Here is a 51,155-nt window from a genome sequence, read left to right as displayed (position 1 = left end):
CTTGAACTTTAAATTCTTGTGTAAATCGACGTCTCATTTTATCTGCCTCTATTAAAAGTTAGAGGCGACAACTATCCTGACACAGGGGGATGAGAAGGTAAAAACCAGTGCTTACTCGTATTTGAATACTATTTTTATACAATCACTTACTCTAAAAGCGCAGCGCCTCTAAACCTCTTTGTGAATAATTGCATTTAAAAATATTACTCACAAGGAGAAGTGAAAGAGAAGAAAATGAGAAGATAAAAATCAATGTTTGCTCGTAGTTGTATTAAATAGCTTTTACTTTTTAAAACCATAAGGGCAGTTTTTACAACCATTTTTGCAGCACGAACCACGCTTTAAAAAGAACCACTTACTAAATACCATGTAACCACTTTGCATGGTGTAGTCGAGCCCTTCAATTAAATTGTCGTTACCTCTATATTGCTTTGCAAAGTCTATTTGGGTTTTAATAGGTTGTGTATAAACACCCTCTAAAAAAGTATTTATTTTATTAAGCGTGCACTTGCGGCATAAACAACTTGTTGCTGTGATATCAAGCGGTAAAATAGCCGGCAGCTCATTGCACCAACACGCTGATATATCGTCTACATTACACGTTAGAGTACTGTGGCATTGAGTACAGTTAAGTTGAGTCATTATAATTCTTTTTAGTAACAGTGAGCCAAGAATAACAAATATTATGAATACACAAAAAGCATTAGCTGAATTTATTACATTTGGAGAGCAAAGGGACGAAGCTATATCGGTTATCGTTTCAAGCCCTGCTGATAGCAATAAAGCTCACTATACTCTCTCAACCGAGGTTTTAATTGATGTGCTTAAACGCTGTTTAAGTAACGAAATAGACTTAGATGATTTGGAGCTTTGGGCAAACGTAATTGAATCGCGAGATGACATTGATTGTACTGAGCATGAAGGTTTTATTTATGCGCTCAGTAATAGCGAGCAAATGGGAGAGCTTAATCATCAAAAGCTTGCTCAAATAGTTGCGTTAGTAAAAGTTTGATTTGTTTAAAAAGCGAGGTGTAAAACCTCACCTAAAAAAACCGCACTTCAATTGAATGCGGTTTTTTAAATTGAGGACAACCGTTTTAAGCGATTATTTATGATATCCCAAGCACGTTTCTACTTCGTTTTTAGAACCTAAAATAACGGCTACTCGCTGGTGGATTGCATCAGGCTGAATATCCATAATACGCTCGGTACCGGTTGATGCGATACCGCCAGCTTGCTCTACTAACATAGCCATTGGGTTTGCTTCATAAAGTAGGCGTAATTTATTTGGCTTTTTAGGATCTTTGGTGTCGGTAGGGTAAGTAAATAAACCGCCACGGCTAAGCACGCGATGTACATCGCCCACCATTGCTGCAATCCAGCGCATATTAAAGTTTTTAGCGCGCGGGCCTGTATCGCCTGCTAGCAAATCATTGATATAGTTTTGCATAGCTGGCTGCCAATGGCGTTGGTTAGACGTATTAATGGCAAATTCGTTTGTATCAGCAGGGATTTCGGCAAAATCTTGTGTAAGTAAAAAGCTGCCTTGTGTTTTATCAAGAGTAAACATGCGCGTGCCTTTACCTGTAGTCAGCGCAAGCATTGTTGATGGCCCGTAAAGTACGTAACCTGCAGCAACTTGCTTATGGCCGGGCTGCATAAATATGCTTTGATCAGCAGCGTCATAGCCTTCAGGCGCTTCCATAATAGAAAATATAGTACCCACAAGTGAGTTAATATCCGTATTTGACGAGCCATCGAGTGGATCAAATGCCACTATAAATTTAGCGTCTGGGTTACCTGCTACTGTGTAGTCTTCTTCTTCAGAGGCGATTGCTTTAACCGTACCTGATTCCAGTAAAATATCTTTTAACAGCTGATTAGATAATACATCGAGCTTTTTTTGAGTTTCACCTTGAATGTTTTCATCAAGGGTTGAGCCTAATACGCCAGAAAGCGCGCCTTGACCAACGCGAAACGAAATTTCTTTACATGCCGCTAAAACTGTTCGAATTAATGATAAAAGTTCTCTTGAACAACCATCTTCAAGTAATACTGGAGGGAGTCTACGCATTCTATTTTCCTGATAACGTGTTAAAACCAATCATAATGTGAGAGAGATTAGCTTAGAGCGCTGAAATTCGTCTTAAATAACTGTATTGTTTAAATAGCACCCTATAATGGGGCCACCTAATCGTACTTAAAACACAAATAACAAAGATAAGATTATGAAAAAAATACCACTACTAAGTTACATATTCTTTACTGTGCTGTGCTCTATCATAACTCAAGCGCACGCAGCAATTAAGTCAATTGATGAATTTACTACGCAAATGAATCATTTTCCGGGCTATTATTCGTTTTTTTACGATACCCAAAAGGGAAAAGTATATTTAAAAGTTGATAAGTTTGAACAACAATTTTTACTGCAGCAAAGCTTGCCTTACGGTATCGGCTCTAACGATATAGGCCTTGATAGAGGTCAGCTTGGTAATACTCACCTTGTGCAGTTTGAGCGTTTTGGCGACAAAGTAATGCTGCGGGCTGTAAATACTTACTATCGTGCTAATACAAGTAACAAGGCTGAACAGCAAAGTATTAAAGAAGCGTTTGCATCAAGTATACTTGCTGGTTTTAAAGTGGTTGCAGAGGATAAAGCCACAGCACTTATTGATTATACGCCTTATTTATTAAGTGATGTACATGGCGTAAGCCGCACACTTGCTGCACGTAAGCAAGGCAACTTTAGCCTTGATGAATCACGTAGCGCCGTTTATATGAATCGCTCAAAAGCATTTGTAAAAAACACTGAGCTTGAAGCCGTACTTACATTTAAGGGCACAAAACCAGGTGAATTTGTTCGCCAAGTAAGTGCCGACCCTTATGCGCTTACTGTTCATATGCATCATTCACTTATTCAATTACCAGATGATAACTACACGCCTCGTAAGTTTAATCCGCAATCAGGTTTTTGGAGTATAGAACATAAAGATTACGCAGCGCCGCTTGGTGACTCTATGTACGTGCGTTATATACCGCGTCATCGTCTAACTAAAAAGGACTCAAGTTTACCTATTAGTGAACCTGTTAAACCAATTGTTTATTACCTTGATCCTGGCGTTCCAGAGCCCGTTAAAAGCGCTTTGCTTGAAGGTGGGAAATGGTGGAACGACGCATTTACTGCTGCAGGATATAAAAATGCATTTATAGTAAAAGTGCTGCCAAGTAGCGCCGACCCTATGGATATTCGTTACAACGTCATTCAATGGGTACACCGTGCAACGCGTGGTTGGTCATACGGAAGTTCTGTAATTGACCCACGTACAGGTGAAATACTTAAAGGGCACGTAACACTTGGCTCATTGCGTGTTCGCCAAGATATTTTAATAGCTGAAGCACTCGCTGCTCCTTATTTAAAAGGCAATGAAGTTGCTAAAAACTTGCAAGCAATGGCGCTTGATCGTATTCGCCAATTAAGTGCGCATGAAATTGGTCACACGTTAGGTATTGCTCATAACTTTGCGGCATCGGTAGGTGATAGAGCTTCTGTAATGGATTACCCACACCCGCTACTTAGTTTTAATGAACAAGGTAAGCTTGATGTAACGCGCGGCTATGCAACAGGCATGGGCGTATGGGATACCCAAGTAATTAAATATGGTTATAGCGATTTTACTAACCAAGATGAAAGCGCAGAACTTGCTGCTATTTTAAAAGAAAATAAAGCCAAAGGCCTTGAGTTTATATCAGATAGCGACGCTCGTGCTAAAGGTGGCGCGCATCCAACAGCTCATCTATGGGATAACGGCACTAATCCTTCGCAGGAACTTTTAAGAGTACTCGACGTACGTAAAAAAGCGCTTTCGAAGTTTGGTATTAATAATATTAAAACGGGCGATTCATTATCGCAATTAGAGGAAAAACTAGTTCCGCTTTATCTGTTTCACCGTTTTCAGGTTGAGGCTGCAGTGAAACTCATAGCCGGTGTTGATTACGAATACGAAACACGCGGCGACTCAGCCGTAAAAGGCGCACAAGTCGTTAATAAAAAAACACAGCAAGAAGCAGTAAACGCTATTTTTGCAACGCTTAAGCCAAGTAACTTATTACTTCCTGAATCTGTGTTATCGCTAATTCCGCCAAAAGCATATGGTGAGTCTAAATCGCGCGAGAGTATAGTTGGGCGCACAGGATTAACGCTCGATGCAATGGCATTACCCGAGGTTGCAGTGCAGCATAGCTTGTCGCTTTTATTAAATGCACAACGTTTAAACCGCCTAGCGCAGCAGCAAGCACGTAGTAATGACTTTTATAGTTTAGATGAGTTGCTTGAGGAGCTATATAGCCAAGTGTTTAACGCGTCATCACCTAATACGATGACAGGTAAAATAACTCAGCGCGTGCAATTTTTAACTGCAAAAGCCATGGCTGATTTAGTAGCAAGCGATAGTGTAAGCCCTGAAGTGCAAGCGCAGTTACGTTACTACTTAGTTAAGTTAAGTGAAGACTTTAACCAAAACTCAATGCTGAGCCATACAAGTACTGGCGAGAGTGCGTTTAAGCAATATTTAGCTGAGCAAGTAAATCAGTTTTTAATTAAAGGGCAATGGCCAAACAACTTTAAAGTGCTGCCAATCCCGCCGGGCTCACCAATTTAGAATAAAAAGTAGAAGCGCTTAGTTTTAATCAATTACAAAGCAAAACACCGAGTATATTTATACTCGGTGTTATTTTATTCTAAAAACGAATACGTACTCTAAGATTTTATTTGCACTAAATCGTAATCGGCCATACCAGGTACTATTGCCTGTAAGCGAGACTCGGTTACATCGAGTGCATTTAAACATTCGCAATACTCAGAAGCCTTAAGCTCTAATTGATGCGCCTTTTTTTGTAGCGACTTATCAATTTCTCTTGAGATAATATCCATGCGTTGCCCCATGTCGTTAATGCGATCTTCTATATTACCTTCACGCGATTTAAACGCATCTCCAAGTGATACCAAAATAGCACCTAACGATCCATGAACAGCAGAGTGAATTTGCTGGCTGATCTCTTTAGTGAAAAAATCATCTATTTGCGAAAGTGATTGAGGGGCTATAAAAAAGAAGTCATCTCCGCGCTTAAACTTATCCATTAGCGCGCGCTCTACATACTGCAATTGTGTTTTAAGTACTTCAGGTTCTTTGTCTGACATACCTTCAACTACGTGTTCAATAGCGCTTAAACCTAAGTTAACACCATCGGTAGCAAGGTTTACTAATTCGGGGACTGTGTGGCGAATACCATTACTAAACTGTTCGAGTACTTTGCTTTCGTCATCACTTAAATCAACCCAATAACCGCGAATAAACAGTTGGTTATTGTTATTAATTTGGACACGAGTTTGGCCTTTATCTAATATGCGAATTGCATCGTCAGTAATAATTAAACCATGACGTAATTCAACATCGCATTGGGCTTGAGCAAAGACACTAGTGCTTGAGAGCGCTATGGAAAACGCCAATATCGAACGAGATAGAAACGCCATAAACACCTCAAAAAGACTAAAATGGAAGGCGAGTAGGTTAACAAAAAAACAACTTTATGCAAGGGAAAATAAACCTATCAACTATCTCACAGAATAGTTGTATAGAGTGCAGCTTGAGTTTTTAGATATGGTTATGTTGGGCAAAATCAACAGTTCAACAAAGGGCTTAATATATAGCTAGAGAGGGTAGAAGTGGCTCATAGTAAAATAAGAACACGTGGTTTTTAAATGAAGTTTAAAAAGGTACAGCTATTTATATCAATTAAGCTTAATAGCCGACTCTAAATTTACTCTGGAGTCGGCTCAAAAGACTAAAAACTAAATATTTAGTGTGAAACCACTATTAAGCGAATTGCATCAAGTTGTAACTGCGTTTTTTCAATATACGTAGTTAGGTCGTTACGTTGCTTATCGTAGAAGGTAATTTCTTCTTGGCGAATATTCGGATTAATTTGCTTCAGGGCAACAAGTCGCTCTTGCTCTTCACTGAGTGATGTTTGCATTTTAGCAAGTGACGCTGCGCGAATAACTTCAAGTTTTTCTTGTGCCATATCTTTAGCGGTAGTGATCATTGGGTGAACAGCGCTTTGCAATGCACCGGCAAGCTTACTTGCTGTTTGGCGGCCTACGGCTGATAACTGCTGATTAAAGCCTTCAAATGCCACGTTTTCACCTAGGTTATTACCTGCTTTATCGAGCAATATACGAATTGGTGTAGGCGGTAAAAAGCGACCAACTTGTAATACTTTTGGTGCCATTGCTTCTGCAACAAAAATAAGCTCAACAAAAAAGGTACCAGGCGGTAACTTTTTGTTTTTAAGTAATGCTACTGATGCGCTACCAAAGTCGTCGTCACAAATCATATCCATGGTGCCTTGCACCATAGGGTGATCCCAGCTGATAAAGTGTACATCTTCTTGCGAAAGTGCAGTGTCGCGATCAAAGGTAACCGTCATACCGTCTTCTTTAAGCGATGGGAACGATGCATTTAACATATGTTCCGTTGGCTTTAAGATAATGGTGTTTTCGCCTTTATCTTCTTGGCTTACGCCAAATGTGTCAAACACGTTGATCATGTAGCTTGGCAATTCAAACTGGTTATCGAGTTTTTCGATATCAGTCACAAGCGAGTCAGCAGCACCTTGACCCGATGAATGTAGCTCTAGTAAACGATCTCGTCCGCTTTCCATTTTTTTACGCAGTACCGCATTTTGTTGTGCTACTTGCTCAAGTAATGGATCGAGTTCGTCTTCATCGCAGTTATGCGCAGAAATATATTCAAGTAGGTCATCACGGAACTCTTTATAAAGCATTTGCCCCGTTGTTGATGTAGATTCGAATGCATCTAGACCTTCGTTATACCAACGTAGCAGTACTTCTTGAGCGGTGTTTTCAAAATATGGCACATGAATGTTCACATCTTGTGTTTGGCCTATACGGTCTAATCGACCAATACGTTGCTCGAGCAAATCTGGGTTTAGTGGTAAATCAAACAACACTAAGTGATGCGAGAACTGGAAGTTACGACCTTCTGAGCCAATTTCTGAACACAGTAATATTTGTGCATTATCGTACTCGTCTGCAAAAAATGCAGCAGCGCGGTCACGCTCAATAATCGACATGCCTTCGTGAAATACCGACGCTTTAATTGCTTCACGTTCACGCAGTATTTGCTCAAGGCTGATAGCTGTTTCAGCTTTAGCACATATAAGCAGTACTTTTTCGCGCTTAAGTGTTTTAAGGGTGTCGATTAACCAATCTACACGTGGATCGAATAAACCCCAGCTTGCGCTTTCGCCTTCAAATTCTTGAAATATTTTTTCAGGAAACAGAGCTCGGTGTGCACTTAGTTCAGGGTTTTGAATGCCGCCCATGTTACCAAGAACCGACATAGCCGTTTTATACTGCTTTGGCAATGCCATTGGGTAGGCGTGTAATTTACGACTAGGGTAGCCATCAATGCCGCTGCGGCTATTTCTGAATAATATACGACCTGTGCCGTGGCGATCGAGTAGCATGTTAAGTATTTCTTTACGCGCTGGTAAATCACCTTGCTGTGCTTTTTCAAGAATATCAGTAATGTCGGTTTCTTTTAATAGCTCAATTAGCGTGGCTTTGGCTGCGTCGTCCAGAGCTTGCTCTTGCAGTAATTGATTTGCAGCTTGCGCTACGTCTTTATAATTTGCTTCTTCTTCTTTAAACACGTCGTAGTCGTAAAAACGATCCGGATCGAGTAATTGTAAACGCGCAAAGTGACTGCTGTGACCAAGTTGATCAGGCGTTGCGGTAAGTAAAATAAGGCCCGGAATATCTTGGCTAAGCTCTGCCATACGTTGGTACTCAGAGCTTGGCTTGCCGTTATTGATACTTAGGTGATGGGCTTCATCTATTACTAAAAGGTCCCAATCAGCAAGCGTTGCTTGTTCAAACCAACGTTTTTTCTTGGTTAAAAACTCAAGGCTGGTAAGTACTAGTTGCTCTGTATCAAATACGTTTGGAGAATCTGCAAACGCTTCGTCGCAGCGCTCTTCATCAAAAATAGAAAAACGTAAGTTAAAGCGGCGTAGCATTTCTACTAACCATTGGTGCTGTAAGTTTTCAGGCACCACAATAAGTACGCGGCTTGCACGGCCACTAATAATTTGTTGATGTAGTATCATGCCCGCTTCAATTGTTTTACCAAGGCCTACTTCATCTGATAAAAGTACGCGTGGGGCAAAACGTTTACCCACTTCTTGGGCAATATAAAGCTGGTGCGGAATAAGATTAGCACGCTGACCAATTAAGCCTTTAATAGGCGATTGCTCACGTTCAAATTTATGTAACCACGTTTGGTAGCGAAGTGTGTAACGATCAAAACGATCTACTTGGCCTGCAAATAAACGATCTTGTGGTTTATTAAACTTAATAAAATGATCTAAAAAGGTCTCTTTTAACTTGGCTGTTTCGCCATTATCAACACGGGTGCCGTGATAACAAAGTAACTCGCCTTGTACTTCAATAGACTCTACTTCTAATTCCCATTCTTCAACGCTTTTGATCACATCGCCAGGATTAAATGCCACACGGGTAACAGGTGCTTCTGCACTAGAATAAACACGGTTTTCACCACTGGCAGGAAATAATATGCTGACCTGACGGCCTTCAATGGCAACAACGGTGCCTAATCCTAAATCTGACTCTGTATCACTGATCCAACGCTGACCTAAGGAAAAATTCATGTATGTCTCGTCTATGATGAAAAAGGCGGCTATGTTACCTGTAAGCTAACACCACTGCAAGGCGCTATTTGGCTCACTTTTAATTAATTTTGTAAGTGTTAATTATTACTATTAAAACAGCTTGTCTATGACTCTTTTTTAGGTAAATCAAAACTAATTACAGTTTGTAATAAAACGGACTTTTATGACAAATAGACTAAACTTACATTATGCCTTAGCAATTAAGTATTGCAGGTTTAAGTTTTGCCCGTTTTACTTAGTTATTTTGGTATAGCATAAAAATCATAAAACGTAAGGAAAGTGCTATGGAAAAAGCTTCGAACCTTGAAAGTAAAATGTATGTGCTAGATACCAACGTACTACTTCACGAACCACTCGCTTATTTGTCTTTTCAAGAGCATGACGTTGTAATTCCGATGACGGTGCTTGAAGAACTTGACCATATAAAAGACAGAAAACACGACGTAAGCCGTGATGCGCGCGTCGCTATTCGTGGATTAGATGAAGTTCTTAAAAATGCAACGCCCGAACAAATGCTACAAGGCGTGGCGCTGCCGAGTAACAAAAAGGCAAAAGCGAGCTCTGCCGGTACCCTCATTATTGTAAACGACCATTTATTTGTCGACTCCATTTCTGGTTTGCCTGGTAACGAAAACGACCATCGTATTATCAATTGCGCCGTGTACTTACAAAAGCAGCACAGTGATTCAAAAGTAATACTTGTTACAAAAGATATAAACATGCGTTTAAAAGCCAAAGGCGCCGGACTTAAATATGTTGAGGATTACCGCACCGACCAACTTATTGACGATATCAGCTTACTCACTAGTGGTTATAAAAAAATTGAAGGTGATTTTTGGGACCATGTAGGGGAGTGTAATACGCAGCAACACGGACGAGATACGTTTCATCATGTGCCTAAAAACTTAATACCTGATGTATTTTGTAATGAATATTTACTTGATGGAGGGGATCAGTTTGCGGCGCGTGTTAAATCGTACGATGACGAGCACATAACGCTAAAAGATATTGGTGTTGAGCGTTTAATGCATCAACAAGCATGGGGCGTTAAGCCCAAAAATATTTATCAAGGGATGGCATTAGATGCACTATTGGATACAAGTATTGAGCTTGTTATTTTAACAGGACCTGCAGGGTGTGGTAAAACCTTGTTAGCACTTGCCAGCGCCCTTGAAATGGTCATCGAAAAAGGTATTTACGATAAAGTAATAGTTACCCGTAATACGCCAGAAATAGCAGAGTCTATAGGCTTTTTACCAGGCACGGAGGAGGAAAAAATGGCGCCATGGCTTGCAGCTATCACTGATACGCTGGAGGTATTGCACAAAGGCGACGAAAATCCAATATCGAGTCGAAATTACATAATGGAGAAGGCTAATGTACAGTTTAAATCGGTTAACTTTATGCGCGGGCGTAGCATTCAAAATGCAGTGGTAATTTTACAACCCCGAATTGGAAAGATTTTAAAGTTTTTACCCCCTTGTTTTTATTGGCCTGTAGAAAAAGTAAAAAGAATTTCTCTAAACATGGATTTTTGTAACGACTTTAAGCATTCCCACAATAGCCAATCTTTACAGAGTATTTGTTATTTGGGATGTAAGTACAACACGCATTCTAGCAACGATGCAAACTTTTGGAGGGCTGCGTCATGAAAAGCTCTGTTGAAAACCGAAACCCTCGTGTTCTTGACACGTCTGCGTTGGTTCATGATCCAAAAAGTATCCTGTCATATCAAGATGATATTTACATCTGTCTAACAGTTCTAGAAGAATTAGATAACTTAAAAGAAAGAACTAACAAATCGGTTAGTGCTGATGCTCGTGTATGTATTCGTATGCTTGAAGATATAATAAATGGGCACAGTGCAGAAGAGATGGAAGCTGGTATTCCACTGCCTTCTACTGAAACAGCTAAACGAGGAAAACTGTTTATTGGAATTGATACCCAGCTCGATATGGCTAAAGAGTTAAAGCACGGTATTGGAAGTGACGCTGACAATAGAATAATTAACTATGCACTGTATCTTCAGAAGGACTTAGATAAAGACGTAGTAATTGTTAGCCGTGACATTAATATGCGCTTGAAAGCTCGAACCGTAGGGGTCATGGCAGAAGACGTTGCCGTAGATAATCAAATATCAGATATTGATCTTTTATACACAGGGGTACAAGCCTTTAAAGGAGATCTTTTTGATCGAATTAAATCAGACAAAGACTTCAAGGTTTCAGGAGAAGTTTATACTTTCCCAATAAGTCTATTTAATGATGAAGTTCAGCCAAACATGTATTGGTACGATGAAGCTGGACACATTGGGCGAATTTCAGAAGTAACAGATACTGAGGTATTCACAAAGTTATTGCCTCGTAAACAAGAAAAAGTATGGGGCATTTTGCCTAAAAATCAGCGTCAGGCAGTAGCTTTAAGCCAATTAACAGATCCATATTATGACTTAAATATCATCCTTGGCCCTGCTGGCTCCGGAAAAACTTTTTTAGCAGTTGCTTCGGCGCTGCATCAAGTATTGGAGTTAAAAAAGTACAAAAAAATCGTTGTGGTGCGCTCCAGAGACTTTATGGACGATGATCCGGGGTTTTTACCCGGTGACCTGACAGAGAAATCAATGCCGTTATTAGCAGGTATAACAGATGCGCTTATATCAATGCATTCAGGTGATAACAATGAAGGTAATATTAGTGCAACTGTTGAGCATGTGATCGAAAAAGCCAATATAGAATTTACTAGTATGGCTTACTTCCGAGGTCGTTCAATAGACGATGCTGTTTTAATCATTGATGAAGCTCAAAACATGACTAGAGCGCAAATTAAGGGCATGTTAAGCCGTGGTGGCAAAAATTGTCGCACAATCGTGTTGGGCAACTTAGCCCAGATTGATGATAAGTTTGTCACACCCGCATCTTCAGGTGCTAGCGCGGCTGTTAACGTGTATAGAAACTATGAAAAAGGCTCAGTATTGATATTTGATGAAGTAGAGCGTAGTAGCTTGGCTGAATTCACTGAAAAGAACATGTAGGCATCAAACTACAATTCACATTTCCTTATAATATTGCGACAATAGCCACTGCTTTTTGCAGTGGCTTTTCAGAGAAGCCCGTTCCCACGAAAACAGGACGAAATGGATTTACTCTGAACTAAAAGATTAAATATTCACAAAAACTGAGTGACATAGGTGCGTGGCCTAGCGTTGCCGTTTTTTGGTGTATTGATGTCTTTTAATAAAGAAGACCTGCTAGTAAATATAAAAAGGCAGGCAAAACGATTATCTAAATTATTAACTATTCCCCTTGGACAAGCCCAAGAAGCCCTAGCTATTTGTCTGTATGACTGTAACAGTTACAGCGATTTACTAGTAAAAATAAAAGCTGAATCCTTTGACAACCCATTGATAGCACTGTCTGCTCTCTCACCAAACTCGGAAATATTTTTAGTAAAAATATTAGCTAGCCACCTAGATAGCATCATTGGAAATTTTGAAAAAAAATTTCCCGGTTCCAATATAAATGAAGAATTAGTCATATCCCTTTTCGGACTTAGCTTTGATGAGTTCAAAGCCAAAATTTCTGACTGATTTTGTACAAATCCGTAAGTTGCCATTTAAAAATTTAGCGATATTATGAGTGAAAGGTTGTGCGGACAGCCTACGCCTACACATGTTTTTCGCCTTGAAAAACGTGAACAGTGAAGCGGAGCATCCGTAAAAATTTGGTTATTTGAACAATAAATAAAGCAATGTGTTGGTAGGCCATTGTTTATTGGAAAGTTGTTTGGAGAACTAAGTGATCTCACTTTATCAATTAAAGAATAAGCTCAATAAACAAGCAAAAGAGTTTGCTGAGTTATTAGAGTTTCCTGATCTTTACGCCCAAGGCCTGTGGGCTAGAGGTGTTTATAACTGCCCTCATTTTTCTGATACCCATAAATATCTCTCTGAAGTATTTGAAAAGAAAAAGCTGGACTCAATTCTAAAGCACGATTCCCTGAAATATTTAATGATCAACGAATACGATGATCAAGAAATTATTGAATCGCTTCATAAAGAAATTGAGTCAATGGCAAACCGTATTGAAAGCCTGATGCTGGTAGATATCGAAACATTAGAGTTAGTTTCAGTGATATACCAAGTTTTAGGGTTGCCTGAAAATGCCAAGTTTATTGTAAATACAGGTGCAGACTTCCGCTTAGAGTGGCGACCATACTTTGATGCCTTTGATGATCCGTTGATAGTTCAATATGCAGATTTAAAAGTTCATGGTTGTTATTTCAGGCTAATCGCTTGCAAGTTTCCGTTTGAAAAGCTTTCCTTGGATGACATTAGAAAATACATGTACATCAATCATGTAAACCATAATGGTGAGTTTGAAGGCTGTATTTCTGAAGGAAATACATTTTCTAAGCATGTGCACTGGCTGGTGTTGACACTTGAATTATTCAGTAGCGGCAAAGTAAATAAGGCTCAGTTCAATCCAACAACCTTCAAAATCGAAGGTATGCGCTATTTGGTATATGGCTTCCCATTGATTCCTTCCTTTGTATCTGATTGGCACAAACCTGATTTATGTCTACGAGTCAAAAATCTAGATGGCGATCAGAAGTTCATTGTTCGTATCGAACAGCAAGATCTTGTTTTTTATGCGAGGCGCGTTGATACCAACTTTTTTAACACAATCGATTATGAAAAATACATTTCGTTGTATCAATCTAGTGTTCTGTCACATTTTGATGCTGACAACAATTTGCTTAAAGTTGATGGGGTTAAATATCTAAGTTTTTTTCGTCCTTTTTCTGTAGAAGATATGAAAGGAGTTCAAGCATGAGACCTAGAGTAAAACTAACCAACGCAAAACTTATCTCAATTCAATCTGATACAGAGGAAAAAGTTGAACGGGTGCTTTACGGCACATTTGCTGACGAAAATGAAAATGGTAAAGAAGGAGATGCTTTATTCACGATAAAGGTTTTGGAAATCAATGGTCTAGAAAGTAAGTGCTTTGGTGTTGACTTTTATATCTTAGATGCTGAATCTAAAGAGTTTGATGTAAATGCATTTGAGTTTAATTTAATGCATGAGTGTATGTATTCTCCTAATGAGTTATTAGAGCTGCGAGATATGCTCCCGGCTAGTTATTAGTAAGGGAATACGTTGGATAGAATATATTTAAAGGATGCCTACATAGTATCTGTTTACGACTATAAAGAATTTGAAAAAATATTTCTTGGCGAGTTTTTATCAGGGGGGGTTATTGAAGATGAAACATTCAGGTTTCGGCCATTTCAGCAAATCGTGACTTCAAAGATTGTTAGCAAATCTGCTGATGAGGATAAGTTAGAAATATACACACATAGTGGGAGTTGTTATGTGATTGATGCTGACCATAAGTTAATTGATATTTCATTTGTTGAACTGGTTGTTATGAGAGCAGGAGCTTATTCGGCAGATCGAGTTTTAGAAATGAGAGAGCAACTTAAGTCTCAAAATAAAAGCCATTGAATAGCGAAGATAAGAAGTCTGATGAGATTATTATTTGTCACTTACCTCTTTGAAAAATTTGACGATAATCAAATATTCATAAATGTTTATACAGCATCAATTGACTTAGTCAAAAATTTGCATTAGTATTAGAGATGTATATTTGTAAGAGAATTTTATGTCTAAAGCATTTTCAAAAGTCTTAGTAATGACGCTTATGCTGGTTGCCTTTGTAGGGCAAGCATTTGCGTATTCTGCTATGCCTTGCGAAATGTCATCAGGTTCTCACGAATCACACATGAACATGAACATGGATCATGGTGATATGAATAAAAGCAGTAATGGTCAATCAGAAGATTGTTGTGACGTTGAATGTATTTGTCCTGCAAATGCTTGCTCATCTACGACAGTCCTAAATTCCAGTATTGATTCGACAGATATTCAAATATTCAGTGAATCTGTAGCTGCTCTGCAATCTAAACAACCTCATTCAATTTCCACTTCCCTTTATCGTCCACCAATTTTTGCCTAATACAGGATTAGTGCGTCCAAATTTCTCGCACATGTAATTAATTTTTCTGTTAGTCAATATAGCGTCGTAGCGCTATAGATATTTTCCAGCGATGTCTGGGGGCAAAAATGATCAATAAGTATTTAAAAATAGCAGTAGTAATGCTGCTTTCACCTGCGTTTGCAAACGCCAACGAACATAACCATGCACACAATAACGACGTAACACCTTTGGAGTTAATCGTTTATAAAACCCCTACTTGTGGGTGTTGTAAAAAATGGATAACTCATATTGAAGACAAAGGGATCGTTGCGCATTCCAAAGATTTCCGAAACATCGGCAACATCAAAACTAAGTATGGTATCAAACCTAATTACCGTTCATGCCACACGGCAGTGAGTAGAAATGGATTTGCCTTTGAAGGTCATATACCTGCTAAATTTATTCAGCAGTTCTTATCAGAAGAACATCCCAATGCGATTGGGCTTTCAGTTCCAGCAATGCCAGTTGGCTCTCCCGGTATGGAAGTCGATGACCGCTTTATGCCATACAACGTGTTAATTCTATTTAAAGATGGAACGAGCAAAGTCTATGCAAAAGTTAAGACATACGAGGAGCAATTCTAATGAAATTGAACTCTTCAAACCTTACTTCACTTTCAACTGCATTAATACTCGGCTTATCTGTATTCTCAGCTCAAGCTGAGAAAGTAGTGCCGCTTGAACAAGCTATCACCTTAGCTCAGCAAAATGATCCTTGGCTTCATGGTAGCCGATTGAAACAAAGTGCAGTTGAAAATAGAAGTATTGCTTCAGGTACTTTGCCTGATCCGAAAGTATCGCTAGGGATAATGAATTTACCAACAGATACTTGGGATTTAGATCAGGAAGGAATGACTCAGCTAAAGGTTGGCGTCTCTCAAATGTTTCCGAGAGGCGACAGTCTAGAGATCAAGAAAGACCAGTTACAAATTGAGTCCACGAAATTTCCACTGTTACGAGAGGATCGTAAAGCTAAGTTGAAAAGCCAAGTGTCACAACTTTGGTTAGATGCTTACTTAGCCCAACAAACTATTAAATTGATTGAAGATGATTGGTCTCTCTTTGAGCAGATGGCGGAAGTGGCTAAAGCTAGCTATTCAAACGTTGTTGGTAAAACTAGACAGCAAGATGTTATTCGTGCTCAGTTGGAAATCGTGCAGTTAGATGACAGATTAACTTCGCAAAAGCAGAAACTAGAAACGACAATCGCTCGTCTCAATGAGTGGCTTCATATTTACGATGCGGATCGTTTGAATGAATCATTCAACTTTGACGCGCAACCATTAGAGTTTAGCGTCTCAAAAGAATTGCCTTCGATTCAATTGAATAATCCAACAGTCCTAAAAGCATCTAATTACTCAAGAAATCTATTGGCTCAGGAGCTTTCGAATCACCCAGCCATACTTGCAATTGATATAAAACGCAAAGCTTCAGAAAAAGGAATTGAGTTAGCCAAACAGCAATATGAGCCGGAATGGGGTGTTAATGCTAGTTATGCCTATCGCGACAATATGCCCTCTGGTGATAGCCGAGCTGATTTATTTTCTGTTGGGGTAACGTTTGATTTACCCTTGTTTACCGAGAACAGACAAGATAAGCAAGTTGCAGCTTCTATTGCAGATTCAGAGACTATTAAAACCGAGAAACTATTACTGACAAAGCAAATGATCAGTGTTTTAGAAAAAGAACTAAGACAGCTTAAACGCTTATCAGATAGATAATCTATCTATCAAGAACAACTCCTTAAACAAACTCATGACCAAGCAGAAGCGTCATTGACAGCCTACACAAATGATGATGGCGATTTTGCCGAAGTTGTTCGAGCAAGAATCGCAGAATTAAATGCCAGAATATCAGCCTTAAGAATTGATGTTGACGCACTTAAAACAGTTGCTCGTATCAACTATTTCTTTGCGCATTCTCAATCTAACTCAAATGCTGAACATAAGTCGATGCAAACTTCACACAAAACTAATCAGCACTTATCCAGTCAGCAATTTGGAGAAAAATAATGTCAACGAATACAAAAACAATTATTGCCATCATCATTGGGGCAGCACTTGGTGCTGGAGCATTGAGTTTATATCAAGGTACTGGCTCAAACAGTAATAGTAATGAAGCAACATCAGGAGAAAAAAAGCCTCTGTATTGGGTTGCACCGATGGATTCTAATTACCGCCGGGACAAGCCCGGTAAGTCGCCTATGGGGATGGATTTAATACCTGTGTATGAGGAAGAATCATCTGGTGATGACTTTGGCCCCGGAGCAGTAAAAATTGCGCCTCATGTAGTGAATAACCTTGGGGTTCGCACTGCACCTGTTGAACTGAAAAATATGCATACTGAAATCTCAACGGTAGGTTATGTTCAATATGATGAAGATAAGCTAATTCATATCCACCCACGGGTTGATGGCTGGATTGAAAAACTTTACATCAAAGCAGCAGGTAACCCTGTAGAGAAAGGGCAGCCTCTTTATACACTATATTCTCCTCAGTTAGTTAATGCTCAGGAAGAGCTGTTAATAGCGTTAAAGCGCAACAATAGTTCTTTAATTTCAGCAGCCAAAGATCGCCTAAAAGCGTTACAGCTTTCAGCAGACTTTGTTCAAAAGCTAGAAAAGACACGAAAGGTTCAGCAAACAGTTACCTTTTATTCACCACAAGCAGGTGTTGTCGATGGTTTGAAGGTTAGAGAAGGTTTTTATGTAAAGCCGGGAAACACCTTATTAAGCATTGGCCAGCTAGATCAAGTTTGGGTTGAAGCAGAAGTGTTTGAACGTGACGCAGCCTTAATTAAAAAAGGACTTCCTGTATCAATGACACTGGATTATTTACCCGGTGAGGACTGGGCTGGTGTCGTTGATTATGTTTATCCAACATTGAACAGTAAAACACGCACACTCCGAGTGAGATTGAAATTTGATAACACAGACTATCAATTAAAACCAAATATGTTTGCACAAGTCTCTATTCACGCTAATCAAGCTGATAGCACCATCCTCGTGCCTAAAGAAGCCGTTATTAGAACAGGTAAACAGGACAGAGTAGTACTTGCGTTAGGTGATGGGCAATTTAAATCTATTGAAGTGACTATTGGCCGGGTTGATATCGACAGCATCGAAATATTAGACGGCTTAAATGAAGATGACGTTGTGGTGACATCTGCCCAATTCTTGATTGATTCTGAATCAAGTAAAAGCTCTGACTTTAAACGAATGACTCATGATGAAGTGCCTAACTCTGTTTGGATGCAAGGGGATGTTAATAGTGTTATGGCAGGGCACCGCATGGTTAATATTTCACATGGCCCTGCTGAAGCTTGGGATTGGCCTGAAATGGTTATGGATTTTACTGTGGCTGAAAAAGTCGATATTGACTCATTAAAGTCAGGTCAATCTTTGCACTTTGAAGTGAGCAAAACCGAAGACGGTGGATATGAAATTACTGGAATTCATATCATGAGTGAGCCTGAAGTATCATCAGCAACAGTATCTGGTTTGATTAATGCGATTGATATTGATACACGGATTCTAAATATTAGCAGAGGCCCAATAGAGAAATGGGATAGACCTGCTGCGACGATGGATTTTATCGTCGCGGACAATATAGAAATGGTTGATTTCAATGTCGGTGATAATGTCACTTTCACTTTTGAGGTTAGAGATGACTTAGTTATCACTGACATTTCTCTTGAATCAGATGAACAACACGGCAAGGAAAATAAAGCTGCTGTTGATCATTCTAATCATTAAGTGGGAGAAAAATAATGATTGAATCAATTATTAGATGGTCTATCGGCAATCGTTTCTTTGTTTTGTTGATTACCTTAATTATCGCGTTTGGTGGTTTGTATTCATTACAAAAAACACCAGTAGATGCACTCCCCGATCTTTCTGATGTGCAGGTGATAATTAAGACGAGCTATCCGGGACAGGCACCACAAGTAGTGCAGGATCAAGTGACATTTCCTCTTACTACAGCGATGTTATCAGTGCCGGGGGCGCAAACTGTTCGTGGTTACTCATTTTTTGGTGATTCCTACGTCTACATTATTTTTGATGACGATACTGATTTGTATTGGGCTAGAAGCAGAGTACTTGAATACTTAAGCCAAGTAGCATCAAGCCTGCCTGATTCGGCAAAACCTCAATTAGGACCTGATGCAACAGGTGTGGGTTGGGTATACATTTACGCTTTAACAGATAAGTCTGGAAACCATGATCTAAGCCAATTAAGAAGCATTCAAGACTGGTTCTTAAAGTATGAACTACAAACTGTTCCGGGCGTGTCCGAAGTTGCCGCCGTTGGTGGTATGGTTAAGCAGTATCAAGTGCAAGTAGATCCTGATAAATTGAGAGCTTACGATATTCCTCTAAGTTTAATACAAATAGCCTTACAAAAAGGGAACAAAGAAACTGGCGCATCCGTTGTGGAAATGGCTGAAGCTGAATATATGGTTACCGCAACGGGGTATATTCAATCAGTTAGTGATATAGAGAAAATCCCACTTGGTATTAACGAACAAGGCACGCCATTGCGTATTGGTGATGTTGCTACCGTTAATTTAGGGCCTCAAATGCGCCGTGGTATCGCAGAGCTTAATGGTGAAGGCGAAGTTGTTGGTGGTGTTGTCGTTATGCGCTTTGGTGAAAACGCTCAACAAACCATAAACGGGGTAAAAGAAAAACTTGAATCGCTTAAATCTTCTCTACCAGAGGGGGTGGAGATTGTCCCTGTTTATGACAGATCGAAGTTAATAGATCGTGCTGTTGATAATCTTTGGAGCAAGTTGCTAGAGGAGCTTGCAGTCGTTGCTATTGTCTGTGTGGCTTTCCTATTTCATCTTCGCTCATCTATTGTGGCAGTTGTTACTCTGCCATTAGGTATCTTGGTGTCGTTCATTATCATGTATATGCAAGGCATCAATGCCAACATTATGTCTTTAGGCGGTATCGCTATTGCGATTGGTGCGATGACTGATGGTGCAATAGTGATGATTGAAAATATGCACAAGCATATGGAGAAAACACCACTAACAGATGAAAATCGCTGGCAAATTGTTGCTAAGGCTGCGAGTGAAGTAGGCCCTGCACTATTTTTTAGCTTACTGATCATTACAGTCTCATTCTTACCTGTATTTATCTTGGAAGCGCAAGAAGGAAGAATGTTCTCTCCGCTCGCCTATACAAAAACCTATGCAATGGCGGCATCAGCAGGTTTGGCGATCACATTGGTGCCTGTTTTGATGGGCTACTTTATTCGAGGCAAAGTTGTTTCTGAAAAGAAAAACCCGTTAAACCGATTATTGATTGCTATCTACATGCCTGTTTTAAAGCAAGTCATGAAGTTTCCAAAATCGACAATAGTAGCAGCAATATTAGTGACTATCGTTGGCTTTTGGCCTGTCGATAAAATTGGTAGTGAATTCATTCCGCCATTGGATGAAGGCGATCTCATGTATATGCCTACTACCTATCCCGGTATTTCAATTGGTAAAGCAAGGGAGTTATTGCAGCAAACAGACAAGCTTATTCGCACTGTGCCAGAAGTTGAAACTGTATTTGGTAAAGTAGGAAGAGCTGAAACTGCAACCGATCCTGCACCTTTAACCATGATTGAAACCTTTATTCAATTGAAGCCACGAGAGCAGTGGCGAGAGGGTGTGACTACTGAATCGTTAAAAGCTGAGTTTGATAAATTGGTTAAGTTTCCGGGCTTAACGAATGCTTGGGTTATGCCAATCAAGACCCGAATCGACATGTTAGCAACAGGCATAAAAACGCCTGTGGGTATTAAAGTCGCCGGACCAGAGCTTGATGTGATTCAGGAAATCGGCCAACAAATAGAGCAAATTTTACCCGAAGTTACAGGCACAGCATCAGTTTACTCAGAGCGAGTTGCAGGTGGACGATATATCAAGGTTGATATTTCACGCGATAAGGCAAGTCGCTTTGGGTTAAACATCGAAGATGTTCAACAAGTGGTTTCTACAGCTATTGGTGGTATGAACGTTACCCAAACGGTAGAAGGTCAAGAGCGTTACCCTGTTAACTTACGCTATCCGCAAGACTATCGAGACTCTCCTGAGCAGCTATCACGATTACCTGTTGTAACACCAAGTGGTCAACGCATTGCACTAGGTGATGTCGCAGATATTCGAGTTGAGAACGGTCCGCCGGGAATTAAGAGTGAAAATGCTCGTTTAAATGGCTGGACGTTTATCGATATAGACGGTGTTGACGTAGGTACTTATGTTGAAAGTGCAAAAATACACTTGGCTAATAATCTAAAACTACCAGCAGGTTATTCAATTACTTGGGCTGGGCAATACGAATATATGGAAAGAGCGAAAGAAAAGCTCACCTATGTATTGCCTTTAACACTCGCCATTATTGTTATTCTACTTTACTTAAACTTCAGAGCGTTTAGTGAGGTGGCTATCATTATCGTTACCTTGCCGATGGCGATGATTGGTGGCTTATGGTTGATGTATCTGGAAGGGTTTAACTTCTCTGTGGCTGTTGGCGTGGGCTTTATTGCTCTAGCTGGGGTAGCGGTTGAGATTGGTGTGATAATGTTGGTCTATCTCAATCAGGCACTTGCTGAGCTTAAGGAAAAAGCTGAAGAGCGAGCTGAACCTATCTCTGATGATGCATATCAAGATGCATTATTGCACGGTGCAGGCTTACGAGTTCGTCCAGTAATGATGACAGTTGCAACAATCATTATCGGCTTGATGCCCATTTTATATGGTACAGGAACAGGTTCGGAGATTATGAGTCGTATTGCTGCACCTATGGTAGGCGGAATGACAAGTGCTGTGCTACTCACTCTTATTGTGCTCCCAGTAATTTACTCAATCGTTAAAAAGCCAGAATTAAACGCCTTTAACAAGGAGCTTTCTAAGGCGGAGCTAAAAAGTAATGCTTAGCACGGCTAGAAAATATCACAAATGGCTAATGGCATTTGTCGGAATACAATTCCTCTTCTGGTCTATTACAGGCGTGTATATGGTGACTATGGATATTCACTATATACACGGCGAAACCTTGGCTAAGAGTGAGGAAGCCAAAATAGATTTAGCAAGTATGGATTACTCCATTGTAAAGCTAGCTGCGGATTATCCTAAAGCTAGCCAAGTTACACTTACTCAAAGTATGGGCCGTCCTTTGTATTCTTTTATTAATGGAGAAAATGGAAAAGTAGCAATAGATGCTAAAACTGGAGCTGTTCAGGCACTTGTAGATGAAATCAAGGCTAAAGAAATCGCACAATACCATTATGCGCTGAATCATCAAATCGACAGCGTAAGGTTGATTAAGTCAGCGACAAACTTGCCTGCTGAGTTGTCCCCAAGGCATTTACCTGTTTGGAGAGTGACGTTTGAGCAATTCTCCACACCGACATTTTATATAAGTCAACAAACAGGATCACTTGTTGCCAAGCGTCATGATTACTGGCGATTGTTTGATTGGATGTGGCGGTTCCACATTATGGATTACTATGATGGAGAAAACGTATCTAACTGGTTTTTGTTCTTGGTCGCAACTCTAGGTCTAATGGGAGCAATTACTGGCGCAGTATTGACTTATTACCGAGTGCTTTCCCCAAATAAAAAGGGAGTCATTTGATGCGACTATTTAAGTTAAATACAACGATACACAAGTGGCTTTCTTTATTTGTTGGTTTACAACTGCTTATTTGGTTGGGAACGGGCCTTTACTTCAATTTGATGGATCACAGTAAAGCCAGTGGTAATGAACTTAGAGTTCATTCTCATCATGAAGGTAGCATTACAGGCTTTGACCTATTCCCTATTAAAGACATTACTAGTAATGCTCCGCAGGAAGTAAACCTTATATGGGTTTTACATCAGCCTTACTATCATTTTGTGTTCGATAAGGGGCAGCATAGCTATCAAGAACGCCACTCAAAGCTATTTGATGCTGTAACAGGAAAGCCATTTAATTTGTCTGAAGAACAAGTACTAACTTTGGCAAAAAACTCCTACTCAGGACAGGGTAAGTTAACTACTCCAGTGTTATCTCAACCTCCGTTTTCTGATCACGTAAGGCAGCAAAATCCTATGTGGCAAGTTGCCGTTGAGGATGAGAACAATACAACTATTTATTTAGATAGTATTACAGGTCAAGTACTTCGCCATGCCAATGATGATTTCAGATTGAAAGATCTGATGATGAAGCTTCACTTTATGGACTATGGCAATTCTGGAGGATTTAACCATTGGTTGATCATTGCATTTGCTTTTGCAACGCTATTCCTTTCAATTACTGGTGTTACTTGGCTGATACAACAGTATCGAAGTGGTTTACTGAAGCTAGGTTGGGGCACTAACAGGCAAAAAGTGGCAGTGACGTTTTCCAATGAAAATACTATTACTGACATCTCAGCAGTTGGTCGCTCAACTGTACTAGAAGGGCTAGCTAGTTCACATGTATACCTTCCTTCAGGTTGCGGTGGTGGCGGTACTTGTGGCAAATGCGTGTTCTTAAGTTCAACTAAATTACCTATCACACTATCTGAACAGGAACATTTATCTCAGGAGCAACTTAAGGAAGGTTATCGGCTTGGATGTCAGCATAGGTTCTCTGAAATTAGTTCGATTGAAGTTAATACTGATCGCAATATTGAAAATCATGAGCTAGTTGTGGTTGCGACTAATTTCATTACTCCTTTTATCAAGGAAGTGAAATTTAAGCTGAAATCAGGCAAACAGTTGGCATTTAAAGCTGGTGCATATATGCAATTTGATGTGCCAGCAGGGATGAATAGCTTACGTCCAGATGATATGCCAGAGTGCTATGAAAAATACTGGGATAGCTACTATCATGGAAAATTTTCTCATAACGGTGTAACTCGCCACTACTCATTAGTTAACTTTGACGAGGAGTCTGATGAGTTAATGTTTAATATCCGTTGGCAGACCGCAAAGAATGGTTTTAAAGCAGGAATAGGTTCAAGTTATTTAGGTTCACTCCAAGTAGGTGAAACGATAACTGCAAAAGGCCCTTTTTCTGATTTTTATGCCACTTCAAATAAAAAAGTTAGTCGCGTGTTTATTGGTGCGGGTTCAGGACTTGCACCACTGAGGTCTATTATTTTTGAACAGTTGAAAAAGCATAAAGATAAAAGTGGTTTGACTCTTATCTATGGTGCGCGAACTGAAGATGACTTGCTATACCATAATGAATTGAAGTCACTGAGTGAGAAGCATAAAAACTTCTCTTATATTCCTACTCTTTCTAATCCTTCAGAAGAATGGCAAGGGCACTCAGGCTATGTTCAAAAAGTACTTCTGCCGTATATGAACCAAAAATCAGAACTGCTTTTGGCTGAGTTTTACTTGTGCGGTCCAGAAGCAATGATGAGTGAAGTGGAAAAAATAATTACAGATGCTGGGATTCCAAGTAATAAAATTTTCAAAGATAAATTTAGTCGTTAATCCATTAAATAAATAGAGGTATATATGAAAACATTAATTAAATTTTTAACCGTAATCAGTGTCGTTTTTAGTAGTGCGGTATTTGCGCATGTGCATCTTGAAAAAAGTGTGCCTGCTGATAATGCAATGCTAATGAATCCTCCAGAAGAGTTAACTTTGGTGTTCACCAAAGAGGTACGGGTTGTAAAAGTTTCATTGGCCAATAAACAAGGCGAAGAATTTAAATTTGGATTCGAGCCTTCTAAAGTCGCTACTAGCAAATTTACATGGAAACTACCTAAATTAGCTCCTGCAAACTATGCTGTGGATGTAACCTTCTTAGGTAACGATGGTCATAAAATGAAACATAGCTTCGGCTTTATGGTTCACTAAAATAGGCGGTGTGATTGATATGGAAATGTATATCTGGAATACAGTCATTGTACTGTCAAAAATTGTATTTTACGTCGGCTTTGCCTGTATTGCTGGTTATACATTTTTCAGGCAAATATTTGAGAATAATGAATCTCATACTAATGCTGTAATAGCGAATTTAACGTGGACAAGAACTTATATAGTTATGGCTTTGATCGCTAATATTACTTGGTTCTTTGCCAGTACTGGTGCAATGGCAGAAGAGGGAATTCAGGGGGCGATAGACGCTGATATATTGGCTATTATGTGGGACTCCTCTGTCGGCACTGGAGCTTTGCTTCGAGCGCTTGGGCTAGTTACCGCAATAATCGCTTTAGCTTTAAGGTTCAAACTCGCTGTGAACTCGTACTTAAAACAAAGCGCTTTAATGTTGAGTTTATTAATCCTTGCATACTCATTCACGTTACTGGGTCATATTTCTGAGTTAGGCACAATTGAAAAAGGCTTGCTTATTTTGCATGTGCTCGTTATGGCATGGTGGTTTGGGGCGTTATTGCCACTAAAACAGGCTTGCCATCAGCTAAGTTATGCAGAACTTCATTTGCTGATGGAAAGCTTTGGCAAACAAGCAAGTTTTACATTGAGCCTATTGTTGGTAGCAGGCCTCTGGCTCGTGATTCAATTGGTCGGAAGTCTTGATGCACTAATAAGCTCAAGTTACGGACAAACACTGTTGTTTAAATTGGCCCTTGTAGTGTCTATTTTGGCACTTGCTGCTAAACATAAACTAATACTCGTTCCACAACTTAAAAATAGTCAAGGCAGAGAGGCTTTATCTAAATCTATCTCGATAGAAATGGTAGTAGCTTTTGCCATTTTATCTGTAACGGCTGGGCTTACTAGTGTTGTTGGCCCTGCAAATTAAAACCTAAAAGAGAAAATGAAAATGAAAACAATAAATATCCTACTCGTTTTATTAATGACGTTTAGTTTCGCAGCAAACGCTCATGGTGATAAGAATAAAGACAAAGGATTGTTTAAAGGTGTAGATACACCAGCCGCAAAAGTTGTTTTGGCATTTCATCAAGCACTTGAAACTGGCAATCAAAAACAGGCTAGAGCGCAGTTAGCGGATGATGTCACCATTTTCGAGGGAGGCCGCGTTGAAAGGAGCGCTGATGAATATGCTCATCATCATATGTTGTCGGATATGAAGTATTTAGCAGCGATGAAGAGCGACACACTTGAACATCAAGTGACGATACTTGGAAATACAGCTATCTCTGCCTCGCGTAGTCAAACTAAAGGTACTTACAATGGTGAAGAACGTGATTATCAAGGGATGGAAACAATGGTTCTCGAAAAGCAAAACGGTGAATGGAAAATTAAGCACATTCATTGGTCACACTAATTTATTGGTCAAACCTCGGAGAGTAAAATGAGAATTAAAGATCCATTACATCAAATTTCTACACCGCGTAGACGCTTTGTACAAGGTTTAGCTGCTGGCGGTATATTAGCTGCTTTTCCAAGCATTCTTCATGCTGCTTCATCTTTAGTGGCTGGAACAATAACAGGTACTGTGCCCGAACTAAGTGGAGAAATAATAGATCTGGTGATAGATGAGTCACCCGTAAACTTCACAGGTGTTGTAAGAATGGCTACAACAATCAATGGCTCAATACCAGCTCCTACCTTGCGCCTCAGAGAAGGTGATGACGTTACTATCAGGGTAACTAATAAATTATCAGTGCCGAGTTCAATTCATTGGCATGGGATCATTCTTCCGTATCAAATGGATGGCGTACCGGGTATTAGCTTTAAAGGTATAATGCCGGGTGAAACCTTTGTTTATAAATTTAAGCTGCAACAAAGCGGCACATATTGGTATCACTCACACAGTGGCTTTCAAGAAATGACAGGTATGTACGGCGCATTAATTATTGAGCCAAGAGAAAAGGATATTATTAGTGCTGACAATGAGCATGTTATCCAATTGTCTGATTGGACTGATGATGACCCAATGGATTTGTTCCGCAAGTTAAAAGTACAGAGCGATGTATTTAACTTTAATCAACCTACTGTTCCAGAGTTTTTTGATGACATTTCAAATAGCAGCGTTTCAAATGCGCTACAACGCCGGGAAATGTGGAATAAAATGAGAATGAACCCTACAGATCTTGCAGACTTATCAGCATCTGCAATGACTTTTTTAATGAATGGTTGTGCGCCTTTGACAAACTGGCGTGGAATGTTTAAAGCTGGCGAAAAGGTTAGGCTTAGATTTATTAACGGTTCTAGCAATACGTTTTTTGATGTAAGAATACCTGAGCTGAAGTTAACAGTTGTACAAGCTGATGGACAAAATGTTGAACCTGTGACAGTAGATGAATTTAGATTTGGTCCCGGTGAAACTTATGATGTACTTGTCGAGCCAAAAAATGATGCATATACGATTTTTGCACAAAGCATGGATCGCTCAGGTTATGCTAAAGGTACTTTATCAATGGCACCTAATATTGATGCACCAGTACCTGCTCTAGATCCCGTTGAATGGTTAACGATGACAGATATGATGGGGAATATGGCCCAAGGTGGTGAGCATTCCGCGATGGCAGGTATGGCAGACATGTCGGGCATGAATTCTAATAAAATGGATCATAGTGCAATGGGTCATGGAGCGATGGCAATGGATCATAGTAAACATGGAATGACTAAAAACCCATTAGCTGTTGCTAGCACTAAAGTGCGTCATGCAAAAACAGAGTATGGAGCTTCTGTTGATATGCGTGTTGATATGCCTAGAACAAACCTTGATGATCCCGGTATAGGTTTACGTAAAAATGGACGCCGTGTTTTAACACTTGCAGATTTACATTCTCTTGAGGGAATTACAAACCAGCAAGAGCCAGAGGCTGAAATTGAATTACATTTAACTGGAAACATGGAGCGTTATAGCTGGTCATTTGATGGCTTGGAATTTGGAAAAAGCACGCCAGTTCACATGAAGCATAATCAACGTTTAAGAGTTATTTTACAAAACGATACAATGATGACACATCCCATGCACCTGCATGGTATGTGGAGCGATTTGGAGAATGAAAAAGGTGATGTACAGGTTCGTCGCCATACTATCCCTGTACAACCAGCGCAAAGAATTAGTTTTTTAACAACACCTCATGACGTAGGTCGCTGGGCATGGCATTGCCATTTATTATTCCACATGGATGCAGGTATGTTTAGAGAGGTAGTTGTATCATGAAAAAATTAATACTAACCAATACGTTAAGACTATTATTAATAGGTTTGCCCCTTATAAGTGTATCTGTATCTGCAAAAGATGAGATGACTGAGATGGGTGATTCTAAAATGCAAGCACAAGGTGGAGATGCACCTAAAGATGCTAGAGACCCCCATGCTTATGCAGCAGGTACAACTTTGACTGAAGGTCCTTATGCACTCAGTAGCGACAAACGACTGACTTTGGCAGATGAGCATTCATTTTACGCGCTACTAGGGGATCGTCTTGAATATAATGAGCAAACAAACGCAGGTGTTTTTGACTTTCAGGCATGGTATGGCACTACTTTTGATAGATTAGTCATCAAAACTGAAGGAGATTTTAGCGAAGGTAATTTAGAGGAGAACCAAACAGATTTTCTATGGGGCCACGCAATATCTGCTTATTGGGATACACAAGTCGGTATTCGACTTGATTACAATAACGAAGGTGAAAACCGCAAATGGCTAGCTTTTGGTTTACAAGGTCTAGCCCCCTACTGGTTTGAAATTGATATGACTGCGTATTTAGGAGAGCAAGGTAATAGTGCATTTTCGATCGAAGCTGAGTATGAGCTATTACTTACTCAAAAGTTAATTGTTCAACCACGAGCAGAGTTGACGCTTTACGGTAAGGATGACGTCCAAAATAACCTTGGTAGTGGCTTGTCTAGCAGTGCTATTGGTTTTCGGGTTCGTTATGAGTTTACCCGCCAGTTTGCTCCCTATGTTGGCGTTGAGTGGACAAATAAATTTGGTAATACAGCCGACTTTGCGAAGTTAAATGGGCAAAGTACTCGTGATACTGCTTTTGTTGCAGGTATCAAGTTCTGGCTCTGATATGAAGAAATACTATATTGACTTGATGAGAGCTACCGCAACTATATTGATGGTAGCTTTCGTTTTTTGGGATTTAAACCATTTTAGTTATGTTAGGAAAGGCCTAGCTAATAGTTTTTTTGGAAAGAACTAAGAGCAGTAATAGTAAGCTACTTCTTGTTTTCAATCGGTGCCAGTCTGGTGTATACCTATCAAGGTGGAATATCAGCTAAGAAGTAAAGTTGGCGAATGGTTAAGGTTAAAGAGTCAAGGCAAAAAACATCGCCATTGAAAGACGTACAATAGGCCATTTTATCACTTTTGATGAACGGGAATTGGATGTGCCCGGGATAGAACCGATTGTTGCAAAGTACTGCGCTTAAAGCTGAACAATTGGAAAAATGATCCATTACTCAATACCTAGTTATGAGCGTAGGGTTTTTATTTCTTTTAATGGTGCTCATGCTTGGCTTCAATCTCATGAGTATAAATTAGACACCCCTTTTATACTTGTGAAGTTAAAGCTGTTTAAAAAAGTAAAAAGTAAAAAGTAAAAAGTAAAAAGTTTAGGTTTTAGTTCAAAGGTTGATCAAGATCATAAAATTATTTTTATAAAGTGGCTAATATTGTAGGTGATAAATAAGGAATTAAAATGTTTGGACTTTTCAAGTGGTTTAAAATAGTGGTAATTACTCTGTTGCTTACGCAGCATGGCTTTGCTATTGCTAAACCAATGAATTGTGAAGAACATCAAAATGGATCTTCCGACACGCATATTATACAACCAAGCAAAAATATGCATCATCAATCAATGAATGACAATAGTCACTATCACACTGAAAATTCGCAAGATTCTAAAAACCGTCATGGTGATGAAGACTGTGAAAAATGTAAAGCTGGTGATTGTGTTTGTTGTGAAGGCGGTTTTTGTACAAGCTTTCATTTAAATGCCTATCTTGTGGAAGCGCAAGACGAAGGTATTTGCAATATTCATTCTGAGCTAATTCTACAGCGTATACCCCTACCAAAATCTGGTATCCATCTCTTACTTTATCGTCCACCAATTATTGGCTAATCACGGGATCAGTGCGCCTTTTTTTCGCCAGTCCCATCAAAAATAAAACGATTTACTGATTGGTTTAAATTACCAACCGTTTTGAACAATTAGCACAATATTTTTTGGAGGCATGATGAACATGCTCAAACTATTGCTATTTACAGTACTTAATGCTGTCGATTTTGACCGAGATTTCTCTTTTACCAAAAAATTAGTTTTTAGCTTATTCACTAGAATTAGTACTTGACCTGTGTCTTAGACACAGGTCTAAGCTGAAGATGAGAGTACAAACTTAGCTAAAAAACTGAGGAGTGAATATGAAAGTTGCGGAGCTGGCAAAAAGCCTTGGAACGACTGCTGATACGGTGCGCTATTACACCAGATTAGGATTGTTAAAACCTGCTAAGTCAGTGAACGGCTACAAGTCATACTCGAATAAAGAAGTATCGAGACTTAAATTCATTTTAAGTGCCAGAAACCTTGGTTTTTCCGTTGCAGATATCAAGGAAATTATTAATGAATCTGAAGATGGTAAAAGTGCGTGCCCATTAGTCAGAAGCCTGATCAAAGAGCGGCTTGAAGAAACAGAAAAGCAGTTTCAAGCAATGTTGGCACTTCGAGGAAAAATGTCTTCTGCGCTTTCTCGATGGGAAGAAATGGAAGACAAAGCACCGACTGCAAACATGGTTTGTCATCTCATCGAAAACTTTGAGCAAATTAAAAAAGCATAGGAGGAAAAAGGGTGGCTACTAACACAAATATAAAAACTGAATCAGGCTGTTGCTGTCAGGCAAAAGCTCAATCCTCTTCGTGTAAAAGTAAGGAGAATACGTTGGAGAAAGTATCACATAACCAACAGCTTATCATTGAAGGTGCTGGGTGTGCTAGCTGTGTAGGCAAAATTGAAGGGGCGTTGAAGGCAACTCTTGGAGTCGTCAGTGCGGAAATGAATTTTGCTGATAGGACAGTAACAGTTTATGGGACAGCTAAAACAAAAGAGTTGATCAAAGCTGTTGAGTCAGTGGGGTATAACGCGAAGCCAATTGATGATAGCTCAGCAACAGATGCGCTTGATGAGAAAGAGGCTGCGGATTTTGCATATTACAAAAAGCTAATGCGCGATACGTTTATTGCCCTTTCACTCGGCGTTCCTTTGATGATCTACAGCATTGTAGTTGGAGAAATGACGGTTGAAACAAACCTTGAACGAATTTCTTGGTTGGTTGTAGGCATTTTAACTTTTGGTGTTATGTATTTTTCAGGCAAGCATTTCTATGTAGGAGCATGGAAGAGCTTCAAAAATCATTCAGCCAATATGGACACCCTAATTGCTTTAGGAACAGGCACGGCTTGGTTGTATTCGATGGTTGTCGTGTTTGCACCTGACGCTGTTCCATTGATGGCACGGCATGTTTATTTTGAAGCTACCGCCATGATCATTGGCTTAATTGATTTAGGTTTAGCATTAGAAATCAAAGCCAGAGGTAAAACCTCTGAGGCCATTAAACGTCTTATCGGCTTGCAAGCCAAAACAGCAACCGTGGTTCGTGACAACAAAGAAGTTCAGATAGGTATTGAGCAGGTTTTATTTAACGATATTGTGAAGGTAAAACCGGGTGAAAAAATTCCCGTCGATGGCGTGGTATTGGAAGGACACACCTCTATTGATGAGTCCATGCTGACAGGCGAACCTATGCCTGCTGAAAAAGCTGAAGAAGATGAGGTTGTCGCAGGTACTTTGAACAAATCAGGCATGATTTTATTTAGAGCCACACGCGTTGGTAAAGACACGGCGCTTGCACAGATCATCAATATGGTGAAACGAGCACAAAATTCGAAACCGCCGATTGGCCGTTTGGCCGATGTTATTTCAGCTTTTTTCGTACCTGTCGTGATGATCACCTCTGTGTTAAGTGCGCTAGCATGGCTTAACTTTGGACCTGAGCCAGCCATTGCTTTTGCCATCGTTTCAGCAACTACTGTGCTTATTATTGCCTGCCCGTGTGCTTTAGGCTTGGCAACACCCATGTCTGTCATGGTGGGAGTAGGAAAAGCAGCAGAAGCCGGAGTGCTTATTCGCAACGGTGAGGCACTGCAAACCGCCTCTAAAATCACTGCCATGATTTTAGATAAAACGGGCACTATTACTGAAGGGGCACCTAAGGTAACCGATATTATTTTAGCAAAAGCTACTGACGAAAAAGACGTACTACAGCTTGCAGCAAGTTTAGAAAGCGGCTCAGAGCATCCTTTAGCGCAAGCGATTGTTGAAAGTGCGTTAGATCAGGATATTGAGTTACTAAAAATTGAAGCCTTTAACGCCATTACGGGTTTTGGTGTAGAAGCAAGCTGCAACAACAAAGCCCTGCTTTTCGGAAACGATAAACTAATGAAGTTAAAAGGCATAGACCTCACAGGCTTTGTTGAACAAGCACAGTCTTTAGCCAAAGAAGCCAAAACACCTATGTACTTTGCTGTAGATGGTGAACTTGCAGCAATCATTGCTGTTGCAGATCCTATCAAGTCAGACTCAATCTCTGCTATCAAACGGCTTCAGGCTAATGGTATACGCGTCATCATGTTAACGGGTGATAACAAGGAAACCGCTGCCGCCGTAGCTAAAAAAGTGGGTATTAGTGAGTTTCTTGCTGAAGTGCTGCCAGAAGATAAAGCCAACAAGGTGAAAGAGCTACAAGAAGGCGGCGAAATTGTTGGTATGACAGGAGATGGCATCAACGATGCTCCTGCGCTAGCGTTAGCCGATGTTGGCTTCGCCATAGGCACAGGGACTGATGTAGCTATCGAAAGTGCTGACATTACCCTAATGCGTGGTTCACTTCATGGCCTTGCTGATGCCATAGCGGTAAGCAAAGCTACTTTACGAAATATCAAACAAAACTTGTTTGGCGCGTTTGTCTATAACGTAGCCGGGATTCCTTTTGCTGCGGGGGTTCTATATCCCTTCTTTGGCATTCTGCTTAGCCCTGTAATTGCAGGTGCTGCAATGGCGTTTTCGTCATTGACTGTAGTGTCAAATGCAAATCGACTTCGCTTTTTTAAAGCAAAAGAGCATTAAGGAGAATCACAATGATGGTTATTAACTTATTAGGCTTAATGTTAATCGCGCTGATTGTTTGGTGGTTTTGGCTATATAAACCCAATAAAACAATCGTTCAAGGTAATGAAGTACTCATTGAAGTGAGGGATGGTGTGTATTCCCCATCCTCAATTCAGGTGTCTGCTAGCCAACCTGTCACTCTGAAGTTTATGCGCAAAGATCAATCCCCCTGCGCTGAAACAATGCTTATTCCTTCATTGGATATAAGCGAACAGCTTAAATTAAATGAAATTACTCAAATTACCCTATTGAACTTATCACCGGGAGAGCATGAGTTTCACTGTCAGATGCAAATGTATCGCGGTGTCTTAAAAGTCGTTTAGGAGGGCAATATGAAAAATCAACACCCTAATTTTTGGTCAACACCTACAGGCTGGGCTGCACTGGCACTTATTGCCGCAGTGACCTACTTCTTAGTGCTTGAGCATGGTCAACATATGCTGCAATTTCTTCCCTACTTGATTTTATTGCTATGCCCCTTGATGCACGTATTTATGCATGGCAGTCATGGTAAACATGGTCACGATCATTCACATGCGCCTGATGAAAAAAAGGAAGAGAGCTTTCAAGAACTCACGGATAAAAATGCAGCCTATCGCGATGGCTACATACAAGGGTTAGAAAAGGCACGTAAGGAATCACATAAAAAGGAGAGCAGTGATGAATGAAACATATGATTATGACTTATGGTCAATGGTGATACTGAACTCAGCAATTTTTATCTTTTTTGCCTTTAGTTTTGTCAAACCAAAAACATCAACTGATTGGAGAAGTCTAAGCGCGTTCTCTGCCTTTATTGTTGCCCTATTTACTGAAATGTATGGCTTTCCTTTAACTATCTATTTTCTGTCGGGGTGGCTGACGGAGACCTATCCAGAAGTAAATTTCTTTGCGCATGAAAATGGGCATTTATTACATACTTTCTTTGGATTTCAAGGTGATGCCCATTGGGACCCATTTCATATAGTGAGTATGGTGTTAATTGTTGCAGGTTTCTTTATGTTGTCTTCAGCATGGAATGTATTGCATCACGCGCAAAAACATCATCAATTGGCTACAACTGGATGGTATGCAAGGTGTCGCCACCCACAGTATGTAGCTTTCATTCTAATCATGTTCGGCTTTTTATTGCAGTGGCCGACAATCCCAACACTTGCGATGTTTCCGATCTTAGTCGTTGTTTACGTCAAGCTAGCGAAACGCGAAGAAGCACAAGCGATTGCTGAGTTTGGTTCGGAGTACCACAGGTATATGGAATCGACACCAAGTTGGATCCCAAATTTTAATAAAAGTGTAGAAGGTAAAAATCATGAAAACGTTAACTAAATCAATTTTATTTATTAGTTCACTACTTATAACCACTAGCTCATTTGCCCAAAACAATGAGCATAAGCATGAAGGTGCGAACAAAGCTGATATGCATCAAGGCATGGCAATACCACATGAGAACATGGGAGAAATGCACAAAAAGATGATGGAAATGAAAAAGGAAGTCCATGCCATTAAAACTGAAAAAGATCCTGAAAAGCAACAGCAGATGATGGTTGAACATCACCGTTCAATGATGAAGATGATGCAATCCATGCACAAAAACATGGAAGAAATGCCAATGCATCAACAAATCAAGATGGCTGAACATCATTTAGAAATGATGGGGAACATGATGCCGCAGATGAACCGTAAAATGGAAGAAATGAAAGATAGCAATCAACAGCATTCACACAAACATTAGGAGAAAAATTATGAGCGATTTAAATCATAGAGTTGGCGTTAAAGAGCAAAATTTAGTTGTTCGAAACCTAAAGCTTAGCAATGTCACAGAAGAAAGCTGTGACGAGTTAGTAAAAGAAATAGATCAGCTTTTTGGTATAGATGAAGTTAGTTACAACATCAAAGAAGGTGAAATACACCTTGCCTATGATGCCGCAAACGTAAGCCTTGATGGGATTGAGGAGGTAATCCGTAAGTATGGCGCAGATGTTCATGATGATTGGTGGACACATACTAAAGAAAGTTACTATAAATTTGTTGATCAGAACATCAAAGATAACTCTGTTCATAAGCCTTGGAGTTGTCATCAAGCACCTTCGGGGGCTGGCCGGAAAAACAAATGAATTCATAAAAAAGTGTATAGATAATTAGTTAGTCAAATGAGGTAACAGTGATGAAAACACCCTATATAAAAGCTCTTTTATTGCTTACATTCGGTTTATATTTAGTGGGTTGTTCCAATACCACTTTTTATCATAAATACATGATGAGAGGTCAGGTAGTAGAAAGTTCTGATAATCGAACTCTAATCTGTATTGGTGCTAAGCATGGCGCAGAGGTTGGGCAAAAATACAGTGTTATTAGATTCCATGAAAGAATAGTATTGAGTGAAGGTGAAGATCCCTACACTATCGAAAAGGTAGGAACGGTACAAATTACTAAAATTGTGAATGATCATTTCGCAACTGTAAAGCTAGTGTCTGGTGACATTGCAGCGAAAGATATGGTGGAACTTGAAAACTAATAAAGTGGTGGCGAAAGCCACCACAAGAGCATAACAATAAAACTTAATGAAAAAACTTTAGTGTTATTTTGTACAACCTTTGAGATTGTTTGCTCAGTTCTGGTTATCTTGATGCCAGTACGACAGAAAAAATGTTACATATGAATTAGAAAGGTGTGGGCTGGCATCCTAGGTCTAATCTTAACAGTTAAGGGGCCGCCGAATAGAGCTATACCTTTACATCAGCAGCATAATCAATGCTCCCGCGATCATAAATAAGTTTTCAGATAGCGATACAAATCCAAGTGGCACACTGCTATCGCCGCCTACACAGGCACACTTTAACTGGCGTTTGTCGATGTAAACGGCTTTGAAAACTGAAATTGCTCCAACTGTGCCGATAAACAATGAAAATGGTGCCACTGCGAGAGGCTGTAGTTGGGCAACCATACCAATACCTGCATATGCTTCAATGAAGGGATAAATATAACCATATCTTATCCATCTCATCGCTAGTAAATCATAAGTAATAAACGAATTTGTGAAACTGTATAGGTCTTTCAGTTTTTGCACCGCTAAGAGCGTCATTGAAAAAGCTATAAATAGCATCAGTGTTCTGATGGAGATAAATGAGCCGGAAGCAAAATGTTGAGATGCGACAGCAAGAAGTGCAGCTATCGAGAAAATGGCTACAACGGGCGTGTAGGTTGTGCCAGTTTGACCTGCTTCATCTTTACCAAAATACTCTCTTAAGTCATCGTATCCTCCGACACGCTTTCCTTCAATAAAGGTTTGTGGCGTAGTTTTGACATCATGCTTAGCTTTGAAGTCATCAGCTTGTTGTCTTGACGTGAGCTTATGATCTTCTACATCATACCCTTGCCTCTCCAGCAAATCTTTCGACCTTAAACCATAGGGGCAGATATGTTCGTCAGTGACCATTCTGTACAGGGTAGCTGTCTTAGTCATCTTAGTCTCCTTTGTTCAGTGTGCCTTCAAACTTTGGGAGCGGTCGTTGCTCAGCCTGAGCTTGTGAGCTGACCTTTCCATTTTCAGAAATATCTTTAATCAGCCATTCCATTTCTTTTATTTCTTTTCGTTGGGCTTTAATAATACCATTTGCCAATTCACGCACGCGTACATCCTCCAAAGTTGAATGCTCACTAGTAAGAATAGCAATGGAGTGATGAGGAATCATCGCTTTCATGTAAGCAGTGTCAGAAATTGTGCTTTGAGAGCGAACAAGATAAAGACATATGGCAAACAGTATTGTCGCCAATAGAAAAATAGCCATGTTGAGCTTCTTGTTACTGTACATGCCAAGCATAAAGGCCAGCATGATCATTGCCATACCTGCTCCCATATACAACGCCATATAGATACGCGTTTCACTAAACCATATATGTGATACTGCGTAAGTGTTGAGATACATCATGACAAACATAGCAATGGTTGAGGTGATGATCATTGCAGCAAATCTTGAGTATTTCATAAGTAATCCTTACATTGATAGTGTAAATATTTCCCACTGTTAGCCTATTATTCTCTACATGTGGTCATGTTCTCGAAAAAGTGCAAGTAATGAGCCAGTATCAATAAGAGTATTTGTAATACGATTGACTCAATTTCAGCTTATATCTAAAGTTTAAGTTTTGAACTTATGATAGACACAGGCTAAATTGGCTTTAGTTAACAATCTAATGGGAGAACTCAAAGCACTACAAGCTGAGCTTCAACAAATGGCAAGCTCGTGTACAAGTGAAGCGTGTGAAATAATTAAGTCACTTTATAGTTAGAATTGTCATTCATTTTCTATCCGTAGTGTACGAATTTCTATTTTTTATTACGTTCATGTACGAAATTTATTTAATATACTTTCGTTCATTTAATTGTTAAGGTGTGCGAAAGTTACAGGTTTCGTATATATGAAAGTTGGTTTTGCAAGAGTTTCAACTAAAGAACAAGATTTAAATGTTCAACTGTCCAAGTTGGACGCTCAGGGCTGTGAAAAAATATTCCAAGGCAAACAGTCTGGTGCTTCGATTCGAAATGAAGAAAAGCTTTAGGAACTCATCGACTTTATCAGGGAAGGTGATGAAGTTATTGTTACTCGCCTCGACCGTTTGGGACGGTCGTTAAAATCTATTCTTGAGGCAATTGAAAGCATCCATAAGAAAGGTGCTTGTTTGAATATTATCGACGGCTCTCTCAATACCAAAAATGATAATCCGTTTGCCACTGCCATGATCAACCTATGTGGAGTATTTGTGACTGTGCATAATGATTGAGATTGATCTCATTTTAGACTGAAAGGTTTTAAAGGGATGCCGCCAATCTCTCTTTTTATGAAAGTATGATTTTTTAATCATAATATCTGAGACTCAATCAGTTATATTACGATAATTTGATGCTATTTGCTAACGGCAGCTCCTCCGACATTGCGGACATTAGCATCAATGAATACCTTATGACTTCACTTAGCCAAAAGCGGAAGTTAGCTTTTGAGTTATTAACGAAAATTCAGAGTGTAAAGCAGACGTTGAAGAGTCAATAATAAACTTCAATTTAAACACTCTAGTGCATTAACGGCTGCAACTAATTTTGTCGTTCTAGAATTGGCGGAATTTTGCTGTTCCATATGAGAAGTAAACACACCAGTCACCATTCAATAGTTTGGCAAAACCTTGTGTGACTCATACTTGTGATACCGCTGACATGAATTTGTCAGCATTTCTTCCGTTTTTATCTGTCCACATTTAGGACATGCAATAGTCGATTAATGTTCTATATTCTGCCCGTATGCCTCTAACAGAGTTAACTATCTAGTGACTTAATGATCCCGCATGCTTCAATAGTATTGTTCGAACCACAAGCACTAGCCATCTGTTGTAATTCAGCTTTAAGCGCCCTTAATTCTTTCATGCGTTTATTCACTAGTGCAAGTTGCTGATCAATTAATGCATTAACGCTAGAGCAGCTTTCTTCTGGCTTATTTTTTAATTCGATAAGACGTTTAATATCATTGAGTGATATATCTAGGCTGCGACAATGTTTTACGAACTCCAATTGTTTAAGTGCTTTACTATCATACAGCCTGAAATTACCTTCTGAACGGTTTGGATTTAACAGTAATCCTTCTCTTTCATAATATCTAATTGTTTGTATAGAACAGCCCGATTTTTTAGACAATTCGCCTATTTTCATCAATTTCCCCCAGACATTTGATTCTATAGTTACTATAGAGTCTGTAGTATAAGTATGCAACGAAAAGGATATATAAAAAATGACCGAGAAATATTTAAACAATACGAATATCGTTAATTTTGAACACAAAGATATCCAATCCCTGATCGATCAGCGAGGATGGCAAAGCTTAGACGATTTCAACAAAATTGGAGCAGCATACCAATTTGTGAAAGATGAAATAATGTTTGGCTATAACAAGAGTGATGATATAGCAGCAAGCGATGTACTAGCAGATGGTTATGGGCAATGTAATACTAAGGGTAATCTGTTAATGGCGCTATTGCGTGGACTAGGTATCCAGTGTCGTTTCCATGGTTTTACCATTGATCAGCAATTACAAAAAGGGGCTATACCTAGCTATGTATTTTGGTTAGCACCTAAATACATCATTCATAGTTGGGTAGAAGTTTATTTCGATGGACGCTGGATAAACTTAGAGGGCTTTATATTGGATGAGCAATACTTAAGCTCACTACAGCAGAAATTTAGCCAAGCAAAAGATGACTTTTGTGTCTATGGTGTTGCAACAAAGTGTTTCTCTTCACCAAACACAAATTGGTGCGGCCAAGATACCTATATTCAAAAAGAAGGTATTCATGACGACTTTGGGCTTTATGATTCCCCTGATGAGTTTTATCTTGAAAAGGGTACTAATTTGTCGGGAGTAAAACGTTGGATGTATCAAGGTGTGATTCGCCATTTGATTAATATGAATGTATCAAAAATTAGAAATACAAAAGCACTGGAGGTACAAAATGCACAACCATAGTCACAGTCATCAGCATTCTAAAGATGATCGTATTGGTTGGGCATTTTTTCTGAATGTGACATTTACTATTATCGAATTTATAGGTGGTTGGCTCACTAACAGTACTGCGATAATGGCAGATGCAGTTCACGATCTTGGTGATAGTCTTTCAATAGGTTTTGCGTGGATTTTAAGTCGTTTTTCAGATAAAGAAGCATCAGATAAGTTTAGTTATGGTTATCGTAGACTTACTCTCTTTGGCGCATTGATAAACAGTATTGTTTTAATCATTGGCTCAATTTGGATTTTATTTGAAGCAATTCCAAGGCTGTCCAATCCTGAAATGCCTGTAGTCGAGGGGATGTTAGGGCTAGCGATACTCGGCGTTGCCGTTAACGGATATGCGGTATTAAAATTAAAAGCGGGTGAAACATTAAATGAGAAAGTGCTGACATGGCACCTTCTTGAAGATGTACTTGGATGGGTTGCCGTTCTTATAGTCTCTATCGTACTGTTGTTCGCTGAACTGCCGATATTAGATCCCCTTTTATCAATAGGGTTCACGCTGTTCATCTTGTTTAATGTTTTCAAAAACCTGAAATCAACACTCGTTTTATTTCTTCAAGCTGCACCCGATAAAGAGACTCAAAAGCGTATTAAACTATCACTAATGGAATTTCCTGAAGTTAATGGTATCCACCACATGCACTTTTGGTCACTAGATGGTGAAAGTCACGTTTTAACAGCGCACCTTGAGCTGAGTGACAACTTTGACGTTAAAGAATTAATTAGGCTTAAACAAGAAGTTGCAGCTAAATTATCTTCCTATCATTTATCGCATACAACGATAGAGTTTGAGTTTTTAAATGAAAATTGTCGGGATGAAGCGCAGTAAGCTTTATCAATAAAATGTTGGGCATACAATATAAAAAGCAGCTTAATTAGGCATAACCTATTAATTAAGCTGCTTTTTGGGCTTTAAATTTCGTCAGATTACTGTTTGTTACTCTCAGAGCCATGCGCCCATTGATATAAAACAGGTAATACAAACAAAGTTAAAATGGTAGAAGATACAATACCGCCGATAACGACTGTTGCTAGTGGTCGTTGTACTTCTGCACCAATTCCAGTGTTTAGCGCCATTGGAATAAAACCTAAACTAGCAACCAGTGCCGTCATTAAAATAGGTCTTAAACGAATGATGGCACCTTCAATGATCGCTACGTAAAGGTCGCCTTTTTCATGCCAAAGATCTCGAATAAAAGCCAACATAACCAAGCCATTTAATACGGCGACACCTGACAATGCTATGAAGCCGACACCTGCCGAAATTGATAAGGGCATGTCTCTTAAATAAAGTGAAAATACGCCCCCAGTTAATGCTAAAGGCACGCCACTGAAAATGATTAATGCATCTTTTAATGAACCAAATGCGATAACCAAAATACCTAAGATTACAACTAATGTGATCGGTACAACTAAGCTTAATCTTTTACTCGCTGACTCTAGTTGTTCAAACGTTCCACCATAATCAAGCCAGTATCCTGCTGGGATTTCTCCTTCCTGATTAATTTTAGCTTTCACTTCTTTTACAAAGCCGCCTAAATCTCTGCCACGAACATTGACGGTAACCACAACTCTTCTTTTTCCGTTCTCACGGCTAATTTGAGCAGGTAAAGACTCTGATTTAAGCTCTGCAACTTCTTCAAGTGGCACATAGTTACCACCCTCAAGTGGAAGCGGCAGGTGCTTCAAGCCATTGATATCTGTTCTTGTTTGCTCTGGTAGGCGAACAACTAACTCAAATCGTCTGTCACCTTCATAAATGATCCCCGCAGATTCTCCACCAATTGCAGTAGCAACCCAGTCTTGCAGTTCTGAAACGCTCAAACCGTATCGACCAAGCGCTTCTCGTTTAGGAATTACTGATAAAGATGGAACACCTGTGACCTGTTCCATTCGGGCATCAGCAGCACCGTCCACGGTTTTCACAATATTTAGAATATCTTTTGCGGTAAGTAATAATCGATCTAAGTCATCGCCAAATACTTTGATGCCCACATCAGCTCTAACGCCAGAAATCAATTCATTGAAACGCATTTGAATAGGCTGAGTGAATTCATAGTTGTTGCCCGGAATGTTTTTCAGTACTTCTTCCATTTCTTCAACTAATTCACTCTTTGGCTTTGAAGGTTCGGCCCATTCTTTACGTGGTTTTAAAATAACAAAGATATCAGCAATACTCGGTGGCATTGGATCAGTTGCTACTTCTGGTGTGCCGATGCGCGAGAATACTTTATCAACTTCAGGAAACGCTTTAATACGTTGCTCAAGTACTTCTTGCATTTCTACTGATTGCTCTAGGCCGGTAGAAGGTATTCTTAGCGCTTGGACTGTTATATCCCCTTCATTTAGCTGTGGAACAAATTCACTACCCAGCGTTGTTGCTAACCAAAGGCTATACCCCATTAAGAGCGTCGAAAATGAAACGATAACCCAACGAAATTTCAACGCCATTTTTAGCAATGGTTCATAAATAGACTTGGTTGAACGAATAACAACACTTTCTTTTTCGCTGATTTTACCTTTCATAAAAACAGCTACAGCAGCAGGAACCAGTGTAACTGAAAGGATCATTGCGGAAATTAACGCCATAACGACAGTTGCCGCCATAGGGTGGAACATTTTCCCTTCAACGCCAGTTAGCGTGAAAATGGGGATGTAAACAACAGTGATAATTGCCACACCAAACAAGCTTGGACGTATCACTTCTGAAGTGGCTTCAAAAACGGTATTTAGGCGTTCTCTTAAGTCTTGCCTATGACCGTTGTGTTGGGCCTGTGCTAACCTACGGACAGAGTTTTCAACGATGATGACAGCCCCGTCCACTATCAAGCCAAAGTCCAATGCGCCGAGACTCATTAAATTGGCAGATACTCCTGCTTGCACCATACCTGTGATTGTCATTAACATGGAAATAGGGATAACAGCAGCGGTAATGAGAGCTGCACGTAAATTTCCAAGTAGAATAAATAACACAACAATAACTAAAAGCGCACCTTCAACGAGGTTTTTGGTAACGGTTGCAATCGCTTTATCTACTAACGTTGTTCTGTCGTAAACAGGCTCTGCGGTAATGCCCTTTGGCAGAGATTTTTGTATTTCGCTGAGCTTATGTTCCACTTCTAAAGCAACGGTGCGAGAATTCTCACCAATCAGCATCATGGTTGTACCAAGCACTGTCTCAATGCCATTACGAGTAGCAGCCCCTGTTCTAAGTTCTTTGCCTATAGCAACATTGGCAACATCACTTATTTTTACAGGAATACCATCGTTCTTTTTGATGATGACATTGAGGATCTCATCTATTGTCGCTAGTTGCCCAATGGAGCGTACTAAAACTTGCTGTCCGTTTTGCTCGATATAACCCGCGCCACGGTTATCATTATTTTTACGTAATGCATCAGATATTTCTTCAAAGCTCACACGATAAAAAAGTAATTTTTCAGGTTTCGGTGTTATGTGATATTGCTTGTTGTAGCCGCCGATACTGTTGACCTCAATGACGCCTTTAACTTGAGCCAATTGCGGTTTAATGATCCAGTCTTGTATTTCTCTTAAGGCAATAGCGGTATAAGGCTCTCCATTAGGCATTTTAGCATCAGGAGAAGCTTGTACGGTATACATAAATATTTCGCCAAGCCCTGTCGAAATAGGACCCATTTCTGGCTCTAAGCCAGAGGGAATAACGCCTTTTATCGCAGCTAATCTTGCATTGATTAAGTTGCGAGCAAAATAAATATCGGTTCCCTCTTCAAAGATAACGGTTACTTGAGATAATCCATATCTTGACAGGGAGCGGGTGTGAGACAGCTTTGGCAATCCGGCTAAGGCTGTTTCTACAGGAAAGGTCACCCTTTGTTCCGCTTCCAAAGGTGAATAACCGGGGGCAGAAGTGTTTATTTGTACCTGCACGTTTGTTATATCTGGAACAGCATCAATGGGAAGTTTTTGATAACTCCACATACCAACGCCGATGATTACCATCAGCAAGCTTAATACTAAGTAGCGCCTATTTATTGCAAGACGCAAAATTGATTCAATCATATTGCGTCTCCTAATCGTCGTCTTCTACTTCAGATTTCAATATATCTGCTTTTATCAGATAACTGTTTTTGTTTACATATTCAGTGTCTTTACTGAGGCCACCAATAACCTCGATATAGTTCTTATCTGAACGTCCTAATACAAGCGGTGCAAATTCGTACTCTTCATCTTCTTTAACAAATACACCTAATTGTCCCCCCAGTTCTTGGATAGCAACTTTCTCAACGGCTAAATCCACCTTGAATTGATTTATTTTGACGTTGCCTTTTAATAATTGACCTGACGTTAGCTTTAACTCAGTGTTGTTTAAACGTACACGTGCTAAAACATAAGACTGATCTTTAGCTGGAATTATATTGGTGATGGTTGAGTTGAATGCCTGTTCACCATGCTCAATATCAACAGGTTGACCGACTTTAATTTGATTATATTGGCTGGTAAACACCTTAAATTCAGCCCACAAGGTGTCAAAATTGACGATTTCAAACAAGCTAGTGTTTTGCGTGATACCGCCAATATTTCCATTTCGCTGTAAAACAGTCCCAGAAACAGGCGATGTTATTTTATAAGTATTTAAGCTCTCATTAGATTCAATAACGGCTAATAGATCGCCTTTTTTTACCGTATCACCAACAGTGGAGTTTATTGTCTTTATAACGCCGTTATATCTAGCGCCAACTTGAAATAATTGTTCAGCGCCTATCGTCGTAGAGCCGTATACAGGGATAGTTTGGTTCAACGTTTTTGAAGCTAAATAGGCTGTTTCAACACCAACCTTTTTTGCCATGTTATTGTCGATTTTGCTTATGCCTTCTTCGCCTTCATGTTCATCTTCACTAGCGAAAACACTTTGAATGGGTGACAAATACCCAATAAAAATCAATAGTGCGAGTAAATAGTTTTTCATTTTTAATTCCTAAACGATTCAGTTAATAACTGAATCAATAAATTGTTATTAAGCTTAAAGTGATGCTTTTTTTAGAGTGACAGCGCTTCGTTTGTTAGTTTTTCTATCTCTGCGCCATAAATTAGGGCAGCAGATGCCGCATCAATGAGGGTTCGCCGAGCATTTAACAGCTCTTGTCTAGCCGATACATAATCAAGATATCCATATCGACCTTTTTGATAGGCGTCTTGAGTATCTTCCAGTGCATCTTCAAGCATTGGGATAACCGACTGCTTTAATGAATTAGCTGTTAATATGGCTTGTTTTCTATTGGAGTATGCTCGTAGTAAGTGATTTCTAAACCTCAACTTAGTCGCCTCTTTCTCTATGGCAACTTGGTCACGCTCTGCTAGCGCACTAGCGATTGCACCAGAATTTCGCTTTTCAGCAAACAAAGGTAAGCTAAAGCCAGCGACCAGTGCCGTATCATTGGCTTCTTGAGAGCGCCTAACACCAACAGACCATTTGATATTGGCCGTTGACTCTGTTTTAGCTAACTGTATTTCAGCCTCTTTTAGTCGCTGTTCACTTGCATAGATTTGAATAGCAGGGTTCTTCTCTAACTTCGCAAAAAGGCTGTTAAAGTCACTATCATTGCCAAACTGAAAAAGATCCCCTTGTACTTCAGAGAAGGTTACAGAGTTTTCCCCCCAGTAGGCTGCTAATGAGAGCTTCAAATATTCCAAGCGCTTTTGTTCAGATTGAAGGGTGAGGTTAGCCTGAGCAATAACTGCTTTTGAGCGTTTCACTTCAGCCTCAGGAGTAGCACCTGCGCGGTTACGCTGAGATACAATCTCTAACGTTTCTTGTGCTAAGCTCAAAGCATTTTCTGCCAATATAACTCTTTGTTGGGCTGCAAGTACTTCCACGTACTTCTCAGTGACTTGAGCCATTAAATTAAGCGCAGAGACTTCTTTCTCAGCATTGAGTAGTGCTCTTGATTTTGAAACAAGTCCAATCCGCGCTGAGCGTTTATCTCCCATTTCGATAACCGAAGATAGAGCGACTGTTAATTCAGCACTGTCGAATGCATTAAATTCACCTGAGCCTGCAAAGTTCTCAGCTTCAACTTCTAGTTCATAAGCAGGATTTAAACTTGCTGTTTGTTCTTGTCCTGTTAATGCGGTTTGTTTGAAATCAAATATTTTGAGTTCAGGATTTTGTTTAAGCGTCCACTGAATTGCCTCTTGAAGATTTAACTGCTTTTCAAAGGCATAAACATTAAATGTAAAAAGTGACAACGCGAGAAACGCGATATATTTAAGCCGAGGTGTTACACACCTCAAAATTGCTATCTTGCGATGCACACAGGTATTAAGTGCCATGTATACTTTCCTATAAATTTATATGTTTTTTTCGGTCATTAACATTTGACCTTTCATAATTTTCTATAAAATTTAGGCGTATTTAGGTGGGCGGAATGGCACCGAGATATAGCCTTTTAGCTCAGGAGAAACTAAGGCGTAGGTAAGGAAATATTCTATTGCTTGGAAAATGTTACAGGAAGAATCAGCATTTAAAAATAAGTGACAACAGCAACAAAAATTACAATTATCAATTGAAGAGTTGCTATTATTCACCTCAAGCATATTGGAGTCTTCTGGAGCTTTTAGCGGGGTAATAGACTTAGTTAGTGATGAACTAAAAGAACTTTCACTTAAGTTTATTTCAAGCTCTTCTAGCGAAAAAAACACAGACTGCACCGCGATTAAAATCATTATCACGTATGATATATTTGATTTGATATACGATGAGTGCATTATTTTCATTTCTCTGCTTAATACTTTAGCTGTAAGATGCGGCGAGCACCGTTTAAAACGACAAGAGCAATTATCAAACCAATCACTAAATCTGGATAACGACTGCTTGTTGCTGTAACTAATAAGCCAGCTAAAATTACACCAACGTTTGCGATAACGTCATTTGCGGAAAAAATCCAACTCGCTTTCATATGAGCGCCGTCTTCTTTGTTGCCAAATATCAAAAACAGACAAGCAACGTTAGCGATTAGTGCTATTCCACCAAATATCATCATTAAAGAAGAGATCGGTTCACTACCGTAAACAAAGCGTCTTACGACTTCGCTCAAAGCACCTAGCGCTAGAATAACTTGAAGCACACCAGATATATGTGCTGCTCTAAGTTTCATGCTAATACTTTTACCTACGGCATAAATAGCTAAACCATACACAGCAGCATCAGCAAACATATCTAATGAGTCTGCAATTAGGCCAGCAGACTGTGCAATAATCCCAGCAATTACTTCTATAAAAAACATGACTCCATTAATGGCTAACAACCATTTTAGGGTTGATGCTTCTTTCATCTCATTTTTTTGGGCTAAGTCTTTTGCTTTTGCAGCTTCTGTACTGCAACTTTGTTTAGTTGACTCTAACTCTGCACCGAGTTTAAGTTGTTGTAACTTTTTTGTTATCTCATCTAAATTTTCATCATGAAAAACTTTGACTAAGCGATTAGGAATATCAAACTGCAATCCAACTGAAGGCTGAATTGAGTCAAGTGCTAATCTGATCAATCTCTCTTCTGAAGGACAGTCCATTTGAGGCACTTTATATGTACTGACAAACGCGCCACTATAGTTATCTAATTGTGTATCAATTTTTACGTCTTCGTTGGTAGGAGATGATTGACACTGACCACTACATTTTTCTGACATATTTAACATTCCGAAACAATATTAAAATAAGTATAAAATCTATAGTGGCTATAGAGTCAAATAAAAAGTTATTTAATTTGAAAAGATTGGGAAGTAACTCAAATAGCTATTCCAAGAAAATAATTGTTGGGGGGTAGTGACAGCAAACACTGCTAACATTATTTGGACTGCCCGTTTTATACCGATGTTTATCAAAGATAAAAAATAGAAGAGCTATCTAGATAGAATAAATTAACCGATGATCCTAATTCCACATTAAAGTCGCGTTGGTGTGTTACTAATTGTACAGAGGATCTAAAACAAGATTTAAATTTAAAAGTAAGAGCAACGACTATATTGTTGGAACACTTGTCATGAGATACGCTAAGCCTAATGTCCGGTTTCGTATCAAAGTGAATTTTAGCTGAAGTAATTTTGTACCATCGTTTACGACTGCTTCAGGCTCAAATCTGACGAAGATTTCCTAGTACTCACCCAATCTGGCTTGATGAGAAATAATCTCAAACATTATGCGTAGCCACATATTCGCTCAACTTGAGCGGGATCTTATAAAAGCCAGAACCACAGAAGGTCGTGAAGAGGCTAAAGCTAAAGGCAAACACATGGGCAGATTGCCTGCTTTATCAGACAAACAAGCGAAAGAATTATATAAAGATAAATTAAATGGTGAATCGATCTCTGCATTAGCGAAGAAATATTCTGTTAGCCGCCCCACGGTTCACCGAATTATTGAAAGAATGGAACAAAAGAAATAATAAATAAAAGGAGACGTTATGTGGTCTGATAAAGAATCAAAAATTGATTTCTTAAATTTTAATGAAACGGCTGAGTCAATAAAAGATCTTATAACAGAAAAGGAGTTAATGCCTATTAGTATAGGCGTTTTTGGTGATTGGGGCGCTGGAAAATCGACGATTCTTGAACTTACTAAGGCTTCTCTGGAAAGTGATGAACAAGAATATATCCAAGTACATTTCGATGCATGGACTTTCCAAGGGTATGATGACGCTAAAGCGGCGTTACTAGAAACAATTGCATCTACTTTAGTTAAAAAAGCAGCAGACGATAAAAATCTCAGTGCAAAAGCAAAAGAGTTTGCTGGACGAATAGATAAGATCAGACTGATGGGATTGCTAATGGATGGTGGTGCAGCATTAGCTGGTATACCAACTATGGGTGGTATACAGAAGATCATGGGACTATTCAGTGGTGGTGACGATGGTGAACTGGATGTTGATGATGTAAAAGGTGCTGTCGATGGCGCTAAGGATGTCGCGAAGAAAAACAAAGGTTTGATCAAAGATAATAAATCATTTTCACCTCCTAAAGAAATTAAAGAATTCCGAAAAGCATATTCTGATCTGTTAAAGGAGTTTGATAAGCCACTTATTGTCTATGTCGATAATTTAGATCGCTGCTCTCCATTTAATGCTATTTCGACCCTTGAGGCGATCAGGTTATTTCTATTTTTACCCAATACTGCATTTGTTATTGCCGCCGATGAGGACATGATCCGCTTGGCAGTGCCTGAGTATCACAAAGGTGCATCTCAACGACATCAAACTGATTATTTAGACAAGCTTATTCAAATTCCTGTGCATGTACCAAGACCCGGCGTTCTGGAGATAAGGGCATATTTAATGATGCTTACTGCTCAAGATCACGGCGTTACCGATGCGCAATTAGAAACGATAAGATGTGCCCTTGAAGAGTCATTAAGGCTGTCGTGGAAACAACCACAAATTACCGTTGACGAGCTACTTCAAGATCACGAGATTGAAAAGCATTCCGAACTCAGAAGTAAATTTGTGGTTGCTGAACAGTTAGCTCCACTATTAGCTGAATCCACAAACATTAACGGCAACCCTCGCATAGTTAAGCGATTACTCAATCAGGTTAAGATGAGAAAGAAAACCGCTCATCGCAGAGGAATGCAGCTTGATGAAAAAACTATCACTAAGCTGGTAATTTTTGAGAGGTGCTTAGGCACTCAGGCTACCAACAAGCTTTATGAATTAATTGATAAGGAAAACGGATATCCAAAAGTATTAGCGGATCTTGAAAATTCAGAAGTCGAATTTGACGAAATTAATTTACCTGAAGAGTGGAAACTCGACCTAGCTTTTATTGATAAATGGTCGAAATTACCTCCCATGTTCACTGAAATGGATTTGACACCAGCGGCATATCTGAGCAGAGAAAGCATTCCAATGGGGGCTGTTAATTCGGTAATGTCTGGAGCCGCTCAAAAACTCGTAGAAGAATTAATGAAGCAAAAGGTAAGGGTCAGTGGCGTTAACTCTACTGCGATTACCACAACTCCGAAGGAAGAATACATGTCAGTCATGGATGGTTTGATTGAAAACTTTAAGTTGATTGGTGATTGGACCGAAAGACCAACAGGCATTTATGGGGCTGTGTTACTTGCCAAGCAGGATGATAAATGTAGCTTAAGTCTTCTTACATTTTTAAAAAGCTTGCCCCGCCAAAGATGGCTTAATCCAATTTTAAAAGAACTAGAGGGAACTAAGTAATATGGGTACGTCCGCATCGTCAACAGGACCAAATAATAAGAGTCCACTTATTCCATCTTGGGCAGAGCAAGGAGATCCTGTCACAATAGAACCTGCATCAGGTACTGATGGGGATGAGCAAGCTGGCTCTGATAATAATCAAGCTGATGATCAGAATGACAATAGCAATGATATTGACAATGACAAGGTTCAACAAGAAATCGGTGGTTCACCTACAGCAACACCGCCTCCAAATAGGTTTGCCAGTGCCAGAAGAGCATTTGGTAAATATGCGCAAACAGGTGGCTCAACCTCAGATCTAAGGCGTTCATTAAAAAGTTACTCTAGAAAAGGCTCTGGCGGAGGTAAAAGCACAAGCAGGAGACTATCAAGCGGCATAACTGCTGGTTCTGGATTGCTTGGTGTCATGCGTGGCGACACCGTAACGGTTAATAATCAAAGCTTATCATTAGGTGATCTAACTGGGCTATCGACTGATCAAGCAATCGACAAAATTGCTAGCCATTTAGCGCCTGATAATGCCGATTCGGATGCTGTAAGAGTTGCGTTGGATTACGCACTAGAAGAAGCACTCCCCGATACAGAAGAATTTGACCCAAACAGTTTTACTGACGAAGTTATCCAAGAAGCCATAGGCTGTTATTTAACAGACCTTATTTTTCAGGATGTGGTTGAAGGCATGGGCAGAGCTTGGTTTCATGTTGAGCCAGCAAGCAAGCATCATCAAATGGAAGTTGAATTAAGGGAACTAATAAAAGTGATTACACAAGAGCAGTTAGACAAAGTAACTAATGGCAACCCCAGTACTATTAGCAAAGAAAATATTACTAAAATTCAAGCCGATGCTATTGCTATGACGGTTGATGAATGGGAGAGCTTTAATGACTAATTTTTACTTTAACCATGACCCTGCTAACTTGCCTGACTTTTCTGATGATTGTCATCCTGTCCAAATGTTTCATACGCATCAAAATGACATCACTAAGCACAGCTTGGTGTCAAAACAACTACTACAAACAGTTCGTGATTTAGGATTGAATGTAGATGCTGATTCAATAGATCTGATAACAATTGCTACCGCCGTTACCGCTGCTGATACATTTGAATTAAGGGATAATGCAGAAAATGCATGGGCTAGAAAAATGCATTTGCATGTTCCTGTAACTGATGAGGATATGTGGAATTTTGTAGAACCTGAACTGAGTTCTTTGCTCAACTTTCTTACAGGCGATCAATGGCTGTTTACTTTTGAAAAAACAACTATGCCGATGCCGACTCCTAAAACAAGTGAGCAAGCGAAAGCAAAAGCAAAATCATTAATTGGACTCAACTCTGTTTGCCTTTTTTCTGGTGGTCTTGATAGCGCAGTTGGTGCAATTGATATTTTGAACGGAGAATCAGATTTAAAGCCTCTCTTGGTTAGTCACGCTTATCGTGGTGATGGCGCTAAGCAAGAAGACATTAAGCAATTATTATCCCCGCCATTCGGCGAATTGTCCTAT

At 39.6% G+C, this 51,155-nt stretch carries 45 protein-coding genes and 2 pseudogenes (1 of these 47 only partly in view); 36 read left to right on the top strand and 11 right to left on the bottom strand.

The features are described from left to right. Window positions 1-282: 282 nt before the first annotated feature. Window positions 283-642: a DUF5522 domain-containing protein gene (locus GQR47_RS12465; RefSeq protein ID WP_024596018.1), complete on the bottom strand. Its 360-nt coding sequence runs from the start codon at window positions 640-642 to the stop codon at window positions 283-285. Between the two features lie 43 nt (window positions 643-685). Here GQR47_RS12465 and GQR47_RS12460 point away from each other — a divergent pair, with 43 nt between their 5' ends. Further along, window positions 686-1,012, top strand: coding sequence for a hypothetical protein (locus GQR47_RS12460; RefSeq protein ID WP_024596017.1), 327 nt, complete (start codon window positions 686-688; stop codon window positions 1,010-1,012). 93 nt (window positions 1,013-1,105) lie between these two features. On the opposite strand, the gene GQR47_RS12455 is transcribed toward GQR47_RS12460, so the two are convergent. Continuing rightward, the gene (locus tag GQR47_RS12455; protein ID WP_165723847.1) at window positions 1,106-2,074 is read right to left on the bottom strand and encodes a class 1 fructose-bisphosphatase; all 969 of its coding nucleotides are present in this window, start codon (window positions 2,072-2,074) and stop codon (window positions 1,106-1,108) included. A gap of 154 nt (window positions 2,075-2,228) precedes the next feature. Here GQR47_RS12455 and GQR47_RS12450 point away from each other — a divergent pair, with 154 nt between their 5' ends. After that, entirely contained in the window at window positions 2,229-4,658 is a 2,430-nt protein-coding gene (locus GQR47_RS12450) for a zinc-dependent metalloprotease (protein ID WP_165723846.1), read from the top strand. Between the two features lie 98 nt (window positions 4,659-4,756). Here the strand turns inward: GQR47_RS12450 and GQR47_RS12445 are convergent, their stop codons facing one another. Together GQR47_RS12445 and rapA are read right to left on the bottom strand one after the other, a co-directional pair. Continuing rightward, window positions 4,757-5,530, bottom strand: a complete 774-nt coding sequence (locus GQR47_RS12445) for a YggN family protein (protein ID WP_024605080.1) — start codon at window positions 5,528-5,530, stop codon at window positions 4,757-4,759. A 326-nt stretch (window positions 5,531-5,856) separates the two neighbouring features. Further along, entirely contained in the window at window positions 5,857-8,751 is a 2,895-nt protein-coding gene (rapA, locus tag GQR47_RS12440) for an RNA polymerase-associated protein RapA (RefSeq protein WP_024595181.1), read from the bottom strand. A gap of 305 nt (window positions 8,752-9,056) precedes the next feature. Here rapA and GQR47_RS12435 point away from each other — a divergent pair, with 305 nt between their 5' ends. The 27 genes and pseudogenes from GQR47_RS12435 (at window position 9,057) to GQR47_RS12305 (ending at window position 35,416) form a co-directional block, all read left to right on the top strand. Beyond that, a complete protein-coding gene (locus tag GQR47_RS12435) occupies window positions 9,057-10,424 on the top strand; it encodes a PIN domain-containing protein (RefSeq protein WP_024595180.1) in 1,368 nt (455 codons plus the stop codon). Next, entirely contained in the window at window positions 10,421-11,803 is a 1,383-nt protein-coding gene (locus GQR47_RS12430) for a PhoH family protein (RefSeq protein WP_008464132.1), read from the top strand. Before GQR47_RS12435 ends, GQR47_RS12430 begins: the two co-directional genes overlap by 4 nt. 192 nt (window positions 11,804-11,995) lie before the next feature. Next, entirely contained in the window at window positions 11,996-12,358 is a 363-nt protein-coding gene (locus tag GQR47_RS12425) for a hypothetical protein (RefSeq protein ID WP_024595179.1), read from the top strand. Window positions 12,359-12,566: 208 nt separating this feature from the next. Then, complete coding sequence (locus GQR47_RS12420) at window positions 12,567-13,604, top strand: hypothetical protein (protein ID WP_013465892.1); 1,038 nt, start codon at window positions 12,567-12,569, stop codon at window positions 13,602-13,604. Beyond that, on the top strand, window positions 13,601-13,918 hold the full coding sequence (locus GQR47_RS12415; protein WP_008109627.1) for a hypothetical protein: 318 nt from the start codon (window positions 13,601-13,603) through the stop codon (window positions 13,916-13,918). The genes GQR47_RS12420 and GQR47_RS12415 overlap by 4 nt, the downstream gene beginning before the upstream one ends. 12 nt (window positions 13,919-13,930) lie before the next feature. After that, complete coding sequence (locus GQR47_RS12410) at window positions 13,931-14,278, top strand: hypothetical protein (protein ID WP_016899198.1); 348 nt, start codon at window positions 13,931-13,933, stop codon at window positions 14,276-14,278. Between the two features lie 157 nt (window positions 14,279-14,435). Further along, entirely contained in the window at window positions 14,436-14,789 is a 354-nt protein-coding gene (locus GQR47_RS12405) for a hypothetical protein (protein WP_130049672.1), read from the top strand. Between the two features lie 107 nt (window positions 14,790-14,896). Next, window positions 14,897-15,394, top strand: coding sequence for a DUF411 domain-containing protein (locus GQR47_RS12400; RefSeq protein WP_004589252.1), 498 nt, complete (start codon window positions 14,897-14,899; stop codon window positions 15,392-15,394). Then, window positions 15,394-16,821: pseudogene (locus GQR47_RS12395) on the top strand (TolC family protein). Before GQR47_RS12400 ends, GQR47_RS12395 begins: the two are co-directional and overlap by 1 nt. Next, on the top strand, window positions 16,821-18,563 hold the full coding sequence (locus GQR47_RS12390) for an efflux RND transporter periplasmic adaptor subunit (protein WP_024595178.1): 1,743 nt from the start codon (window positions 16,821-16,823) through the stop codon (window positions 18,561-18,563). Before GQR47_RS12395 ends, GQR47_RS12390 begins: the two are co-directional and overlap by 1 nt. Before the next feature lie 14 nt (window positions 18,564-18,577). Beyond that, the gene (locus GQR47_RS12385; protein ID WP_004589255.1) at window positions 18,578-21,742 is read left to right on the top strand and encodes an efflux RND transporter permease subunit; all 3,165 of its coding nucleotides are present in this window, start codon (window positions 18,578-18,580) and stop codon (window positions 21,740-21,742) included. Window positions 21,743-21,821: 79 nt separating this feature from the next. Then, window positions 21,822-22,442, top strand: a complete 621-nt coding sequence (locus tag GQR47_RS12380; protein ID WP_223230573.1) for a PepSY domain-containing protein — start codon at window positions 21,822-21,824, stop codon at window positions 22,440-22,442. Further along, window positions 22,442-24,274 (top strand): 2Fe-2S iron-sulfur cluster-binding protein, encoded by a 1,833-nt coding sequence (locus GQR47_RS12375; RefSeq protein ID WP_004589257.1) that lies wholly within the window; start codon window positions 22,442-22,444, stop codon window positions 24,272-24,274. The genes GQR47_RS12380 and GQR47_RS12375 overlap by 1 nt, the downstream gene beginning before the upstream one ends. Window positions 24,275-24,298: 24 nt before the next feature. Next, the gene (locus tag GQR47_RS12370; protein WP_004589258.1) at window positions 24,299-24,646 is read left to right on the top strand and encodes a copper resistance CopC family protein; all 348 of its coding nucleotides are present in this window, start codon (window positions 24,299-24,301) and stop codon (window positions 24,644-24,646) included. 19 nt (window positions 24,647-24,665) lie between these two features. Then, a complete protein-coding gene (locus GQR47_RS12365) occupies window positions 24,666-25,553 on the top strand; it encodes a CopD family protein (protein WP_024596191.1) in 888 nt (295 codons plus the stop codon). A 15-nt stretch (window positions 25,554-25,568) separates the two neighbouring features. Beyond that, complete coding sequence (locus GQR47_RS12360; RefSeq protein WP_024596192.1) at window positions 25,569-26,039, top strand: nuclear transport factor 2 family protein; 471 nt, start codon at window positions 25,569-25,571, stop codon at window positions 26,037-26,039. Window positions 26,040-26,066: 27 nt separating this feature from the next. Next, complete coding sequence (locus GQR47_RS12355; RefSeq protein WP_013465888.1) at window positions 26,067-27,890, top strand: copper resistance system multicopper oxidase; 1,824 nt, start codon at window positions 26,067-26,069, stop codon at window positions 27,888-27,890. Next, complete coding sequence (locus GQR47_RS12350; protein ID WP_004589262.1) at window positions 27,887-28,747, top strand: copper resistance protein B; 861 nt, start codon at window positions 27,887-27,889, stop codon at window positions 28,745-28,747. Before GQR47_RS12355 ends, GQR47_RS12350 begins: the two co-directional genes overlap by 4 nt. A 631-nt stretch (window positions 28,748-29,378) precedes the next feature. Beyond that, window positions 29,379-29,801: a hypothetical protein gene (locus GQR47_RS12345; RefSeq protein WP_010558026.1), complete on the top strand. Its 423-nt coding sequence runs from the start codon at window positions 29,379-29,381 to the stop codon at window positions 29,799-29,801. Window positions 29,802-30,100: 299 nt separating this feature from the next. Then, on the top strand, window positions 30,101-30,514 hold the full coding sequence (locus GQR47_RS12340) for a MerR family transcriptional regulator (protein ID WP_008467855.1): 414 nt from the start codon (window positions 30,101-30,103) through the stop codon (window positions 30,512-30,514). 101 nt (window positions 30,515-30,615) lie between these two features. Continuing rightward, complete coding sequence (locus tag GQR47_RS12335) at window positions 30,616-32,859, top strand: heavy metal translocating P-type ATPase (protein ID WP_008467856.1); 2,244 nt, start codon at window positions 30,616-30,618, stop codon at window positions 32,857-32,859. Window positions 32,860-32,870: 11 nt separating this feature from the next. Beyond that, entirely contained in the window at window positions 32,871-33,224 is a 354-nt protein-coding gene (locus GQR47_RS12330) for a cupredoxin domain-containing protein (RefSeq protein WP_004589267.1), read from the top strand. Window positions 33,225-33,233: 9 nt separating this feature from the next. Further along, window positions 33,234-33,569, top strand: a complete 336-nt coding sequence (locus GQR47_RS12325; protein WP_008467859.1) for a DUF2933 domain-containing protein — start codon at window positions 33,234-33,236, stop codon at window positions 33,567-33,569. Next, on the top strand, window positions 33,562-34,227 hold the full coding sequence (locus GQR47_RS12320; protein ID WP_010558024.1) for an isoprenylcysteine carboxylmethyltransferase family protein: 666 nt from the start codon (window positions 33,562-33,564) through the stop codon (window positions 34,225-34,227). The genes GQR47_RS12325 and GQR47_RS12320 overlap by 8 nt, the downstream gene beginning before the upstream one ends. Next, a complete protein-coding gene (locus GQR47_RS12315) occupies window positions 34,211-34,633 on the top strand; it encodes a hypothetical protein (protein ID WP_008467863.1) in 423 nt (140 codons plus the stop codon). Before GQR47_RS12320 ends, GQR47_RS12315 begins: the two co-directional genes overlap by 17 nt. 10 nt (window positions 34,634-34,643) lie before the next feature. After that, window positions 34,644-35,015, top strand: coding sequence for a hypothetical protein (locus GQR47_RS12310; RefSeq protein WP_008467865.1), 372 nt, complete (start codon window positions 34,644-34,646; stop codon window positions 35,013-35,015). Window positions 35,016-35,065: 50 nt separating this feature from the next. Beyond that, complete coding sequence (locus tag GQR47_RS12305) at window positions 35,066-35,416, top strand: hypothetical protein (RefSeq protein WP_004589646.1); 351 nt, start codon at window positions 35,066-35,068, stop codon at window positions 35,414-35,416. Window positions 35,417-35,632: 216 nt separating this feature from the next. Here the strand turns inward: GQR47_RS12305 and GQR47_RS12300 are convergent, their stop codons facing one another. Together GQR47_RS12300 and GQR47_RS12295 are read right to left on the bottom strand one after the other, a co-directional pair. Continuing rightward, entirely contained in the window at window positions 35,633-36,364 is a 732-nt protein-coding gene (locus tag GQR47_RS12300; RefSeq protein WP_008109669.1) for a glutaredoxin, read from the bottom strand. Between the two features lies 1 nt (window position 36,365). Then, the gene (locus GQR47_RS12295; protein WP_008109672.1) at window positions 36,366-36,887 is read right to left on the bottom strand and encodes a DUF305 domain-containing protein; all 522 of its coding nucleotides are present in this window, start codon (window positions 36,885-36,887) and stop codon (window positions 36,366-36,368) included. Window positions 36,888-37,320: 433 nt separating this feature from the next. Here GQR47_RS12295 and GQR47_RS20505 point away from each other — a divergent pair. Continuing rightward, window positions 37,321-37,683, top strand: a pseudogene (locus GQR47_RS20505) (recombinase family protein). Window positions 37,684-38,209: 526 nt separating this feature from the next. On the opposite strand, the gene cadR reads toward GQR47_RS20505, so the two are convergent. Further along, window positions 38,210-38,599: a Cd(II)/Pb(II)-responsive transcriptional regulator gene (gene cadR, locus GQR47_RS12285; RefSeq protein WP_008109677.1), complete on the bottom strand. Its 390-nt coding sequence runs from the start codon at window positions 38,597-38,599 to the stop codon at window positions 38,210-38,212. A gap of 79 nt (window positions 38,600-38,678) precedes the next feature. On the opposite strand from cadR, the gene GQR47_RS12280 reads away from it, so the two are divergent. Further along, window positions 38,679-39,410 carry a transglutaminase family protein gene (locus tag GQR47_RS12280; RefSeq protein WP_008464145.1) on the top strand — a complete coding sequence of 244 codons (732 nt, stop codon included), beginning with the start codon at window positions 38,679-38,681 and terminating at the stop codon, window positions 39,408-39,410. Next, window positions 39,397-40,284 carry a cation diffusion facilitator family transporter gene (locus GQR47_RS12275; RefSeq protein ID WP_008464143.1) on the top strand — a complete coding sequence of 296 codons (888 nt, stop codon included), beginning with the start codon at window positions 39,397-39,399 and terminating at the stop codon, window positions 40,282-40,284. The genes GQR47_RS12280 and GQR47_RS12275 overlap by 14 nt, the downstream gene beginning before the upstream one ends. Window positions 40,285-40,382: 98 nt before the next feature. Here GQR47_RS12275 and GQR47_RS12270 read toward each other — a convergent pair whose 3' ends face one another. From GQR47_RS12270 to GQR47_RS12250, 4 genes are all read right to left on the bottom strand, one after another. Next, entirely contained in the window at window positions 40,383-43,496 is a 3,114-nt protein-coding gene (locus tag GQR47_RS12270) for a CusA/CzcA family heavy metal efflux RND transporter (protein ID WP_058155247.1), read from the bottom strand. 10 nt (window positions 43,497-43,506) lie between these two features. Beyond that, window positions 43,507-44,403: an HlyD family efflux transporter periplasmic adaptor subunit gene (locus tag GQR47_RS12265; protein WP_058155246.1), complete on the bottom strand. Its 897-nt coding sequence runs from the start codon at window positions 44,401-44,403 to the stop codon at window positions 43,507-43,509. 71 nt (window positions 44,404-44,474) lie between these two features. Beyond that, window positions 44,475-45,767 (bottom strand): TolC family protein, encoded by a 1,293-nt coding sequence (locus GQR47_RS12260; protein ID WP_013465882.1) that lies wholly within the window; start codon window positions 45,765-45,767, stop codon window positions 44,475-44,477. Window positions 45,768-46,219: 452 nt separating this feature from the next. Further along, window positions 46,220-47,119 carry a cation diffusion facilitator family transporter gene (locus GQR47_RS12250; RefSeq protein ID WP_013465880.1) on the bottom strand — a complete coding sequence of 300 codons (900 nt, stop codon included), beginning with the start codon at window positions 47,117-47,119 and terminating at the stop codon, window positions 46,220-46,222. Between the two features lie 509 nt (window positions 47,120-47,628). On the opposite strand from GQR47_RS12250, the gene GQR47_RS20500 reads away from it, so the two are divergent. The 4 genes in view from GQR47_RS20500 to qatC are tightly spaced (at most 18 nt apart) and all read left to right on the top strand, a layout consistent with a single transcriptional unit that may run on beyond the window. Further along, the gene (locus GQR47_RS20500) at window positions 47,629-47,874 is read left to right on the top strand and encodes a helix-turn-helix domain-containing protein (protein WP_016899212.1); all 246 of its coding nucleotides are present in this window, start codon (window positions 47,629-47,631) and stop codon (window positions 47,872-47,874) included. A gap of 18 nt (window positions 47,875-47,892) precedes the next feature. After that, entirely contained in the window at window positions 47,893-49,653 is a 1,761-nt protein-coding gene (locus tag GQR47_RS12240; RefSeq protein ID WP_024596196.1) for a P-loop NTPase fold protein, read from the top strand. 1 nt (window position 49,654) lies between these two features. After that, the gene (locus tag GQR47_RS12235; protein WP_008109702.1) at window positions 49,655-50,542 is read left to right on the top strand and encodes a hypothetical protein; all 888 of its coding nucleotides are present in this window, start codon (window positions 49,655-49,657) and stop codon (window positions 50,540-50,542) included. Next, on the top strand, window positions 50,535-51,155 hold the start of the coding sequence (gene qatC / locus GQR47_RS12230) for a Qat anti-phage system QueC-like protein QatC (RefSeq protein WP_008109704.1). The gene runs 714 nt beyond the window's last position; only the first 621 of its 1,335 coding nucleotides appear in the window; its start codon is at window positions 50,535-50,537; its stop codon lies off the right edge, out of view. The genes GQR47_RS12235 and qatC overlap by 8 nt, the downstream gene beginning before the upstream one ends.

Origin of the sequence: Pseudoalteromonas sp. Z1A2 (assembly GCF_011378755.1) — a bacterium.
GTDB lineage: Bacteria > Pseudomonadota > Gammaproteobacteria > Enterobacterales > Alteromonadaceae > Pseudoalteromonas > Pseudoalteromonas distincta.
Note: the sequence above shows the minus strand (reverse complement) of the source record. Positions and strands in the feature narration are given on the sequence as shown.

Coding starts and splice junctions, on each gene's coding strand:
- GQR47_RS12465 (WP_024596018.1), bottom strand. CDS start 642: ATGACTCAACTTAACTGTACTCAATGCCACAGTACTCTAACGTGTAAT.
- GQR47_RS12460 (WP_024596017.1), top strand. CDS start 686: ATGAATACACAAAAAGCATTAGCTGAATTTATTACATTTGGAGAGCAA.
- GQR47_RS12455 (WP_165723847.1), bottom strand. CDS start 2,074: ATGCGTAGACTCCCTCCAGTATTACTTGAAGATGGTTGTTCAAGAGAA.
- GQR47_RS12450 (WP_165723846.1), top strand. CDS start 2,229: ATGAAAAAAATACCACTACTAAGTTACATATTCTTTACTGTGCTGTGC.
- GQR47_RS12445 (WP_024605080.1), bottom strand. CDS start 5,530: ATGGCGTTTCTATCTCGTTCGATATTGGCGTTTTCCATAGCGCTCTCA.
- rapA (WP_024595181.1), bottom strand. CDS start 8,751: ATGAATTTTTCCTTAGGTCAGCGTTGGATCAGTGATACAGAGTCAGAT.
- GQR47_RS12435 (WP_024595180.1), top strand. CDS start 9,057: ATGGAAAAAGCTTCGAACCTTGAAAGTAAAATGTATGTGCTAGATACC.
- GQR47_RS12430 (WP_008464132.1), top strand. CDS start 10,421: ATGAAAAGCTCTGTTGAAAACCGAAACCCTCGTGTTCTTGACACGTCT.
- GQR47_RS12425 (WP_024595179.1), top strand. CDS start 11,996: ATGTCTTTTAATAAAGAAGACCTGCTAGTAAATATAAAAAGGCAGGCA.
- GQR47_RS12415 (WP_008109627.1), top strand. CDS start 13,601: ATGAGACCTAGAGTAAAACTAACCAACGCAAAACTTATCTCAATTCAA.
- GQR47_RS12405 (WP_130049672.1), top strand. CDS start 14,436: ATGTCTAAAGCATTTTCAAAAGTCTTAGTAATGACGCTTATGCTGGTT.
- GQR47_RS12400 (WP_004589252.1), top strand. CDS start 14,897: ATGATCAATAAGTATTTAAAAATAGCAGTAGTAATGCTGCTTTCACCT.
- GQR47_RS12390 (WP_024595178.1), top strand. CDS start 16,821: ATGTCAACGAATACAAAAACAATTATTGCCATCATCATTGGGGCAGCA.
- GQR47_RS12385 (WP_004589255.1), top strand. CDS start 18,578: ATGATTGAATCAATTATTAGATGGTCTATCGGCAATCGTTTCTTTGTT.
- GQR47_RS12380 (WP_223230573.1), top strand. CDS start 21,822: ATGGTGACTATGGATATTCACTATATACACGGCGAAACCTTGGCTAAG.
- GQR47_RS12375 (WP_004589257.1), top strand. CDS start 22,442: ATGCGACTATTTAAGTTAAATACAACGATACACAAGTGGCTTTCTTTA.
- GQR47_RS12370 (WP_004589258.1), top strand. CDS start 24,299: ATGAAAACATTAATTAAATTTTTAACCGTAATCAGTGTCGTTTTTAGT.
- GQR47_RS12365 (WP_024596191.1), top strand. CDS start 24,666: ATGGAAATGTATATCTGGAATACAGTCATTGTACTGTCAAAAATTGTA.
- GQR47_RS12360 (WP_024596192.1), top strand. CDS start 25,569: ATGAAAATGAAAACAATAAATATCCTACTCGTTTTATTAATGACGTTT.
- GQR47_RS12355 (WP_013465888.1), top strand. CDS start 26,067: ATGAGAATTAAAGATCCATTACATCAAATTTCTACACCGCGTAGACGC.
- GQR47_RS12350 (WP_004589262.1), top strand. CDS start 27,887: ATGAAAAAATTAATACTAACCAATACGTTAAGACTATTATTAATAGGT.
- GQR47_RS12345 (WP_010558026.1), top strand. CDS start 29,379: ATGTTTGGACTTTTCAAGTGGTTTAAAATAGTGGTAATTACTCTGTTG.
- GQR47_RS12340 (WP_008467855.1), top strand. CDS start 30,101: ATGAAAGTTGCGGAGCTGGCAAAAAGCCTTGGAACGACTGCTGATACG.
- GQR47_RS12330 (WP_004589267.1), top strand. CDS start 32,871: ATGATGGTTATTAACTTATTAGGCTTAATGTTAATCGCGCTGATTGTT.
- GQR47_RS12325 (WP_008467859.1), top strand. CDS start 33,234: ATGAAAAATCAACACCCTAATTTTTGGTCAACACCTACAGGCTGGGCT.
- GQR47_RS12320 (WP_010558024.1), top strand. CDS start 33,562: ATGAATGAAACATATGATTATGACTTATGGTCAATGGTGATACTGAAC.
- GQR47_RS12315 (WP_008467863.1), top strand. CDS start 34,211: ATGAAAACGTTAACTAAATCAATTTTATTTATTAGTTCACTACTTATA.
- GQR47_RS12310 (WP_008467865.1), top strand. CDS start 34,644: ATGAGCGATTTAAATCATAGAGTTGGCGTTAAAGAGCAAAATTTAGTT.
- GQR47_RS12305 (WP_004589646.1), top strand. CDS start 35,066: ATGAAAACACCCTATATAAAAGCTCTTTTATTGCTTACATTCGGTTTA.
- GQR47_RS12300 (WP_008109669.1), bottom strand. CDS start 36,364: ATGACTAAGACAGCTACCCTGTACAGAATGGTCACTGACGAACATATC.
- GQR47_RS12295 (WP_008109672.1), bottom strand. CDS start 36,887: ATGAAATACTCAAGATTTGCTGCAATGATCATCACCTCAACCATTGCT.
- cadR (WP_008109677.1), bottom strand. CDS start 38,599: ATGAAAATAGGCGAATTGTCTAAAAAATCGGGCTGTTCTATACAAACA.
- GQR47_RS12280 (WP_008464145.1), top strand. CDS start 38,679: ATGACCGAGAAATATTTAAACAATACGAATATCGTTAATTTTGAACAC.
- GQR47_RS12275 (WP_008464143.1), top strand. CDS start 39,397: ATGCACAACCATAGTCACAGTCATCAGCATTCTAAAGATGATCGTATT.
- GQR47_RS12270 (WP_058155247.1), bottom strand. CDS start 43,496: ATGATTGAATCAATTTTGCGTCTTGCAATAAATAGGCGCTACTTAGTA.
- GQR47_RS12265 (WP_058155246.1), bottom strand. CDS start 44,403: ATGAAAAACTATTTACTCGCACTATTGATTTTTATTGGGTATTTGTCA.
- GQR47_RS12260 (WP_013465882.1), bottom strand. CDS start 45,767: ATGGCACTTAATACCTGTGTGCATCGCAAGATAGCAATTTTGAGGTGT.
- GQR47_RS12250 (WP_013465880.1), bottom strand. CDS start 47,119: ATGTCAGAAAAATGTAGTGGTCAGTGTCAATCATCTCCTACCAACGAA.
- GQR47_RS20500 (WP_016899212.1), top strand. CDS start 47,629: ATGCGTAGCCACATATTCGCTCAACTTGAGCGGGATCTTATAAAAGCC.
- GQR47_RS12240 (WP_024596196.1), top strand. CDS start 47,893: ATGTGGTCTGATAAAGAATCAAAAATTGATTTCTTAAATTTTAATGAA.
- GQR47_RS12235 (WP_008109702.1), top strand. CDS start 49,655: ATGGGTACGTCCGCATCGTCAACAGGACCAAATAATAAGAGTCCACTT.